Genomic DNA, 55,705 nt, shown 5'->3' with positions numbered 1-55,705 from the left:
CCAGGAGCGTTATTTCGCTTCGCTGGCATACATCGACGCGTTCCAGCAGAAGTTCGGCAACGATCCGCGCATCGCGGTGCTGCGCGCCGAAGCGCTGCGCCAGACCGGGCAGCCCGCGTCGAGCGAACAGGCGTACCGCGCCTTGATCGGCACCGCGCAGGCGGCCGAGGGCTGGCACGGGCTTGGGCTGATCGCCGGTTCGCGCGGCCAGTTCGACCAGGCGGCCGATTATTTCGCGCGCGCCGCCAAGCTGTCGCCGATGGACCCGCGCATCCTGGGCGACCTGGGCTATGCGCGCCTGCGGGCCGGCGATCCGGCCGGCGCCCGCGTGCCGCTCGGCCAGGCCGCCGAACTGGCGCCGGACAGCGGCAAGGTGCTGGCCAACCTGGCCTTGCTGTTGCTGGTGGAAGGCGAACCGGCGCGGGCGCAGCAAGTCATGGACCGGGCCAAGCTCGGCGACGAGGCGCGCAGCCAGGTGCTGCGCCTGGCATCCGAGATCCGCAGCCAGGCGGCGGCGCCGGTGGCGGCCGCGCCGGCGGCCGATGCCGCGTCCACCCGCGTATCGCGCGGCGACAGTTTCGTGATGCCCGTCATGAGCCCCTTGATGGACAGGCTGGGCAACGGCCCGATCATGCGCTAGCGCGCTCTCAGGAACCACAACCATGCCCCGAACCCTTTTCCTCGCTCCGTTCTCCCTCGCGCTGGCCCTGGCGGCGGCCATGCCCGCGACCGGCCGCGCGCAATCGAACGCTCCCCTGACCGGCGCCATGAGCGGCGGCGGCGTGGCCCAGGCCACCCCGGTGCCCGCCACGGCGCCCACGGCCGCGCCGGCCGCGGCCGCGCAGATGCCGGCGCGGCCGGTGGTGCAGCAGGTGCAGACGCCGATGCCGCAGGCGGCTCCCCAGGCTGCCCCCGCCGAACCGGCGCCCGAGGCCTTTGGCGACATCACGCGCGGCCTGCTGGCCGCCCAGGCCGATGGCCGCCGCGCGGGCGCGGCGCTGCCGGTGCTGGGCGCGGTCTCCACCGCCGCCTGGAACCGCTACGTGAACAGCTTCACCCGGCCGATTCCCGAGTGGTTCACCAAGCGGGTGGAAACGGAAAACACCAACTGAGGCCGGTCCCACCGAATCCCGGAGCCGCGATCATGCCAGCCCATTCACGTCCTGCGTTTCCCGTGCGACAGCGTGGCAGCATGACCGTGGCCATCGTTTTCGCCGTCATCGTCGGCCTGGTGCTGCTGGGCGTGGCCCAGCTGGGCTATGCCTATTACATGAAGCGCGAGATACAAAAGGCCTCGGACCTGGCCGCGCTGTCGGCGGTGCAGGTGCTGGGCCTGGGCGCGCCGGCCGATTGCGCGCGGGCCCAGCAGGCCGGCAGGACGGCGGTGCTGGCCAACGTGCCCGCAATCCTAGACACGTTTTCCGCGGACGACGTCACCGTCGAATGCAAGGTGTGGGACAGCACGCGCGCCGACGCCAGCGGCATGTACGTGTTCGACCCGGCCGCCGGGCAGACGCCGAACGCGCTGCGCATCACGGTCAACAAGACTCTGAGCAGCCTGCTGCCGGACATCGTCGTCGACGGCGCGCCGGTCCGGGTGGTCTCGGTGGCGGTCAGCACGCGGCCGGTGGCCGTGTTCACGGTCGGCTCGCGCCTGGTGCGCCTGCAGAAGGGCGGCCTGCTGTCGCAGCTGCTGGCCACCGTCGGCGCCACGCCGGCGCAGCTGGACATTCTCGATGCCGCCGGCCTGGCGAGCGTCAACATCACGCCGTCCGGCCTGCTGGAAGCGCTGGGCCTGCCGGTGTCGGTGGCCACCGGCGTCGGCACGCCGGCGCAACTGGCCGCGCTCAACAACCTGACGCTGGGCCAGCTGCTGCAGGCCACGCTGACGGTCATGAACAAGGCCGGCGACACCGCCGGCGCCAGCCTCGGGCTGCTGACCAACGCCATCAACGTGGTGCTGAACGTGATGCCGGTGAACCTGCCGGTCAAGCTGTTCGGCGATGGCGGCGTGCTGGACCTGAATGTGGTCAGCGGCGACATCAACTCCGCGCTGCAGGCCAACATCAACGCGCTCAACGTGCTGGAGACGGCGCTGGTCATCGCCAATGGACAGAACCTGGTGAACCTCGGCCTGAACGTGCCGTTGCTGGGGGTGCAGTCGCAGGTGCGTATCGTCGAGCCGCCGTCCATCGGCGTGGGCGGCGTCGGCGCGCAGGCCACCAGCGCCGGCATCCGGGTCTATCTGCGCGCCAACACCAGCAACATTCCGCTGGTCGGCCCCTTGCTGGCCAACACGCTCGGCACCAAGATCGACCTGCCCATCATCATCGACGTGGCGCAGTCCACCGGCACCGTCTCCAAGCTGTGCCAGGCGCCGCTGACCGAGTCGCAGGCCACCATCGACGTAACGTCCTCGGTGGCCAATATCTGCCTGGGGCGCTTCCCGGGCATGGCCTCGGACACCGACGACCTGAAAAACAATTTCCTGTCTCTCACCAACAGTTGCCAGCCTAGCTCGTTCGCGGCGATCCAGCCCTACCGGGTGCTGAACGTGCTGAATCTGCTGCCGCTCACGAGCAAGGTCACGCTGCCGATCTTCAATTCGACCGCGCCGGTCTCGGTCACGCTGACGGAGCCTCCGTCGCCCAATTCCACGGCCACGGTCACGGCCACTTCAGTCAACCTGGGGGCGCTGGCCTCGAACCTGGCCGACGCCGTGGTCGGCGGCATCCTGGGCGACCTGATCGGTACTGGCACGCCGCTCACGCCGGCGCAGCGCACGGGGCTGGCCACCACTCTGGTGGGCGGCGGTGGCAACAATGCCGGCAAATCCATCTCGCAGGTGGTCAACGATATGCAGTGGTCCTCGACCGCGCTCAACCAGCTGGGCCAGCGCATGTCCACCGGCGGCCTGACCGGCTTGCTGGGCGGGACGTTGCAGGTGGTCGGCAACCTGCTCAATTCCTTGCTGTTCGCACCGCTGGGCGACCTGAGCTGCGCGCTGACCTTCACGCCGGACGCCCTGCGCCAATGCCGCATCAACGGCGTCTCCACGCTGGCGCTGAGCGGCGGCAACCAGGTGGGCGGCGTGCTGTCGATCGTGGTGACGTTGCTGCAGCCGCTGCTGGGCATGCTGTCGAGCCTGTTGCAGCAGCTGTTGGACCTGCTTGGCCTGAGCGTCGGCCAAACCGATGTATCGCTGCTGTCGGTGGACTGCGGCAAGCCCCGTCTGGTGTACTGATGATGAAGCCCATGATTTCCGCCCAACCCCGGCCGGCGCGAGGGTCGCCATGACCCAGAAATTCGCGCGCGAAGAGTTCGACGTCTACGTCTGGGAAGGCACCTCCGACATCGCCAGCCGCGCTGAACGTTGCCTGGCCGGCATGGATGTCTCGCTGGTGCGGGCCGACGCCGGCACCGCCTTCCCGCCGCCGCGCGATCCGTCGCGGCCGGCGGTGGCGCTGGTATCGGTCTCGGTCATGGGCGACAACCGCTTCAGCGGCTACGACTGGCTGTCGGGCCAGGCGATGCCGGTGATCTGGGTGGCGGCCGAGGCCCGCGGCCGCGATCCGCGTTATTACCCGCCCGAATACTCCTACACGCTGCCGCTGGCCTTCACCACCTCGGACCTGCGCAAGCTGCTGTTCGAGCTGCTGGGCACGCTGGACCAGTTCAGCCGCAGCGCGCCGCGCCGCGAGCAGCCGCTGATCGCGGTGTCCGAACCGATGCGGGCGCTGCTGGCCGAGGCCGACATGTTCGCCGACTGCCGCAGCAACGTGCTGATCCACGGCGAGACCGGCGTGGGCAAGGAACGCGTCGCGCGCCTGCTGCACGATCGCGCCGCCTGGTCGGACGGGCCGTTCGTGGCGGTCAATTGCGGCGCCATCCCCGAAGGCCTGTTCGAGGCGCATTTCTTCGGCCATGCCAAGGGCGCATTCACCGGCGCGGTGGGCGCGCACAAGGGCTACTTCGAGCAGGCCAACGGCGGCACCCTGTTCCTGGACGAAATCGGCGACCTGCCGCTGTACCAGCAGGTCAAGCTGCTGCGCGTGCTGGAGCAGAGCGCGGTGACGCGGCTGGGCTCGACGGTGGAAGTGCCGGTCGATTTCCGCCTGGTGGCGGCCACCAACAAGGACCTGCGCGTCCTGGTGGGGCAGGATGAGTTCCGCGCCGACCTCTATTACCGGCTGGCGGTGATCGAGCTGCGCATTCCCAACCTGGAGCAGCGCGGCCCCGAGGAGAAGGCGGCGATCTTCCGCGTCTTGCTGGAACGGCTGGGCGCCGAGGGCGAACCGCCGGACTGGCTGATCGAGCGCGTGGCGCGCACCCGCTACGCCGGCAACGTGCGCGAGCTGTCCAACGTGGCCGAGCGCGTGGCCATCGTGCGGCGCCAGTTCCAGGCCTGGGACCGGCCGCGCATCGAGCGCATCTTCGACCAGCTCGCCGAGCCGCTGCGCGGGCCGGGCGCGCTGGCCGCCGCCAGCGCCAGCACGCAGTGCGAACCGCCCGTCTTCACCGATGCCGAACGCGCCGAACGGGCCCGCATCCTGGCGGCGCTGGACGTCAACGGCTGGCGCCGCCAGGACACCGCCAATACCTTGGGCATCAGCCGCAAGGTGCTGTGGGAAAAGATGCGCAAACTGCATCTGGGCGGCGGCCAGGGCGAAACCGCGGACGGCATCGTGGAGGCCTCATGAGGCGCAATAGGGAATGGCCCTTAGGGCGCGACAGCGGGGGCGCGGCACATGTAAGCGCGTCAGCCGCGAACGAAATAAATTGCTATAGTTCCGCAACGATTTTTTTGGGGAAGGCATGAACGTCCACTTTATCCGTGCCGCTGCGCGCATGGCGCTGTTGGGTACGGCCCTGTCCGGCCTGGCGGCCTGCGCCAGCGCGCAATCCGAGCCCCCGCGTCCCACGGTGCAGCAGGTCGAGGACAAGCAGGCCGCGTCCACGCCGGTGACCCCGCCCGCGCCGGCGCCCGCCGCGCGCCCGGCCTCCACCGTGTCCGAGCTGCAGGGGCTGATCCAGAACCGCCAGGTCTCCGAGCTGCGCACCAGCTACAACGGCACGTACGGCGCCAGCCTGCTGTTCAAGCCGGACGACCTGACCTATTACGTGGCCCTGTTCCAGCAGAAGGATTTCTGGCGGGTGCTCAAGACCAAGTCGGACAAGCAGGCCGAAGCCACCTACCGCGCTTTCGCCGCCCAGTCGGCCGACCTGGCCGAGGTGGACATCAAGCGCATCAAGCTGCAGGCCGAGTACACCCATGCCGAGAAGCTGCTGGCCGCCCGCAGCGCCGAACTGAGCACGCTGCAGGCCGACCGCAGCCTGCGCATGCAGCAGGAAGAACAGGTCGCCGCGCGCCAGGAGCAGTCGCGCCAGGAAGCCACCGCGCTGGCCGACCAGCAGAAGGACGTGCGCCAGCAACTGCGCGACCTGCAACGCCAGATCGACGCCTTGCAGGCGCAACAGGCGCAGATCGGCCAGGCGCCGGCCACGCCCAAGCGCGGCAAGTAAGCGCCTCGCGCGCCAGGAAGCGGGCCCCAGGGCCCGCTTTTTCTTTGGCTTTCTTGTATTCTGGTCGCTAGCCCCCATATTTCCATCATGGCTCTCAAAGTTTTCGACCTCCAGTGCGACCACGGCCACATCTTCGAAGGCTGGTTCGGTTCGCACGAAGACTATGACGCGCAGCAGGCGCGTGGCCTGGTGTCGTGCCCGGTCTGCGGCTCGGCCAGCATCACCAAGCGCCTGTCCGCCCCGCGCCTGAACGTGGCGCACCTGCATGCGCCGGCCACGCAGCCGGCGCCGCCGGCCGGCGCCTCCGAGGCCGAGAAGATGGCCGCGCTGCAGGCGGTGGTCATGCGCCAGGTGCGGGCGCTGTTGCGCAATACCGAAAACGTCGGCGCGCGTTTCGCCGAGGAAGCGCGCCGTATCCATGACGGCGATGCCGACGACCGCCCCATCCGCGGCACCGCCACGCGCGAAGAGCGCGAGGCCCTGGCCGAGGATGGCATCGACGTGATGGCCGTGCCCGACTTCCTGGACGACGAGCGCCTGCAGTAAGCCAGCCGCCCCGGGCGCTCGCGCGCGACGGCCAAAAAAAAAGCGCCAGACCCCGAAGGGCTGGCGCTTTTTCGTGCCTGCTGCCGGATCAGTTGTTGACGCGGCTGCGGTATTCGTTGGTGCGCGTGTCGATTTCGATCTTGTCGCCGATGGCGCAGAACAGCGGCACGTTCAGTTCGTAGCCGGTGTTGATCTTGGCGGGCTTGGTCACCTTGCCCGACGTGTCGCCGCGGACGGCCGGTTCGGTGTAGGTGATTTCGCGCACGATGGTCGTGGGCAGTTCCACCGAGATGGCGCGGCCGTCGTAGAAGACCACTTCCACGGGCATCGCTTCTTCCAGGTAGTTCAGCGCGTCGCCCATGCTTTCGGCTTCGATTTCGTACTGGTTGTACTCTTCGTCCATGAAGACGTACATCGGGTCGCCGAAGTAGGAGTACGTGCACTCCTTGCGATCCAGCTGGACGACTTCGAACTTTTCGTCGGCCTTGTAGACCGATTCGCTGGCCGAGGCGGTCAAGAGGTTCTTGAACTTCAGCTTGACGACGGCGGCGTTACGGCCGGACTTGTTGTATTCGGCCTTCTGGACCACGAGGGGATCCTTGCCGACCATGACCACGTTGCCGACTCGCAATTCCTGAGCGGTTTTCATCGATAAAACTCCGGGGGAAAGGGTGCACTCGCCGTGCTTGCAGGAAGCCGCCGCAAATGAAGGCGCCAGGCGCCGGTGCCGCAAGGCCCGTCCGTCCTGAGCCCGAAGGCCCGCAAAGGGGCCCGCACACTCGGCTTCATGCACACCCCGGGAGGCGTCATAGTTGAGGCGCCGAAAATTCCAGGCGTCTCAGAAAACTCTCTATTCTAGCGTTTCTTGGCCAACTCTGCGCAAAAGCCGGCCAGATTTTCCGCCAGGTCGGGACGGGCGGCCTGTGCCGCGTCCCAGTCGCGCGCGGCGCGGGCCCAGGCCTGCCAGGCCGGCGGCGCCAGCGCGGCGGCCAGCGCCGCGGCGGTTGCCGCGCCCGCGCCGGGCTGGTTCCAGGCGCGCATGAGCGCGGTGGCGGTTTCAGGGGCCGGATAGCGAGCCAGCCAGGCGTCCAGCTTTTCCAGATGGATGTTCTCGTCCTGGGGGTAGATCTGCCAGACCAGCGGCCTGGCGGCCCAGGCGGCGCGCACGAAGGAATCCTCGCCGCGCACGAAGTTCAGGTCGGCGCACCACAGCACGCGGTCGAAATCCGGCTGGGCCACGAACGGCAGGCGCGCCACGGCCGGGCCGCCGGGCATGGCGCAGGCCGCTTCCAGGCCCGGGGCGACCCCTTCCGGCGCCAGCAGCAATGCCGGCCGCGGGTCCGCGGCCAGGGCTCGCGCCAGGCCGTCGACGGGGGCATCCGGATAACAAAACAGGGACATGGTACGGGCGCCGTTGTGCCGCAGCGACAGATGCGCCTCGGCCACGCCCAGGCCGCGCAGGAACGTGTCCTGGGCCGCCGTGTCGGCCTGGAATGCGTCGCGTTCGGCCGACAGGCCCGGTTCGCGCAGCAGGCCGCCGGTGGCCGGCGTGAAGCCCGGGAAGTAGAAGTGCTTGACCAGCCCGTCGGGCCGCTGCGACGGCAGGCCGTGGCAGCTTTCCACCCAGGCTTCGGCGCTCAGGTATTCCAGGTTGATCCAGGCCGGATGGCGCTGGCGCATGCTATCCAGGAAGGGTTCGGGCGGGTCGCAGGCGAAGGCTTCGATCACCACGTCGCGCGCGCCCAGCGCCGGGTCGGGCGCGTCCGACCAGCGCACGATATCCACGCCATTGAAGGCCTGGCGCGCCAGGCCGGCGTCGATGCCGGGCTGGATGCGCGCGAAGCTGGCCAGGTCGTCGACCCACAGGCGCACCTCCCAGCCATGGCCGTGCGCCAGCCGCCGCGCCAGGCGCCAGCAGACGCCGATGTCGCCGTAGTTGTCGACCACGCGGCAGAAGATGTCCGCTTGCATCGGCGCGGCTCAGTGGAACTTGGCGGGCGCGGCCTCGGCGTCCTCGGGCAGCTCGGCGTGCACCAGTTCGCCCAGCGGATTGGGGAAGTAGGGCGCGCCGCAATCCTCGCAGTATTCGGGCGGCAGCACGCCGGGAATGCGGCGCACGTCGCTCACGCCGTATTCCTTGAGCAGCGCGGCGATTTCATCGACCACGTCGGGCTGGCCCTCGTCGGCCGGCAGGTCTTCCTCGCGGCCGTACAACGGCCAGACGCAGCCGTAGTAGACGTCGTTGCTGTTGCGCGCGGTGAAGCTGACGCGGTATTCGTCGACGCGGCTTTCGCCACAGCCGGCGATCACGGCGCGCAGCTGCGAGGCATCGAGGCTGACCGCGCCTTCGAGCCAGCTGATGGCGGCGCGCAGCGACAGCGGCCGCACGCGGCGGTCGGCCTCGCGGTTGCTGACGTAGTAGGCGTCCGGCAGCAGGGCCTCGAAACCGCAGCCCGGCAGCAGGCCGGCCAGCGTCGGCTGGGCCTGCGCGGCCCATTGCGCCAGGCAGGCGTCGCGGCTGGCGTCGGCCTCGCCGATCTGTTCCTGCCAGCGGAACACGGGCGCGAACTCGGGCACCGCCACGGCCGCCACGATGTAGCGCGTGTCGGCCAGCATGTTGGCGGTTTCGACTTCGGTGTTCAGCGCCGGCTTGGTGGTCTCGGCGCCCAGCGCCTGCGAGCCCAGCCGTTGCAGCCATTGCCAGGTTTCGGAGAACGTGCGCGGCATCTGGTCGACGCTGACCAGGTGCGGCATCAGCGCGCTGCGCGCCTGGCTCGACAGCACATGGCCATGCAGCTGCGCCAGCAGCGCCTGCTGGGCGCTGGCCGGGACCGGGCCGGTGGGGATGGCGTAGCGCGTCCAGGCGACGACGGGCGCGACGATCAGGAGGATGTCGTAGCGCACGCCGTTCTTGTCTATCTTCATCGACTCGGACAGCGTCTCGGCCTGCTCGATCAGGACTTCATAGGCGCCCACGTCGCCCTGGGCCAGATGGTCCAGCGCGGCTTCCAGCGGGGCATCCTGGCCTGCCTTGAGCAGCTTCGGGATCGCTTCGCCAAGCTGATTCTCCCAGTACACGTCTTCGACGCGGCTGCCCGAGCGGTTCAGCGATTGGGCAAGCGTGATGAGGCGGGTGGCGTCGCGGGTCAAGCGGGGAGCGGATTGGCTGCGGGATCGGGCCATAACTTCGGAGGACGTCCAGTAAGTGTGCAACGACGTAGTTTAACGCCCGCCACGCTTGCGGTCGCCGTCGCCTGCCGGCGTGCGCGGGTCCGGCCGCTGGCGCGGTCCGTCGCCATCGGGCCGCTGTTGCGCGGCGTGCCTGCATTGGTGCTTATATGGCAACAGACCATCCCTTTTGAAAGGGTTTATTGCCGATTGGAATCGCCCGACAATCAAGGCATCGATATTTCCTGGAGGCGCCGCCATGCGCTGGCCCACGCTTTTCGTTTCCCACGGTTCTCCCATGCTGGCCGTCGAGCCCGGCGCGACGGGCCCGGCGCTGGCCGCCTGGAGTCGCTCCCTGGGCCGCAAGCCCGGCGCGATTCTGGTGGTGTCGCCGCACTGGATGGGCCACGGCCTGGCCCTGTCCACCCGAGACCGGCAGGTGGCCTGGCACGACTTCGGCGGCTTTCCGCCCGAGCTCTACACGCTGCAATACGCCGCGCCCGGCTCGCCCGAGCTGGCGGCGCGCGTCCAGGCCCTGCTGGCCGAGGGTGGCATCGCCGCCGACCGCGATCCGCGCCGGCCGCTGGACCATGGCGCCTGGGTGCCGCTGCGCTACCTGTATCCCGAAGTCGACGTGCCGGTGGTGCAACTGTCGCTGGACATGGGCCGCGATGCCGCCGGCCAGCTGGAACTGGGCCGCGCCCTGGCGCCGTTGCGCGACGAGGACGTCCTGATCATCGGCTCGGGCTCGCTGACGCACAACCTGCGCGACGTGCGCATGCCGCAGGATGCGCCGCCCGCGCCGTACGTGCCGGCCTTCCAGGCGTGGTATGCCGATCGCCTTGCGGCCCACGACGTGCCGGCGCTGCTCGACTGGCAGGCGCGGGCGCCGGGCGCGGCGCAGGCCCATCCGCACGACGACCACCTGATGCCGCTCTACGTGGCGCTGGGGGCCGGCGGAGCGCGGGCCACGCGGCTCACGGACGAGATTTCGTATGGCGCATTGGCCATGGACGCCTACGCCTTCGACTGAGCGGCTCTTCCCGGTCGTTGCGCGCCATCCCGACGCCGGCCTACGTCACCACCCGGGCCACGAGCAGGTCGATGAAGCCGCGGACCCGAGCCGGCAGCGCCCGCGATGCCGTCAGCGCCAGGATGGGCCGCGGCGGCAGTGTCCAGCCGGGCAGCACCGGCGCCAGGGCGCCCTCGCGCACCAGCGCGTCGGCGCGTCCCCGCGTCAGCGGCCCGATACCCAGGCCGTCGCGCAGCAGGTTTTCCACCGCCAGCTGATTGTTCAGCACCAGCAGCGGCGCCAGCGCCACTTGCGCGCTGGCGTTGCCGTCGGTCAACGCCAGGCCCGATTCGGAGTCGGGCATGACGACACAACGGTGCCGCGCCAGCTCCGCCGGATGCGCCGGCACACCGTAGGCGCGCAGATAGGCGGGCGCGGCATACAGCTGATACTCCGCCATGCCGATGCGCCGCCGCACCATGCGGCTGGCCTGCGGCGGTTCGGTGGTGGCGATGCAGATGTCATAAGGCTCGGTGGCCAGGTCCGGCAGCTGCGCTGAGCAATGCAGCTCGAAGCGCACGCCGGGATGGCTGGCGCAGTAGTCGGCCAGCGCGGCTTCCGGAAAATAGGCGTTGAAGTCGACCGGCGCGCAGACGCGCAGGTGGCCGGTGGGGCGGCCCATTTCTTCTTCGAGTTCGCCGCTGATGGCGCGGGCGCGGTCGACGACGTCGGTGATGCGTTCCAGATAGCGCTGGCCGATGTCGGTGAGCGCCAGGCGGCGGGTGCTGCGATGGAGCAGCTTGACGCCGATCTGGCTTTCGAATTCGGAGATCCGGCGCGACAGCGTCGAGGCCGGCACGCCGGTGCTTTCAGCGGCGCGCGTGAGCGAGCCCAGGGCCGCCACCTGGACGAACAACGCCATGTCCCGCATGCGATCCAGTTCCTTCTTCATGGTCGTTCCTCCTGTTCACAGGCCCAGGCCGGCGCCTATTCCTTGTAGTCCTGCTCGCCCGCCTTCCAGTAGCCCTTGGCCGAGAGCCGCGCCGGGTCGAAACGCAGGCGTTGCAGCCAGTGCGCGCGCCAGGCCTTGACCCAGGCGGCCTGGCCGGCCAGCCAGACCTGGCCGGGCCCGTCGGGGGCGGGGGCGGAAGGTTCATCGCCGCCGGGCGGCAGGCTGCGCGCCGCCCATTGCGGCGCGCGCGCGCTGGCGATGGCGGGCCAGTCGTCGTCGCCGGCCGGGTGGCGCACGCCCAGGACCTGGATGCCGCCGGGCAGCGATTCGATGATGCGCGAGGCCGCCGGCCAGGCCGAGGCGTCGGCGCCGAGCCAGACCCAGCGCGTGTCCGCCAGCAGCGAGAAGCCGCCGTCGCGCGGCCCGGCGATCGAGACGGCATCGCCGGGACGGGCGCGGCGCGCCCATTCGGAGACGGTGCCGGGGGCGTCGCCGTGGACCACGAAGTCGATCTCGACGCTGGACGCCTCGAAGTCGATGCCGCGCAGGGTATAGGCCCGGCCCGGCACGCCGGGCGGGAACACCTTGACCCAGGCGCCGGGCTGGTCGACGCCCGGGCGCGCCAGCCAGGCGCTCAGTTCGGGGCCGCCCAGCGTCAGCCGGCGCATGTCGCGCGCCACATCGCGCGCCCGCAGCACGATGCAGGGCACGTCACGGCGCGGCAGGGAAAAGGGTTGCATGTCGGATCTCCTTGGGGCGGTAAGCGCGGCGGCCGTCAGGCCTTGGCGGCGCGGGGGTGGCGGGCCAGCCAGACGAGCGCGATGGACAACGCGAACGCGAGGCTCGACCACAGGAAGAAGTCGTTCAGCGCCAGCATGTCGGCCTGGGTCTTCAGGCCGTTCCAGATCACGCCCCACGACTGCGGCTCGTCCAGGCCCGCGCCCGCCAGCGCGTTCAGGGTGTCCTGCACGGCGGGCCGGGCGGGCGTGGCGCTGTCGACCAGCACGTTCTGGTAGTAGCGCGAGCGCTCGTCCCAGTACGTCGACGCGAGCGAGGCGACCAGGCTGCCGGCCATCATGCGGATGGCGGTCTGCAGCCCGGACGCGGCGGCGATGCGCTCGGGCGGCAGGCCGGCCAGCGACAAGGACACCAGCGGCGTCAGGAACAGGCCGATGCCGATGCCCTGCAGCAGGCAGGCCAGCGAGATCAGGCCGACGCCGACGTCCGTGGTCATCGACGCGCGCCACCAGGCCACCAGCGACCACGCCACGAAGGCCAGGCTGGCGAACACGCGGGCGTCGCCGCGCTGCACCCAGCGGCCCAGCAGCGGCGCCAGCAGGATGCCGAACACGCCCATCGGCGCCGTGGCCAGGCCGGCCCACGTGGCCGTGTAGCGCATGTCGGTCTGCAGCCACAGCGGGATCAGCACCAGCGCCGCGAAGTACAGGCCGAAGCCCACCGCCACGGCCAGCGTGCCCATGGCGAAGTTGCGGTGGCGGAACAGGCTCAGGTCGACGATCGGATGCGCTTCGCCCAGTTCCCAGATGACCAGGAACACGAAGCCCAGCGCCGACAGCAGCGCGGTGGTGACGATGAACGGCGAGGCGAACCAGTCCAGCGTGCGGCCGCGGTCCAGCGTCAATTGCAGGCAGCCGATGGCAACGGCCAGCAGGATCAGGCCGCGCAGGTCCACCGGCAGGCGGGTGCTGGGCGTGTCGCGGCCGCGGAACATGGTGGCGGTCACGGCGACCACGGCGATGCCGACGGGCGCGTTGACCAGGAAGATCCAGGGCCAGCTGAAATCGTCGGTCAGCCAGCCGCCCAGCACCGGCCCGGCCACGGGGCCAGCCATGTTGGTCATGGCCCACATCGACAGCGCCAGCGTGCGCTTGTCGGGCGGGAAGATGGCGACCAGCAGCGCCTGGCTGAGCGGCACGATGGGGCCGGACACCATGCCTTGCAGCACGCGGAAGGCCAGCAGCGATTCGAAGTTCTGCGCCACGCCGCACAGCACCGAGGCCAGCGTGAAGGCCGCCACCGACAGCACGAACAGGCGCACCTGCCCGAGCCGGCGCGACAGCCAGCCGGTCAGGGGAATGCAGATGGAGTTGGCGATGGCGAAAAAGGTGATGGCCCATTCGCCGATTTCCGGGCTGACGCCCAGGTTGCCGGAGATGGTGGGCACCGAGACGTTGGCGATGGTGATGTCCACCACCGCCATGAAGGACGCCAGGCTGATGGCCACCGCCGCGACCACGCGCGGCAGCCCGGTCATCGGCTCGATGGGACGGGGCGCGGCGGACATCACTGCAATCCCTGGCCGGCCTGCGCCAGCGTGTCGGCGGCCTGGCGCTGCTGCCGGTAGATGTCGGTGGTCTCGCCCCGGGCCGCGCCGGCCTGCGCCGGATCGCAGCGCGCCGTGTCCACCGTCACCTCGGCCGACAGGCCGATGCGCAGCGGGTGGTCCGCCAGTTCCTTGGGATCGAGGTTGATGCGCACCGGCACCCGCTGCACCACCTTGATCCAGTTGCCGGTCGCGTTCTGCGACGGCAGCAGCGCGAAGGCCGAGCCGCTGCCCGCCATCACGTCGCCGACGCGGCCGCGATAGCGCACCTTGGCGCCGTGGGCATCGACGGTGACGACGGCCGGCTGGCCGGGGCAGATGCCGGCCAGCTGGATTTCCTTGAAGTTGGCGTCGATCCACATCTGGTCCAGCGGCACCACGGCCATCAGCTTGTCGCCGATCGCCACGTGCTTGCCCAGCTGCACGCTGCGCTGGGCAACCATGCCGCCGACCGGCGCGCGGATGGTGGTGCGCTGCGCGTCCAGCGCGGCGGCGCGCAGGCGCGCCTGGGCCAGCGTCACGTCGGGATGGGTATCCGGGGTCACGCCGTCCACCTGGGCCTGGGCGGCGCGCTCGGCGGCTTGCGCCACCGCCAGCGCGGCGCGGGCGGCGTTCAGCGCGTCGGCCGCATGGCGGGCTTCTTCGGACGTGATGGCGCCTTGCGCGGCGATGCCGCGCCGGGCCGAGACGTCGGCCTGGGCGCGGTCCAGTTCGGCCTGGCGGCGCGCGACTTCGGCGCCGGCCTGGTCGCGGCTGGCGAACAACGCCTGCACGCGGCGGCGGGCGCGGGCCAGGTCGGCGCGGGCGCCGGCCAGGGCGATCTGGGTGTCGGCGGGATCCACCTCCACCAGCGTCTGGCCGGCGCGGATGCGGTCGGCATTGTCCGCCCAGATGGCCGAGACGGCGCCGCCGACCTGCGGCGTGATGGCCACGACGTGGCCATTCACGTAGGCGTTGTCGGTGGTCTGGGTCGCGGCGCCCGCCAGGAAGGTCCAGGCGGCCCAGCCGGCGCCGGCCAGCAGGGTGGCGCCGCCGGCGAGCATCAGGCGGGATTTGCGGGTCGAGGTCCGCGAGTCGGGAGTTTGCGTGGCAGTCATTTCAGGGCTTCGTTGTCAGAGGATTGGGAGGGCGACCAGCGGCCGCCGAGCGCGCCGGCCAGCGCCGTCCGGGCCAGGCCCAGGTCCAGGTCGGCCGCGGCCAGCTCGCTGTCGGCGCGCAGGCGTGCCAGGTCGGTGTCGATTTCGTCCTGCCGGGCCGACAGGCCGCGGCTGGCGCGCACCGCTTGCAGCCTGGCCAGCGTGCCGGCCTCGCGCAGCGAGACGCGGGCGGCGTCGCGCCGGGCGCGCGCCTGGGCCATGCCGGCCAGGCCGTCGGCGACTTCCTGCAGGGCGCGCACGACGGTGGCGTCGTAGTCGGCCACCGCCAGGTCGTAGCCGGCGATGCGGTCGCGCAGTCCGGCGCGCAGGCGGCCGCCGTCGAAGATGGGCAGGGTCAGGGCGGGGCCGATGCCGGCCGCCAGGCTGTTGCCTTGCAGCAGGTGCGACAGCCCCAGGCTTTGCAGGCCGGCAAAGGCCTTCAGGTCGATATCCGGATAGAACTCGGCCTTGGCGGCCTCGATGCGCCGGTCCGCCGCGTCGAGGCGCTTGCGCTGCGCCAGCACGTCGGGCCGCAGGCCCAGCAGGCGGGCGGGCAGGGCCGCGGGCAGGGCGGGGTCGGCGCGCAGCGCCAGCCGGGGGCGGCGCAGCACATCGCCGTAGCCGGGGGCCTGGCCCGCCAGCGCGGCCAGCGCATGGCGCTGGCGCGCAATCTCGCGGTCCAGCCGTTCGACCTCGGCGTCCATCCGGGCCAGGCGGCCGCGGGCGTCGGCGACGGGGGCGTCGCTGCCCAGGCCGGCCTGGCGGCGCGTCTGGTGCAATTCCAGCGCTTGCCGCTGCCGCTCGCGCTGTTGCCGCGCCAGCTCGTGCAGCCGGAAGGCGGCGTCCAGGCGCAGGTAGGCGGCGGCGATGCCTTGTTGCAAGGCCAGTTGCGCATCCGCATGGGCCAGCGCCGCGCCTTCGGCATCGAGCCGCGCGGCATCGGCCAGCGCGCGCCATTTGCCCCAGATGTCCAGGCGCAGGCGCAGCGAAGCCAGCAGCGAGCCGCTGCCGCCGGTGTTGTCGGCGTAGGGGGCGCCGTAGGTGTAATGGCCGGGGTAGCGGTCGGCGGTGATGGTGGCGCTGCCGTCCAGTGTCGGCTGGCGGTTCGCGTCGACGCTGCCGAAGACGGCTTCGGCCTGGCCCAGGCGGGCCTGGGCGGCCCGCACGCCCGGCGCCTGCCGCAGCGCATCCGCCATCAGGCGGTCGAGTTGATCGTCGCCCCACGCGCGCCACCAGGGCGCGGCGTCGTCGGCCGTGTCGCGGACGGCGGCGGCGATATCCTGGCCGGCATCCAGCGCGGCCAGGTCCAGGGGCTTGCCGGCGGGGCGCAGGCCGTCGTGGCTTGCGCATCCCGCGACGGCGACAAGCGCCGCCAGCGCGGCGGCGAGCGGGGCATGCCGCAAACGCATGCGGCGCGCGGGCCGGGCGTCGGGGCGATACCGTGTTGAGTGAATCATGGCGTGCTTCCGTGTTGAACTGGCCGCCATGGTGCCGCTGCGCTACAGTTGCGTATATGGACAAGCTGATAACTAATACTTGCGTTTGGTGCAACTGATGGATCTGAACCTGTTGGTCGCGCTCGATGCGCTGCTGGCCGAGGGCAGCGTCACCGGCGCCGCCGAACGCCTGCAATTGAGCGTGCCCGCCATGAGCCGCACGCTGGAGCGCATCCGCCGCATGATGGGCGACCCGCTGTTCGTGCGGGCCGGGCGCGGCCTGGTGCCGACGCCGCGCGCCGAAGCCCTGCGCGAACCGGTGCGCACCCTGGTGGCGCAGGCCCGGGAACTGTTGGCGCAGGATGCCGCCTTCGATCTCAAGACCCTGCGGCGCGTGTTCACCATCCGCGCCGACGACGGCGCCGTCAGCACGCTCGGGCCGGCCTTGCTCGACACGCTGGCCAAAGAGGCGCCGCGGGTCACGGTGCGCTTCATCTCGCAGGGCAAGCAGGACGTGCTGTCGCTGCGCGAAGGCGCCATCGACCTGGACATCGGCGTGATCGAGGACATGGGGCCCGAGATCGTGCGGCAACGCCTGTTTCCCGATCGTTTCGTGGCGGTGTTCCGGCCGGCCAATCCCCTGGCGCGGCATCGCAAGCTCACCCCCGAACGCTTTGCCAGGGCGCGCCACGCCACGGTCTCGCGCCGCGGCGTGCTGAGCGGTCCGGTGGACATCGAACTGGGCAAGGTCGGCCTGGCGCGCCATATCAGCGCCGTCACGCATTCCTTTGCCGAGGCGCTGGCGATCACCCGCAAATCCGATCTGGTCGCCACCGTGCCGGACCTGCTCACGCTGCACCTGCGCGACGACCTGCAGATGCGCGCCTTGCCCTTCGACACCCCCGCCGTGACCATCTCGCAGGCCTGGCATCCGCGCTTCAACGAAGACCCGGCCCATCGCGCCATCCGGCAGATGGTGCACCGGATCAGCCTGGCGATCAGCGGCCGGTGACGCTGTCGGCGTTGGTCACCGCGACCAACGTTTGGTTACCCGATGCGGTTCCAAACGGTGGACCGTCTATGCATAATGGCTGCCGCCCGCATCGCGGGCGTTTCCTTGTTCTGGACGCATGCCGGCGCCTGCCGGCCGGGAGTGTAGAGATCGTGAAAGCGCATATCGTGAAAGTCGCGAGTCTGGCCATCGTCGCCGCCACGCTGACGGCATCGCCGGCCTGGGCCGAGGACGTCGAGGGCTCGCGCGACCATCCCGCCCTGACCCGCTTCGAGGGCGCCGAGATCCGCGCCTACGAACACAAGGACTACGACGAAGCCTTGATGCCCGACCGGCCCGTCGCGCGGGAATCCGAGGCCAAGGGCCTGACGCTGGAAGGCAAGCTGACGCGCATCGCCTATCGCATCGACGGCAAGAAGTCGGCGCTGGAGGTCTACCGCAACTACCAGGGCGCGCTGCAGGCCGGCGGCTTCAAGACCGTGTTCGAATGCAAGGGCGACGAGCAGTGCGGCGGCGACTTCCAGTCGTTCGTCCTGAACAGCGGCAAGGTCAGCCAGCCCGGGCAGGGCGACGCCGCGTTCGGCGGCAAGTACTACGTCGTGCTGGCAAAGAAAGAGGCGCCCACTGGCGACATCTACGTGTTCCTGGACGTGATGGAAGACAGCTCCAACAACATCACGCCGGTGTTCCAGCAGGTGATCGAGACCAAGCCCATGCAGACCGGGCAGGTCAAGGTGCTGGACATGGCCGCCATGCAGAAATCACTGGCCGAATCGGGCCGCGTCGCGGTCTACGGCGTGTACTTCGATACCGACAAGGCCGAGGTCAAGGCCGAATCGAAGGCGGCGCTGGACGAGATGGGCAAGCTGCTCAACGCCAACCCCAAGCTGAAGGTCTACGTGGTCGGCCACACCGACAACCAGGGCACGCTGGCCGGCAACCTGGAGCTGTCGCAAAAGCGCGCCGACGCCGTGGTCAAGGCGCTGGAAGCAGGCTACAAGATCCCGGCCGCGCGCCTGTCGGCGCGCGGCGTGGCCTCGCTGGCGCCGGTGGCGGCCAACGACGCCGAGGCGGGCCGCGCCAAGAACCGGCGGGTCGAACTGGTCGCCCAATGACGCGGTGAGCCTGCCTAATCTTGAGGCGGCTCTGCGATGAAAAGGGCCCCCACGCCGCGCCTTCGGCTTGCTGCCCCCCGAGGGGGCATTTTTCATCTTGAGGCGGCTCGGCGATGAAAAAGCCCCTGGAACCTCGCGGTTCCAGGGGCTTTGCCTTTGCGGCCCGGGCGTTACGCGGCCAGCAGCTGGCGCAGCACGAAGGGCAGGATGCCGCCGTGCTGGTAGTAGTCGACCTCGATCGGGGTGTCGATGCGCAGCAGCAGCGTCACGTCCTGCTTCGAACCATCCTTGCGGGTGATCGTCAGCGTCACGTCCTGCATCGGCTTGATGCCGTTCTCCAGGCCCGAGATGTCGTAGGTTTCCTCGCCGGTGATGCCCAGCGACTGCACGCTGTCGCTGCCCTTGAACTGCAGCGGCAGCACGCCCATGCCCACCAGGTTGCTGCGGTGGATGCGCTCGAAGCTGCGCGTGATGACGGCCTTGACGCCCAGCAGCTGGGTGCCCTTGGCGGCCCAGTCGCGCGACGAGCCGGTGCCGTATTCTTCGCCGCCGAACACCACGGTGGGGGTGCCCGCCGCCACGTACTTCATGGCCGCGTCGTAGATCGACATCTGTTCGCCGGTGGGCTGGAACAGGGTTTCGCCGCCCTCGAAGCGGCTGCCGTCGGGGCGCGCCGGGATCATCAGGTTCTTGATGCGCACGTTGGCGAAGGTGCCGCGCATCATGATTTCATGGTTGCCGCGGCGCGAGCCGTAGCTGTTGAAATCGGCCTTCATGACGCCGTTTTCCTTGAGCCACTTGCCCGCGGGCGAGGTCTCCTTGATGGAGCCCGCCGGCGAGATGTGGTCGGTGGTGACCGAGTCGCCGAACACGCCCAGCGCGCGGGCGTTCTTGACGGTCGGCATCGCGCCCGGGGTCATGCCGAAGCCCTCGAAGAACGGCGGCTCGGCGATGTAGGTGGAGTCGGGCCAGTTGTAGGTCTCGCCCGTGACGCCCTTGATGTTCTCCCACAGCTTGCCGGGGTTGCTCTTGACCTGGCCGTAGTTGGCCTCGAACGCCTTGGGGTCCAGCGCGTACTTGAGCAGCGCCTCGACTTCCTCGGTGGTCGGCCAGATGTCGCCCAGCCAGATGTCGCCGTTCTTGCCGCGGCCGACCGGTTCGGTCATCAGGTCGCGCGTCACGGTGCCGGCCAGGGCGTAGGCCACCACCAGCGGCGGCGAGGCCAGGAAGTTGGCCTTGATGTTCGGGTGGATGCGCGCCTCGAAGTTGCGGTTGCCGGACAGCACCGCCGAGCACACCAGGTCGTTGCTGGTGATGACCTCGTTCAGGTCGGGCGTCAGGTCGCCGGCGTTGCCGATGCAGGTGGTGCAGCCGTAGGCGGCCACGTCGAAGCCCAGCTTCTCCAGGTAGGGCAGCAGGCCGGTCTTGGTCAGGTATTCGGTGACCACGCGCGATCCGGGGGCCAGCGAGGTCTTGATGTGCTTGGGCACCTTCAGGCCGGCTTCGACGGCCTTCTTGGCCAGCAGGCCCGCCGCCAGCAGCACGCTGGGGTTGGACGTGTTGGTGCACGAGGTGATGGCGGCGATCAGGATGTCGCCGTTCTTGACCTTGGTGCCGGTGCTGGTGGTGAAGGTCTGCTGCAGCTTCTCGGCCGGCTGGTTGAAGCCGTTCTCGGCGACCGGCTTGGAGAACAGGTCGATGAAGGTGCTCTTGACGTTGCCGATCTCGATGCGGTCCTGCGGGCGCTTGGGGCCGGCCAGCGACGGCGCCACGGTGGACAGGTCCAGCGTCAGCAGCTTGGTGTAGTTGATGTCCTGGGCGGCGGGCACGCCGAACATGTCCTGGGCCTTGAAATAGGCCTCGAACGCGGCGATTTCGTCTTCGGTGCGGCCGGTGCCGCGGAAGTAGTCGATGGTGCGGCCGTCGACCGGGAAGAAGCCCATGGTGGCGCCGTACTCGGGCGCCATGTTGCCGATGGTGGCGCGTTCGGCCACCGACAGGCTGGCCGTGCCTTCGCCACAGAACTCGACGAATTTGCCGACCACTTTTTCACGGCGCAGCATTTCGGTGATGGTCAGCACCAGGTCGGTGGCGGTGACGCCGCCGCGCAGCTTGCCCTTGAGTTCCACGCCGACCACGTCAGGCGTCAGGAAGTACACCGGCTGGCCCAGCATGCCGGCCTCGGCCTCGATGCCGCCCACGCCCCAGCCGACCACGCCGATGCCGTTGATCATGGTGGTGTGGCTGTCGGTGCCCACCAGCGAATCCGGATAGTAGACGTTGTTCTTCTTGTCCTGGTGCACGCCGCGCGCCAGGTATTCCAGGTTGACCTGGTGGACGATGCCGAAGCCCGGGGGCACCACGCCGAAGGTGTCGAAGGCCTGCATGCCCCACTTCATGAACTGGTAGCGCTCCTGGTTGCGCTTGAATTCCAGCTTCATGTTCAGGTCCAGCGCATTCTTGGTGCCGAAGTAGTCGATCATGACCGAGTGGTCCACCACCAGGTCCACCGGCACCAGCGGCTCGATGCTCTTGGGGCTCTTGCCCATCTTGTCGGCTACCGAACGCATGGCGGCGATGTCGGCCAGCAGCGGCACGCCGGTGAAGTCCTGCAGCACCACGCGGGCCACCACGAACGGGATTTCATCCTCGCGCTTGGCGTTGGCCTGCCAGTTGGCGAGCTGGCGCACGTGTTCCTCGGTGACCTTCTTGCCGTCGCAGTTGCGCAGCACGGATTCCAGCACGATGCGGATGGAGACCGGCAGCCGCTGCACGTCGATGCCCAGGGCCTTGCCCAGCGCCGGCAGCGAATAGTACTGACAGGACTTGTTGCCGATCTTGAAATTCTTGAGTGTATCGAGGGTGTTGTGCGGCATGATGGACTCCGTGGTTTTGCCCGCGTAAAGCCGGCATTTTCAGGCGTTTCGGCGCGTTTGTCATTCCGGGCGACAGCGGCGCGGGTTCGGTCTATGTCTTATATCTTATATAAGACTTGAGGGGCGCGTCAAAGTTCCCGCCCGCGCCGGCCTGCGGGTTGCGCGGCGGCCGCGCAAACCCCTACTGTGCGGCAGCCGCGCCATCCCTGCAAGTCCCCCGTTTTTTAACAAAGAAGTCCTACAAGCGCATGGCGGGGGACGGAGGGCCGCCGCCGTGGCGCGCCACCGGGTGGCAGCCCCCCGCTCAGGCCAGGAAGGTGCGCAGCAGGGGTTCCAGTTCCCGTTTCAGGAAATCGACCAGGGCGCGTTGGGCGCTCGAGGGATAAGGGGTTGGCGAGGTCAGGATATAGAGCTTGTCGCCCGGGCCTTCGGCCTGGTAGGCGGGCAGCACCTGCAGCAGGCGCCCGGCCTCCAGGTCGGGACGCACGATGTAGGCCGGCAACAGCGCCACGCCCGCGCCTTCGCGGGCGGCTTGGGCCAGGAACGGGAAATACTCGGATTGCAGGCGAGTGGCCAGCTTGACTTCATGCGGTTGGCCCTTGCCGCGCAGGCGCAGCGTTGCCTGGGGGCGGGCGCCGGGCGGCCCCAGGAAATCGAAGCGCCCCAGGTCGCGGGGATGGGCCGGCATGCCCATGCGCGCCAGGTACTCGGGCGCGGCGCACAGGTGCCACTTGATGCGGCCGAGTTCGCGCGCCACATAGTCTTGCGGCGGCACCGAGATGGCCCGCAGCGCCACGTCGATCTCCGAAGAAATCAGGTCGCTGACGCGGTTCGAGAACAGCACCCGCAGGCTCAGGCTGGGGTGTTCCAGGGCGAAGCGCACCAGCAGGGGCCGCAGCATGTCCAGTTCGCCCAGGCCGGTGGGCAGGCTCAGCCGCACGTGGCCGGTGGGCTCGGCGCCCAGCTTCTGCAGGGCATGGCGCGCCGATTCCACTTCGCGCGCCATGCGGGCGCCATGGTCGTACAGGACGCTACCCTCGTGCGTCAGTTCCAGCCGCCGGGTGGTGCGGCGGATCAACTGCGCGCCGAAGGCCCGCTCCAGCTTTTGAAGGTTGCGGCTCACATGCGAGCGCGTCACACCCTGGCGCAGCGCCGCCTCGCTCAGCGTGCCGGCCTCGACGATCGTCACGAACAGCTGGATCAGGTTCAGGTCGAGCACGGGCGGGGTGGTCATGGGCAGTCTTCATTGTTGCCTGTGAGGAAACAGAGTTTACCCATCCTGAAGGATTGTCGCGGAAAGGGTTCGTGGATATTCTGAAAAAAAACCAAGGAGACACCCCATGCGGCAAACCATGTTCCGCGCCGACCTGTTCCAGGGCCAGCGCATCCTGATCACCGGCGGCGGCACCGGCCTGGGCTATGCCATGGCCCGCCAGCTGGCGGCGCTGGGCGCCACCGTGCACCTGTGCGGACGCCGCCTGGCGGTGCTGGAGCAGGCCGCCCAGGCGCTGCGGGGCGAGTCCGGCGGCCAGGTCCACGTCCATCCGGTCGACATTCGCGACGCCGGCGCGGTGGACGCGATGGTGGCGCGCATCTGGGACCAGCATGGCGGGCTGGATGCGCTGGTGAACAATGCCGCCGGCAATTTCATCAGCCCCACCGAAAAACTGTCCGAACGGGGCTTCAATGCCATCGCCGACACGGTCTTTCGTGGCACGTTCTACATGACCCAGGCCGTGGGCAAGCGCTGGATCGGCAGCGGCGCGTCCGGGGCGGTGGTGTCCATTGTCGTGACCTGGGTCTGGACCGGCTCGCCGTTCGTGGTGCCGTCCGCCATGTCCAAGGCCGGCATCGACGCCATGACCAAATCGCTGGCCGTCGAATGGGGCCGGCGCGGCATCCGCCTGAACGCCATTGCGCCGGGCGTCATCCCGACCGAGGGCGCATCGGCGCGGCTGCGGCCCAACGACAGCGGCACCGACGCGCTGGTGAAGCAGAATCCGATGCAGCGGCTGGGGCAGGGCCAGGATATCGGCGAACTGGCCGCGTTCCTGCTGGCGCCGGGCAACGATTGGATCAACGGCCAGACCATCGCCCTGGACGGTGGCGACTACCTGGCCAATGGCGCGTACTTCAAGCAGTATTTCGATTGGTCGGACGACGATTGGGCCGCCGCGCGCGCCGCCATCGAGGCGCGCACCGCCGCCGACAAGGCGCAACGCCCGGCGGGCCAGGCATGAGCGCATCCGTCACGCAAGGGGCCGGCCGCATCATCGCCGGCGACTGCCAGCTGGACCGCGCGGCCCTGATGCGCCGCGGCGAGCAGGTCGCGGCGGGCCTGGCGGCCATGGGGATCGGGCAGGGCGACGTGGTGGCGGTGCTGCTGCGCAACGGCATGCCCTACCTGGAGATCATCCAGGCCTGCAAGCGCCTGGGCTGCTATTACTGCCCGATCAACTGGCATTACACGCCCGACGAGGTTGCCTACCTGGTGCGCGACAGCGGCGCGCGCCTGCTGATCGCCGAGGAAGACTTGTGGCAGGCCGCCAGGGCGGCGCTGCCGGCGGACCTGCCGTCGCGTCGCGTGGGCGCGGCTGCCGTGTCCGAGGATTACGCCAGCTGGCGCGAGGCGCAGGCGCCCTACGACGGCCCGGTGGTCGCGCCGCGCGGCCACATGGCCTATACCTCCGGCACCACCGGCCGGCCAAAGGGCGTGGTGCGCGCGCCGTTTCCGCTGGACCAGTTGGCGCAGCGGCTGGCGGCGGTCGAGGCGGTGGTGGAGCAGGCGTACGGTTTGCGGCCCGGCTGCCGCGCATTGCTGCCCGCGCCGGTCTACCATAGCGCGCCCAGCGTGTTCGCCCAGGTGGCGCTGCGGGTCTGCGAGACCCTGGTGCTGGCGCCGCGGTTCGATCCGCTGGAGGTGTTGCGCCTGATCGAGCGCCATCGCATCGACACGGTCTACCTGGTGCCCATCATGTACGTGCGCCTGCTCAAGCTGGATCCGGCCCAGCGCGCCGCCTTCGACCTGTCTTCGCTGCGCTTCGTGGCCTCGACCGGGGCCCCCTGCGCGCCGGCGCTCAAGCGCGCCATGATCGATTGGCTGGGGCCGGTGATCCACGAGACCTATGCCTCCAGCGAGGCCGGCATGGTGACGGTCATCGATTCGCACGAAGCGCTGGCCCGGCCGGGCAGCGCCGGCCGGCCGATCGGCGGCGCGCAGATTCGGATCTACGGCGACGACGGCGCGCTCTGCGCGCCCGGCCAGATCGGCCGCATCCATGTGCGCCAGCCGGCCTACGCCGACTTCACCTACCGCAATAACCCGGAAGCGCGCAGCCGGATCGAACGCGATGGATTGATCGGCCTCGGCGACCTGGGCTACCTGGACGACGACGGCTACCTGTTCGTGTGCGACCGCGAATCGGACATGGTGATCTCCGGCGGCGTGAACATCTATCCCGCGGAAATCGAACACCACCTGACGCAGTACCCGGGCGTGGCCGATTGCGCGGTGTTCGGCGTGCCTGACGACGAGTTCGGCGAGCGCTTGCTGGCACTGGTTCAGCCGGCGGCGGACACCGCGCTGGCGCCCGAGGAAGTGCTGCGCTGGCTGTCCACGAGGGTGGCGCGCTACAAGGTGCCGCGCGAATTGCGGTTGCGGCAGAGCCTGCCGCGCGATGACAACGGCAAGATCGCCAAGCGCCGCCTGCGCGACGCGTTCTGGGCCGAGCGCGACAGGAAGGTCTAGGAATACCAAGGCGGCGCGCATCCCGGGCCGTACGCCATCACCACAGGGGAGACAAGCATGTTCATGAAGAATTCTGGGATAGGCCGCGCCGCGGCCGCGCTGCTGTTGTGCATGGCCGCCGTATCGCCCGCCCAGGCGGCGTTTCCGGAGCGGCCGGTCAAGCTGGTCGTGCCGTATACGCCGGGCGGCGCGGCCGACCTGTTGTCGCGAGTGCTGGCCGAAAGGCTGTCGCAGGAACTGGCGCAACCGGTGGTGGTGGAAAACAAGCCGGGCGCCAACACGATGATCGCGGCCACGCAAGTGGCGCGGGCCCAGCCCGATGGCTACACGCTGTTCCTGGCCAGCAATGCCAGCATGGTGCTCAACCCCATGCTCTATCGCAAGATCTCGTACGACGCGCAGCGGGACTTCCGGGTGCTGTCGGTGGTGGCGGAATTGCCGCTGGTGGTGGTCGCCAACAACAGCGTGCCGGCCTCGACGCTGGCGCAATTCGTCGACTACGCCCGCGCCCGCCCGGGCAAGTTGAACTATGCCTCCGTGGGTATCGGCAATCCGCTGCAACTGGCGACCGAACTGCTGAAGTCGCGCACCGGCATCGACGTGGCGCATGTTCCCTACAACGGCAGCGCGCCGGCATTGAGTTCGCTGATGGCCAACGACACCCAGCTGATGGTGGACGTCATCAGCACGTCATTGCCGCTGGTTCGCGAGAACAAGATCAAGGCCCTGGCCGTGACCGGCGCCCAGCGGCTGCCGGTGCTGCCTGACGTGCCCACCGTGGCCGAGAGCGGGTTCGCCGGCTTTCGCGCCGCGACCTGGTTCGGCGTGGCCGTGCCGCGCGGCACGCCGCCGGCCGAGGCGGACAGGCTGCGCGAGGCCGTGGCCGCGGTGATGCGCCAGGCGGATTTCCGCGACCGCTTCCAGGCGCAAGGCCTGGTGATCCAGGCGCCGCGCGGCCAGGCCGAGGTCGACGCCTATCTGGCCGAGGATCGCGAGCGCTGGAATGGGGTGATCCAGGCCAACCATATCCGCCTGGATTGAGAGGCGCGCGTCAGGCCAGCAACGCCGGCATTTCGGCGGCCGCGAAATCCAGGAAGCGCCGCAAGGCCAAGGGCGCGCCGCGGCGGGCGGGCATGACGGCGTAGATGCGTGCCGGCGCGGCGCGCCAGGCGGGCAGCAATTGCGCCAGGTCGCCTTTGGCCAGGGAGCCGGCGCACAGGTAGTGCGGCAGCAGCGCCACCCCCAGTCCGGCGCGCGCCATTTCGCGCAGCGCCGCCAGGTTGCTGCTGAGGCAGCGGGGGCGGAATTCGATCGATTCGGCCTCGCCCGCCGGGCCGACGAAGTGCCAGCTCTGCGGGCTGTCCTGGGTCGCATGGGCCAGCAGCGGCAGCGCGTTCAGGTCGCGCGGATGGCGCGGCGCGGCCCGGGCCATGGCGGGGGCTGCGACCAGGATCAGCGGCACCGGCGCCAGTTCGCGCGCCACCAGCCGCGAGTCGGTGAGCGAGGCGCCCTGGGCGCGGAAGGCCAGGTCGTAGCCTTCGCCCACCAGGTCGATGACCTGGTCGCGGGTGTCCAGCAGCACCCGCACGCCGGGATGCTGCAGGCAAAAGCGAGCCACCAGTTCGCCCAGCAGCGTCACCGCCAGCGCCGAGGGCGCCGTCATGCGCAGCAGGCCGCTGGGCGTGTCGCCCATGGCGGCCGCCAGGTCGAAGGCGCTGCGGGCCTCGCGCGCCATCGCCAGCGCATGCACGTAGATCTGTTCACCCATGGGCGTGAGCGAGACCCGCCGCGTGTTGCGCTGGAGCAGCCGCAGGCCCAGGCGCGCCTCCAGCTCGGCCACGCGCCGGCTGAGCTTGGAGCGCTGCATGTTGAGCACGCGGGCGGCGGCGGAAAAGCCGCCTTTTTCCACCACCTCGGTGAAAAGCAGCAGATCGTCGAGGTGATGGATATAGGAATGCATGGGGGCTGGGCGAGTGATTGTCCTGTAGCGCAGGACAATTATTCCTGAAATTTGGCTCTACTGTGCCGATGGCGGAACCCATAAGCTCTGCGCCAATTTGTCATCAGGCCATACATCCTTGACCATCCGCCTCAGCCCGCCCGTCGCCCGCCCGTTCGAACCCGAGGGCGACATCTGTTCGTACCGGCATTTTCGGCATTCCGATTTCCCCCAGGGCATGTCGCCGCTGGTGCTGGTGGACCACTTCATCATGACCGGGCCGGCGGTCGCGCCGCACCCTCACGCCGGCATATCGACGGTGACGCTGCTGCTGGAAGACACCCAAGGCGGCCTGCGCATCCGCGACAGCCTGGACAACGAACACGAAGCCCGGGCGGGCGACCTGCACTGGACAGTGGCAGGTCGCGGCATCGTGCACGGCCACGAATTGGTGGGCGCGGCGCGGCTCAATGGCCTGCGGTTGTACGTCAACCTGCCGGCGCGACTGAAATCGATGCCACCATCGGCAACGCTGGTGCGGGGCTGGGAAATGCCGGTGCTGCAAAGCGATGCGGGCCGGGTGCGGGTGGTGTCGGGCCGCTACGACGGCTGGGACGCGCCGCTGGCGACGCCCGAGCCGCTGCTCATCCTGGACGGCTGGCTGCGGCCGGGAGCGTCGCGCCTGGTGCCGCTGCCGGCGGGCTGGAACGCCTGGTTGTACGCGGCGCAGGGGGAAGTGGGCGTGCGGGCACGGCATGAGACCACGCCGCCGCCGCGACCGCCGGTAGAAGCGGCGCCGGTCATTCCGGCGGCACGGTTCCGCCCCGCCGGGCGCGCGGCGACGACCGGTCGGCGCGCGGCCGATCCCGATTTCGCCGTCCTGCCCCCGGGCGCGGCGCTGACCGCCACGGCGGACCGCGACGGCTTTCTTCAACTCCTGGCGGCGGGCGCGCCGGCGCACTTCATCCTGGTGGCCGGAGCGGCCATCGACGAGCCGGTGATCCAGCGCGGCCCCTTCGTCATGACGGACGCGCGCGCCCTGGCGCAGGCCGTCGCGGCCTACGAAGCGGGCGACTTCGGCCAGCTGCGCCAGGAGAGCGGCGTGCCGGGCTGAGCAAGGCGCCGCCCGGTGACAGCGGGCTGTCAGGATAGGGGACAGATCTGTTGTGTGATGGCAACAAAATGGCTTTCTATATAAGGGACGCAATGAGAATGATTTCTCTTTATATAGAATTCAAAACGCACGATCTCAATCCCTCCCATGGTGAACGGGCTCGACAAGGCCGGCACGACCGGCCCTGCCGCAGTTCGAGTGGCAAGCCGTTACCCGCGTGACCCCCCATCGGGATTTTTGCGATTCCCAGCTTCTCGCGAAGCGCCCGCCTACTGACTCCCGATATGAAAATACGAACTCTTGCGTGCGTGGTTGCGGCCCTGCCGTACACCGCCATCGTCCACGCCCAGTCCGCCGCGCCCGCCGCCGACGGTTCCGTCGTCTCGATGGAAGCGATCAAAGTCGAGGCCAGCGCCGACGCCTCGGCCGGCGGCCTGGCCCAGCCCTATGCCGGCGGCCAGGTGGCCCGCGGCGGCCGCGTCGGCGTGCTGGGCACGCAAGACATCATGAGCACGCCGTTCAGCGTCACCAGCTACACCAACGAGCTGATCCAGGACAAGCAGGCGCGCAGCGTCGGCGACGTGTTGCAGAACGATGCCGGCGTGCGCGTGGCGCGGGGCTTCGGCAACTTCCAGGAGTCGTACTTCATCCGCGGCTTCATCCTGAGCTCCGATGACGTGGCCTACAACGGCCTGTACAGCCTGCTGCCGCGCCAGTACATCGCCACCGAACTGTTCGAGCGCGTCGAAGTGCTGCGCGGGGCGTCGGCCTTCCTGACGGGGGCGGCGCCCAGTGGCGGCGGCATCGGCGGCGTCATCAACCTGGTGCCCAAGCGCGCGCCCAACGAGCCGCTCACCCGCTTCACCACCGGCGTGTCCAGCGGCGGCCAGTTCTCCGTGTCGACCGACATCGCGCGCCGTTTCGGGCCGGACGACAGCACCGGCATCCGCCTGAACGTGGCCAACCGCAGCGGCGACACTGGCATCGATGACGAACATTCCCGCACCAGCCTGGTGTCGCTGGGCCTGGACTGGCGCTCGGCCGACACGCGGTTGTCGGCGGATATCGGCTGGCAGGAGAACAAGCTCAAGCGCGCGCGGCCGAACGTCACGCTGCGCGGCGTGACCAGCGTGCCGGACGCTCCGGATGCCAGTTCCAACTACGCCCAACCCTGGTCGTACTCGAACGAACGCGATGTGTTCGGCACGGTGCGCGCCGAGCACGATTTCAGCGACAAGCTGACCGGCTGGGCCGCCTTCGGCATGCGCCGCAGCGACGAGGCCAATTCGCTCGGCAACGTCACCGTGACCAATGGCAGCACGGGCGACGGCAACTTCTACCGTTTCGACAATACCCGTGAAGACAGCGTGAACACGGGCGAACTGGGCCTGCGCGCCAAGGTGCGCACCGGCCCGGTCGGCCACGAATTCGTCGCGTCCGCGTCCTTCTTCGATCTCAAGAAGAAGAACGCGTACGTCATGGACTACCTGAACACCTTCCCGACCAACATCTACGACCCGGTCAGCTACGACCGTCCCGCCTACGGCTCCAAGGCGCTGTTCGGCAACGACCTGGACGATCCGGCGCTGCAGGGCCGCACCCGCCTGAGCAGCTATGCGTTCGGCGACACCATGTCGTTCCTGGACGACAAGGTGCTGCTGACGCTGGGCATCCGCCACCAGCGCCTGTCGCAGCGTGACTACGCCTACAACACCGGCAAGGAGCAAAGCGCCTACGACGCCAGCCGCAACTCGCCGGCCGCCGGCATCGTCTTCAAGGTGGCGCCGAGCGTGTCGCTGTACGCCAACTACATCGAAGCCCTGGTGGCCGGCGATACGGCGCCGCAGACGGCCAACGGCAAGCCCGTGCCCAACGCCGGCCAGAGCCTGCAGCCCTACGTGTCCAAGCAGAAGGAGATCGGCGTCAAGTACGACGGCGGCGGCCTGGGCGCCGGCCTGGCGCTGTTCTCCACCGACAAGCCGCGCGCGGCCTACGACGCGTCCAATCGGTTCACCGCCTCCGGCAAGGACCGCCACCAGGGCATCGAACTGACGGTGTTCGGCGAACCCGTCAACCGCGTGCGCGTGCTGGGCGGCATGACCTTCCTGGACGCCAAGCAGCGCTCCACTGGCAACAGCGCCATCGACGGCAACCGCGTCATCGGCGTGCCGCGCTTCCAGGCCAACCTGGGCGCCGAATGGGACATTCCCGGCGTGCAGGGCCTGACGGTGGATGGGCGCGTGGTCTACACCGGCGCCTCCTATGCGGACGACGCCAACACCCTCAAGGTGCCCGGCTGGACCCGCTTCGACGCCGGCCTGCGCTACATGATGGACGTCGACGGCCACGTGGTGACGCTGCGCGCCCGCGTCGAGAACATCGCCAACCGCAACTACTGGTCGTCGGTGGGCGGCTACCCGGGCAACGGCTACCTGGTGCTGGGCGGCCCGCGCACGTTCTCGCTGAGCGCCAGCATGGACTTCTGAGCGCGGATGCCCGCCGCCAGGCGGGCGCCGCGCAGGCCAGGAAAGGCAACGCCCCGGCGGTCTAGGTCATCAGCCAGCCGCCCGCCACGTCCAGCACCTGCCCGGTCACGAACCGCGCCTGGTCCGAGGCGAAGAACAGGCAGGCGTCGGCCACTTCCTCGGGCGTGCCGAGCCGGCGCAGCGCGGTGACCTCGGCCACGGCGTCGTTGATCTCCTTGGGCACGCTTTTCAGCAGCGGCGTGCTGATGCGCCCCGGCGCCAGGCCGTTGACGGTGACGTCGTGCTCGCCCAGTTCCGCGGCCCAGTGGCGCGTCAGGCCCAGCAGCGCCGCCTTGGTGGCGGCGTAGTGCGCGGCGACGATGTCGCAATAGGCCTTGCCCGCCACCGACGACATGTTGATCACGCGCCCCTGGCGCTGGCGCACCATGTGCGGCGTGGCCAGGTGGGTCATGTAGAACACGCTGTTCAGGTTGACCGCCACCACCTTGTCCCATTCGCCCGGCGTCATCTCCCACACCTTCAGCGCGCGGCCGTCGGTCTTGGGCGAGATACCGACGTTGTTGACCAGGATGGTGGCCGGCCCCAGGTCGCGCGTGATGCGCTCGTAGGCGGCCTGGCACTGGTCGAAATGCGAGACGTCGGCGTGCACGAAGCTCACGGCGTGGCCGCGCTTCTTCAGTTCCTTCTCGTAGGCCTGGCCGCCCTGCGAATTGAAGTCGATCAGCCCGACCTTGCCGCCTTCGGCCAGGAAGCCCTCGACGATGGCCGAACCGATGCCGCCGACGGCGCCGGTGACGATGATGACCTGATCCTGGAAGCGCGCGCTCATGCCCGCACCTTCAACATGATCTTGCCGATGTGCCGGCTGCTTTCCATCAGCGCGTGGGCCTGGGCCGCCTGTTCCAGCGGGAACACCTGGTGGATCAGCGGCAGGCAGCGCCCCTGTTCCATCAGCGGCAGCACCTTGTCGGCCAGCGCCTGGGCGATGGCGCCCTTGTCTTCGTCGGAACGCGGACGCAGGGTGGAACCGGTGAACGACAGCCGCTTTGTCATGATGGGCAGGGCGTCGATCTCGGCCTTGCTGCCTTCCAGGAAGGCGATCTGCACCAGCCGACCGTTCACCGCCAGCAGGCGGATGTTCTTGTTGATGTAGGCGCCGCCGACCATGTCCAGGATCACGTCCACGCCCTGGCCGCCGGTGGCCTGGCGGATGTCGGCCTCGAAGTCGGTGTCGCGGTAGATCAGCGCGTGCTGCGCGCCGGCCTTAAGGCAGGCCTCGGCCTTTTCCTGGTTGCCCACCGTGGTCCAGACCTCGGCGCCGAAGGCGCGCGCCAGCTGGATCGCGGTCAGGCCGATGCCGCTGGAGCCGCCGTGCACCAGGAACTTCTCGCCAGCCGCGAGGCGGGCGCGCTCGAACACGTTGGTCCAGACGGTGAAATAGTTTTCCGGGATGGCGGCGGCCGACAGCAGGTCCAGGCCGCGCGGCACCGGCAGGCAATGGCGCTCGTCGGCCAGGCAGTACTGGGCGTAGCCGCCGCCGGGCGTCAGCGCGCAGACCCGGTCGCCGACCTGCCAGCGCGTGGCGTCGGGACCGACGGCGATGACGGTGCCCGCGACCTCCAGCCCCAGGTAGGGCGAGGCGCCGGGCGGCGGCGGATACGAGCCGGAGCGTTGCAGCACGTCGGGGCGGTTGACGCCGGCGTAGGCGACCTCGATCAGCACCTGGCGGCCAGCGGGCGCGGCCATCTCGCGTTCGGCCAGGCGCAGGCAATCGGGCGCGCCGCCGGTGCCGTGGTCGATGAATGTGCAGCGTAGAGACATGAATGCGGTCCTTCGGATTTCAGTGGCCCAGATAGGCCTTCTTGACATGGGGATCGGCCAGCAGTTCGGCGCCGGTGCCCGTGCGCACGATGGCGCCGTTCTCCAGCACGTAGCCGCGGTCGGCCAGGCGCAGCGTGCGGAACACGTTCTGCTCCACCAGCAGCACCGTGACGCCGTGGGAGGTGACGTCGCGGATGATGTCGAACATCTGCTGCACCAGCAGCGGCGATAGCCCCAGCGAGGGCTCGTCGAACACCAGCAGCTTGGGGTCGGCCATCATGCCGCGCGCGATCGCCACCATCTGCTGCTCGCCGCCGGACAGCGAGCCGGCATACTGGCCCAGGCGCTCGCGCACCCGCGGGAAGATCTGAAGTACTTCCTCCAGCTTGCGCTGCACGATGGGGCGGGCGGCGCGCTTGTACGAGCCCATCAGCAGGTTGTCGCGCACCGTGAAGTGCGGGAACAGCTGGCGGCCCTCGGGAATCATGGTGATCCCGGCGTCGACGATGTCGTAGGGCGTGCGGTTGGTCAGGTCGCGGCCCTCGAACTCGACCCGGCCGGCGGTGGCGGGAACCACGCCGCACAGCGTCTTCAGGGTGGTGGTCTTGCCGGCGCCGTTGGCGCCGATCAGCGTCACGATCTCGCCGGCATTGACCTCGAAGTTCAGGCCGTTGAGCACCTGGCTCTTGCCGTAGCCCGACGACAGATCCGAAACCTTAAGCATCCTGGTACTCCTTGCCCAAATAGGCCTCGATGACGGCGGGGTTCTCGACCACGTCCTTCGGCGCGCCGCTCACCAGCACCGCGCCTTCGTTCAGCACGATGATGCGGTCCGACAGCGCCATGGTGGCCTGCATCATGTGCTCGATCAGCAGCACCGACACGCCCGAATCGCGGATGCGGCGGATCATCTTGATCGACTTCTCGATGTCGGTGGGGTTCAGCCCCGCCATGACCTCGTCCAGCAGCAGGATGCGCGGCCGGATCGCCAGGGCGCGGGCGATCTCCAGCCGCTTCATGCCGCCCACCGTCAGGCTGCGGGCCTCGGTGTTCAGGTACTTGAGCAGGTCGGTTTCCTCGGCCACCTTGAGCGCGATCTGCTCGGCCTCCTCGCGGTCGGACGTGCGGATGAAGGCGCCCAGCATGATGTTCTCCAGCACCGTCAGGCCGGTGAACGGCTTGGCGATCTGGAAGGTGCGGCCCAGGCCCTGGTGGGCGAACTGGTCCGGCGTGCTGCAAGAGACCCAGTTGCCCTTGGCGTCGACCATCGACACCGCGCCCTTGTCCGGCGACAGGAAGCCCGACAGCAGGTTGAACACCGTGGTCTTGCCGGCGCCGTTGGGGCCGATCATGCCCAGGATCTCGTACTGGTTCAGCGTCAGCGACACGTCGTTGGTGGCGCGCAGGCCGCCGAAGCTCTTGAACAGGTTCTCGGCCTTGAGCACCGGCTGCTCGCGCCGCGCCGCGTCGGTCGGGCGGGCCGCCTCGACCAGCTGGCGCCGGGCGCGCGGCGTGCCCAGGTAGGGCAGCCGCGCCAGGGCGCGCTCGATGGCCGGACCGAAAGCGCCGGCCAGGCCGCGCGGGATGGTCAGCACCACCGCCACCAGGATCAGGCCGTAGATCAGCCCGTGCATGCCGTTGCCCACGCTGGACAGCCAGCCGCGCGCCAGCTCGGCGATCGGCAGCACCAGGAAGGTGCCGGCGATGGGGCCGGCCACCGTGCCCAGGCCGCCGATCAGCGCGAACATCGCCACCTGGATCGACAGTTCCAGCGAGAACGCCGAGCTGGGATCGACGAAGGTCAGGTAGGTGATGTGGAAGGTGCCGATGATGCTGGTCAGCATGGCCGACACCACCGCGGCGATGATCTTGACGCGCACCGTGTGGATGCCCACCGCCAGCGCCGCGTCCTCGCGTTCGCGGATGGCGATCAGGTAATGGCCGATGCGCGACTTGCGGATGGTCCACGACACCCAGGTCACCAGCAGGAACAGGCCGAAGGCGATGATCACGTAGTTGATCTTCTCGCGGAACACGATCCAGGCCCAGCCGATGTTCAGCGGCAGGCTGATGCCGCTGGAGCCGCCGGTCCAGCTTTCCTCGTGGATCACCAGCAGCCGCACCACTTCCAGGATGGCGATGGTGGCCAGCGCGAAGAACGGCCCGCGCAGCCGCAGCGTGGGATAGCTGATGATGATGGCCACCACGGCCGAGATGGCCGCGCCCACCAGCATCCCGAACCACGGCGAGATGCCGAAGTTCTGCGTCAGCAGGGTGGCGGTGTAGCCGCCGATGCCGTAGAACACCGCGTGGCCCAGCGACAGCTGGCCGGCGTAGCCGCCGACGATGTTCCAGGCCACCGACAGCGCGGAAAAGACGAACAGCAGGACGAACAGGTTGGTCCAGAACGGCGTGCCCGTGGCGACGGGCACGATGAACATGACGATCAGCAGAATCAGGCTGACGTAGGCTTTGGGGCTTCGAAAGTCGGGAAACACGTCTCGCTCCTTGTGGCTCTGATCACTCTGTGCCGACGCCGAACAGGCCGGTCGGACGCAGGACAAGGATCAAGAGGAAGATCCCGAAATAGACGACCTCTTTGAGGTCGGGGGCGATGTAGTAACCGGCCAGCGTATCGACGATGCCGATGATCATCGACCCGGCCACCGCGCCGTACAGGCTGCCCAGGCCGCCCAGCACCACGATCACGAAGGCGGTCAGCACGAAGTACGTGCCCACCGTCGGGAACACCGGATACTGCGGCGCCAGGAGGCCCGCGGCGATGCCGACGAAGGCGGTGCCCAGGCCGAAGGCGATGGCGTAGACGTTGTTGACGTTCACCCCCATCAGCGTGGCGGCGTAGCGGTGCTGCGCCACCGCCCGCAGCGCGCGGCCCAGGTAGGTGCGGTGCATGAACAGGTGCAGCAGCGCGGCCAGGCTCAGGCCGACCACGAAGGTCACCAACTGGCCGGTGACCATGGAGTAGTTGCCGACGTCCAGGGTGCTGGTGCCCAGTTGCACCGGGGCGCGGAACACGTTGGCGCCGAAGATCACCAGCGCCAGGTTCAGCAGGATGGTGGACACGCCCACCGTGGCGAAGATCTGGATGTGCTGGTCGGCGTTGAGCAGCGGTTGGATGATGCCTTTCTGCGTCAGCGCGCCCAGTGCGAACAGGATGACCGCCACCGGCACCAGGCCGATGTACGGGTGCACGCCGAACTGCGCCGCGATCAGGTAGACCGCGTACATGCCGATCATCAGGAATTCGCCGTGCGCGAAATTGACGACGCGGACCACGCCGAAGATCAGCGTCAGCCCCAGGCTGATGATGGTGTAGGCGCCGCCCAGCAACAGGCCGTTGATGACCAGTTGAATGAAGATATCCATGGTGCAACCTCTTGGAACGGGGCGCGTCCCGGCCGCGCGCCGTCGCCGGCGGGGCCGGGGCCGCGGGCCCCAGTGAAACGCCGGACGCCCCCGAGCGTCCGGTTTGCTGGCTTGCCGTGCCGGGCCTGCCGGGTGGCGGCCCCGGCGTTCTATTTCTTGAAGACGGGCTTGCCCAGCGCGAGGTTGTCAGGCGCGATGGTGACCAGCTTGCCATCCTGCCACTGCATCACGTAGAAGGTCGAGGCGTTGTTCTGGCCGTCCTCGCCGAAGTCGAAGGCCCAGCCGTTGGCGGTCTGGCCGGCCGGCTTCTTGTACGCCAGCACGGCCGCGCGGATCTTGTCCTTGTCGGTCGACTTGGCGTTGGCGATGGCTTCGAAGAAGGCCTTGGCGCCGACATAGTTGGTCAGGCTGTGGCCGGACTGCGGGTCGCTCTTGTAGGTGGTCTTGTAGGCTTCCAGGAACTTGTCCAGGCCGGGCGCGCCGGCCGGATTGATGGACGCCTGCGGGAAGTCCAGGTCGAACACGCCGTTCATGTCGGCGCCCACGGCCTTGGCGGTGTCGGCCAGCGAATAGCCGCCACCGGCGCCGATCACCACCTTGGGCTTGAAGCCGGCGGCGCGCGCCTGGCTGAAGTACAGGATGGCGTCGTTCTGGTAGGCGGTCTGCAGCACCACGTCGACCTTGGCGCCCTTCAGGCGCAGGATCAGCGAGGACAGGTCGACCGTCTTGGCCGAATAGGGCAGCACCTCGGCCACGGTGTAGCCGAGTTCCTGGGCGCGCTTTTTCTCGGTGGCGGCCACGTCGGTGCCGTAGGGGCCGTCCTCGTGGATGATGCCGATGCGCACTTCCTTCGGGTTCAGGCCCATGCCCGGCCCGATGATGTCGTGCAGCGCGTTGACCACCGACACGCCGTACAGCGCGGTGTTGGGGTTGCTGCGGAACAGGTACTTGTAGCCGCGCGTGGTGATCTTGTGGGCGGTGGCGCCCAGCTCGAAGTAGGGCACGCCGGCCAGTTCGGTCACGGGCGAGGCCGCGTATGAGATGCCCGAGGCGTAGCTGCCGAACACGCCGACCACGTTCGATGAGATCAATCGCTTGGTCTCGGACACCGCCTGGGTCGGGTCGACCGCGTCGGCCTTGATGATCTGGATCTTCTCGCCGTTGATGCCGCCGGCGGCATTGATTTCGTTGACGGCCAGTTCCAGGCCGCGATAGCTCTCCTGTCCCAGCAACGCCAGCGCGCCGCTGAACGGGAAGAGCGCGCCCACTTTCATGTCGGCCGCCGCGGTGCCGCTGGCCATGGCGCCGCACAGGCCCAGCGCGATGGCGAATTGTTTGATCTTGAACACTGTCTACGCTCCTTTGTGGGTTTGGATGCGGACTGTTGTCTGAGTCGTCCGTCTGTTTTTGAATATATGATATATGCGCCGGCGGGGTGTGAGAACCTCGTCCTGGATTCTAGTGCCGGACTTGGCCGGCTGAATCGGGGATTTCCCTCAAGCCGCATGAATAAAGCGTTTGCGGGCAGTTTTCCGCTGCGCGGCAGGTCAAATTCCGCTGTCCGGACGCTGTTTCGCGGCCCTTTTCATGGCTGCTTTGATGGCAAGAAAACTCCCCTTTGAATCATATATCCTATATGATCAAAAGGCGTTTGAGCACAAGAATCCAGGAGACAAAGAGCATGTTCGAGGAAGTGGATTTCGCCGGAAAAAAGGTACTGATCACCGCCGGCGCCGATGGGCTGGGCCTGGAAATGGCGCAGGTGTTCCACCGGGCCGGGGCGTCGGTGCTGGTGTGCGATGTCAACCGCGAGCGGCTGGCCGCGCTGCCGGCCGAATTGCCCGGCGTGCGCGCGGTGCATGCCGACGTGTCGGATGAAGACAGCGTGGCCGCCCTGTTCGACGCCGTGCGCCAGCAGCTGGGCGGCCTGGACATCCTGGTCAACAACGCTGGCGTGGCCGGCCCCACCGGTTTCGTCGAGACCTTGTCCAAGGCCGACTGGGATCGCACCCTGGCGGTCAACATCACCGGCCAGTTCCTGTGCGGGCGCCAGGCCATCCCGCTGCTCAAGCAGTCGCGCGCCGGCGTCATGATCAACCTGTCGTCGGCCGCGGGCCACCTGGGCTTTGCCGGGCGCTCGGTCTATTCGGCGTCCAAGTGGGCGGTGATCGGCTTCACCAAGTCGCTGGCGATCGAGCTGGGCGGCCACGGCATCCGCGTCAACGCCATCCTGCCGGGCGCGGTCGAAGGGCCGCGCATCCGCGCCGTGATCGAGGCCAAGGCCAGGACGCTGGACAAGCCGGTCGAGGAAATTGCCGCGCTCTACGAAAACCAGGCGGCGCTGGGCCGCATGGTCACGGCGCGCGACATCGCCAACATGGTGCTGTTCAACGCCAGCGAGGCCGCCCGCAGCGTCACGGGGCAGGCCATCGTGGTGGACGGCTTCACGCAGAAGCTCTACTGATGGCGGCCGATCCGCGGCGGCGCCGCGCCGCCATCATCGGCACCGGACTGATCGGCCAGGCCTGGGCCATCGTGTTCGCGCGCCAGGGCTGGCAGGTGCGGCTGTACGACGTCAACGCCGCCATGCTGGCCGAGGCCGGCGCGCTGATCCGGCGCCAGCTGGATGCATTGCAGGCGCACGGCCTGCTGCGCGACGCGGCGGCGGCCGCCGCCCGCATCGAGGTGGCCGCCAGCCTGCCCGAGGCGCTGGCCGGCGCCCGCTACATCCAGGAGAACTCGCCCGAGCGGCTGGCTCTGAAGCGCGATCTGTTCGCGCAACTGGACGCGGCGGCCGATCCCGACGCCATCATCGGCAGTTCCACTTCCAGCATTCCTGCCAGCGAATTCACCGAAGGCCTGCCCGGCCGGGCGCGCTGCCTGGTGGCGCATCCGGTCAATCCGCCCTATCTGATCCCGGTGGTGGAGCTGTGCCCGGCGCCCTGGACCAGCGAGGCCGCCATGCAGGCGGCGCGCGACATCATGCTGGATATCGGCCAGAAGCCGGTGACGATGCGGCGCGAGATCGAGGGCTTCATCCTCAACCGCCTGCAGGGCGCGCTGCTGCACGAGGCCTTCCGCCTGGCCGCCGCCGGCATCGCCAGCGCCGAGGACATCGACACCACGGTCAAGGACGGCCTGGGCCTGCGCTGGTCGTTCATGGGGCCGTTCGAGACCATCGACCTGAACGCGCCCGGCGGCCTTGCCGACTACTGCGCGCGCTACGGCGGGCTGTACCAATCCATCGGCGCCAGCCAGCGCGAACCCGTGCCCTGGGACGGCGCGCTGGTCGAGGCCCTGGCGTCCGAGCGGCGCGGCCTGCTGCCGGACGATGACCTGACGGCGCGCCGCTACTGGCGCGACGAACAACTGATGCGCCTGATGCGCCACAAGCAACAGCAAGACAACGGAGACGAAAATGGCTAAAGCCAAGCAGAAAGTCGTGATCACCTGCGCCGTGACGGGCGCCATCCACACGCCCAGCATGTCGCCGCACCTGCCGGTGACGGCCGACGAGATCGCCGAGGCCGCCATCGGCGCGGCCCGCGCCGGCGCCGCCGTGCTGCACCTGCATGCGCGCGACCCGCAGACCGGCAAGCCGTCGCAGGACCCGGCGCTGTTCGAGCCGTTCCTCAAGCGCATCAAGGCCGAGACCGACGCCATCATCAACATCACCACCGGCGGCAGCCCGCACATGACGGTGCAGGAGCGCATGCGGCCGGCCACCACCTTCAAGCCGGAGCTGGCGTCGCTGAACATGGGCTCGATGAACTTCGGCCTGTTCCCGATGCTGGGCCGCTTCCAGGACTTCAAGCATGAGTGGGAGCGCGAGCACCTGGAGAACAGCCGCTCGCTGATCTTCCGCAACACCTACCAGGACATCGAATCGATCCTGGAGCTGGGCAACGCCAACGGCACCCGTTTCGAGTTCGAGTGCTACGACATCAGCCACCTGTACAACCTGGCGCATTTTGTGGACCGCGGCCTGGTGAAGTCGCCGCCGTTCATCCAGTCGGTGTTCGGCATCCTGGGCGGCATTGGCCCGCACCCCGAAGACCTGATGCACATGAAGCGCACCGCCGACCGCCTGTTCGGCAATGAATACGAATGGTCGATCCTGGGCGCCGGCCGCAACCAGATGCCGCTGGCCACCATCGGCGCGGCCATGGGCTCGAACGTGCGGGTGGGGCTGGAGGATTCGCTGTGGATCGGGCCGGGCCAGCTGGCCGAGTCGAACCGCTCGCAGGTCGAGCGCATCCGCACCATCCTGGAGGCGCTCAACCTGGAAGTGGCCACGCCCGCCGATACCCGCGCCAAGCTGGGCCTGAAGGGCGGCGACAACGTGGCGTTCTGACGCCAGGCCGGGCAAGGGCGTGCGCGCCGCCGCCGGATTGATGCCCCCGCCGATGGGGAGGCGCGCGGCCCGCCGGATGCGGGTCGCGGCGCTCGCGGGCGCCGCCCGCGGGACGCCGCCAGCGCGAGCGGCGGGGCGTCAGGCGTGGCGGCGCAGGGCGGCGACGAGGGTCTTGATGTCCAGGGGACGATCGAAATTGGCGGCATGGCGCGCGGCCAGCGTCAACTCGGCCGCCCGCGCCAGTTCGGCGTCGGACGGCGCGGCCGCGCCCAGCGCTTGCAGCGTGGTGGGCAACCCCACCTGTTCATACCACTGCGTCAGGGTGGCCAGCATGCCGTCCTGGCGCGCCTCCAGGTCCAGCTGCACCAGCAGGCCGACGGCCACCTGCAGGCCATGCGGCGCGCTGGCCAGCCCGGCGATCTTCGGCAGGCCGCGCGTCAGGGCGTGGGCGATCGACAGGCCGCCGCTCTCGAAGCCCAGGCCGCTCATCAGGATCATGGCTTCCACCACCCGTTCGAAGGCGGGCGTGGGCTGGCCGCTGCCGGCCACGGCCAGCGCGTCGGCGCCGTCGGCCAGCAGCGTGCGCAGGCAACCGTCGGCGATCAACTGGGCGGTCAGCGGCGGGACGCCGTCGTACATGTTGCGTCCGCCGTTGCGGGCGCATTGTTCGGCTTCGAATTTCTTGGAGATGGCGTCACCCAGGCCGGCGCGGAAGAACGCCGCCGGCGCGGTGGCGATGATGGCGGTGTCGACCAGCACGATGGTGGGGTTGAACAGCATGTGCTCGACCGCCAGGAGGTTGTGATGGGCGTCGTACAGCACGTAGTTCTTGCTGGTGGGGGCGTCGTTGGAGGCCACCGTCGGCACCGTGACCAGGTGGCAGTGCTCGGCCTTGGCCACCGCCTTGCCGGCGTCCAGCGCCTTGCCGCCGCCCACCGCGATCACCATGTCGATGCCGGCGGCCGCGGCCTGCGCGCGCAGCGCCGCGATCGATTCGGGCGTGATGTCGCCCTCGACCGGCAGGGCCGTCAGCGCCACGCCGTGGGCACCGCACAATGCCTCGATTCTCGGGCCCAGCACGCCCTGCACGTAGCGGTCGATGACCAGGGCGGCGCGGCGGCCGAACAGGGCGGCGTATCCGCCCAGCGCGTCGAGCGCGCCGGCTCCCTGGATGTAGCGGCCGGGAGCGCCGAAAATCTTCAGCATCGAGTCTTCCTATTTGCGAGGCCCGGGCGGGCGGTAGTCGAGTTCTTTTTCGCGTTCGACCAGCCAGTCGATCATGATCTTGCCGCCCCACACCAGGTCGGCCTGGATCGCCTTGGTGGCGGCTTCGGGGTCGCGCGCCTCCAGCGCGGCCAGCACGGCCTCGTGGCGGTGTTCATCCTGGGAGTAGTCCAGCCCGGCCGTCTTGATGTGGAACACCTTGAGGATCGGGCCGGTGATGACCCAGAACGATTCCACGGTATTGCGCAGGATGGGCTTGTTGCTGGCTTCCAGGATGCCGAAGTGGAACTTGCGGTTCAGGTAGCTGGCGCGCTTGGGATCGGTCGAGGTGCAGGAGATGAAGTCCTTCTGCAGCGCGATCAGGTTGTCCAGTTGCTTGCGCGTGATGTTCCTGGCGGCCTCGGCCGCGCCCATGCCTTCCAGGTGGAAGCGGATCTGCTGGATCTCGCGCAGCTTTTCCGAATTGACGTAGGGCACGTAGACCGCGGTGGCGGCCTGCATTTCCAGGCCCTGTTCGCTGATGAGGCGGAAGATGGCCTCGCGCACGGGCGTGATCGAGACGCCCATTTCCTGGGCCAGCTCGCCAATGATGAGGCGCTCTCCGGGTTCGTACTGCCCGTTGATCAGGGCGTTACGGATCTCGTTGTAGACCTTGACGGAGAGGTTCTCTTTTTTTACCGGTTTAAGGCTGGGCATGACGGTCGAGGCTTGGGTTCGATGGAATGGCGGAGGCCGTGAAACGGCGCCCGGCTGAATTCTATCCCGCCCTGGCCAATTCAAGCGCGATGGGTATATTATATATCATATATTCTGATAAGCGAAGGAGACGCCATGCGCCAGGACCGGGGAGACCCAAGCGAAGACGAGGTCCGGATGCTGCGGGAAAAGGCCCGCCACATCCGGTTGGAAACCATCCGGCTGATCGAGATCGCCAAGGTCGGGCACTACAGCTCGGTCTTTTCGTGCGCCGAGATCTTTGCCGCGCTGTACTACGACGTGATGCGGCTGCGCCCGGGCGAGCCGGCCTGGCCGGACCGCGACCGCTTCCTGATGGGCAAGGGCCACGCCGCGGTGGGACTGTTCCCGGTGCTGGCCGACCATGGCTTCATCCCGCATGAACTGCTGGACGGCTACACCCGCCTGGGCAGCCCCCTGGGCGACCACCCCGACATGACCAAGGTGCCGGGCGTCGATTTCAGCTCCGGCTCCATCGGCCATGCGCTCTCGAACGGCGCCGGCATGGCGCTGGGCGGCCGCATGAGCCAGCGCGATTTCAACGTGTTCGTGATGCTGGGCGATGGCGAGATGCAGGAAGGGCAGGTGTGGGAGGCGGCGTTGTTCGCCGCGCACCACAAGCTGTCGCGCCTGGTCGCCATCATCGACCGCAACGGCTACCAGCTCGACGGCAAGGTCGACGACGTGATCGGCGTGGAATCGCTGCGCGACAAGTGGCAGGCCTTCGGCTGGGAGGTGCACGAGGTCGACGGCCACGACCTGGTGGCGCTGACCGCGCTGCTGCGGCGGCTGCGCGCGGACGAGGCGCGCGAGCGGCCGGCCTGCGTCATCGCCAAAACCATCAAGGGCAAGGGCGTTTCCTATATGGAGACCGAACCCGGCTGGCATCTGGGCTACCTGGCGCCGCAGGACGCGCAGGCCGCCATCGACGAAATCATGACCCGCGAGATCTGAATGGCACAGGCACAGACGCTTTCCCCAGATTCCTGGCAGTACCGCGCGCTGAACGCGGTGAACCCCGGGCTGTCGTATCTTTCCGACGCGCTGATCGACCTGGCGCGGGCCGGGCATCCGGTGGTGGCCGGCTCGGCCGACCTGCAGTATTCCAACGGCCTGAACCGCTTCGCCTCGGCCTATCCCGAGCGCTACGTGCAGTTCGGCATTTCCGAGCAGAACATGGTGTCGGCCGCGGCCGGGCTGGCCACCACCGGCGCGATGCCGTTCGTGGCGACCTTCGCCTCGTTCCTGGGTCTGCTGTGTTGCGAGCAGATCCGCATGGACGTGGCCTACACCAAATTGCCGGTGCGGCTGATCGGCCATCACACCGGCATCAGCCTGGGCTTCTATGGCACCTCGCACCACGCCACCGAGGACATCTCCACCATGCGCGCCATCGCCGGCCTGACCGTGGTGTCGCCGGCCGACGGTCCGCAACTGGCCGCCGCCATCAAGGCCTCGGTGGACTGGCCCGAGCCAATCTACTTCCGCATCGGCCGTGGCCGCGATCCGCAGGTCTACGAGGACGGCGCGCCGTTCGCGTTCGGCCGCGCCATCGTCCACTCAACCGGCAGCGACCTGAACATCATCGCTTGCGGCATCACGCTGCACGCGGCGCTGGAAGCGGCCGCCCGCATGCGCGAGGACGGCCTGTCGGTGGGCGTGATCGACATGCCCACCCTCAAGCCGCTGGACCGCGAGGCGGTGCTGGCGGCGGCCGGGCAGGCGTCCGTCCTGCTGACGGTGGAAGAGCACAATGTGATGGGCGGCCTGGGCTCGGCGGTGGCCGAGGTGCTGGCCGATGCCGGCAGCGGCACGCGGCTGCGGCGCCATGGCATCTACGACGAATACAGCCTGATCGCCCCGCCCACCACGCTGTACGCCCACTACCGGCTGGACGGCGCCGGCATCGAGGCGGTGGCGCGGGAATTGGTGCGACGCTAGGACAGCATTGAAGGGCGCCCGGCGTGGCGCCACGACACGGAGACAGCAATGAAGGAAATCAGCGGCAACACCCGCCTGTTCGGCATCCTGGCCGACCCGATCTACCACGTCAAAACCCCGCAGCGCCTGAACGAGCATTTCGCCCGCATCGGCTTCGACGGCGTCTGCGTGCCGTTCCATGCGCGGCCCGACAACCTGGCCGAGGTGGTGGCCGGACTGCGGCGGCTGGAGAACCTGGGCGGCCTGATCGTCACCATGCCGCACAAGGCGGCGATCCTGGCCCTGGCCGACGAGGCCACGCCGGTGGCGCGCAAGATCGGCGCCGCCAACGTGGTGCGGCGCGAGGCCGACGGCCGCCTGGTGGCGCACATGCTGGACGGCGAGGGCTTCGTGCGCGGCCTGCGCACGCACGGCGTGGCGCCCGAAGGCAAGAGCGCCTACCTGGCCGGCGCCGGCGGCGCGGCCAATGCCATCGGCTTCGCGCTGGCGCAGGCGGGCGTGTCGCGGTTGACGATTGCCAACCGCACGCCGGCCAAGGCCGAGGACCTGAAGGCACGCATCCTGTCGCTGCACCCCGAGGCCCGCATCAGCGTCGGCACGGCCGATCCGTCGGGCCACGACCTGGTGGTCAATGGCACCTCGCTCGGCATGAAACCGGACGACGCGCTGCCGCTGGACGCGGCGCGGTTGACGCCGGACCAACTGGTGTGCGAGGTCATCATGCAGCCGGCCGACACGCCGCTGCTGGTGGCGGCGCGGGCGCGCGGCTGCAAGGTGCACTACGGCGCGCCGATGCTGGCCGGGCAGATCGAGCTGATGGCGGAAATGATGGGCGTGGCGCCGGCCGCGCAGGGCTGAGGCGGCGACGGACGAGACGATGGGCGACTACGACTTCATTATCGCGGGCGGCGGCACCGCCGGCTGCATCCTGGCCAACCGCCTGACGGCCGATGGCCGCCACCGGGTGCTGATGCTGGAAGCGGGGCACGAGGCTCGCAGCATGTGGATCTCGATCCCGGCGGGCTTTTCCAAGCTGTTGGTGAATCCGGACTACAACTGGCGCTTCGCCACCGAGCCGGAGGACAACGTCTACGGCCGCACCATCGCCGTGCCGCGCGGCAAGGGCCTGGGCGGCTCGACGCTGATCAATGGCATGATCTACGTGCGCGGCCGTCCGCAGGACTACGACGGCTGGGAGGCCGCCGGCGCCACCGGCTGGGGCGGCGGCACCGCCGAGCGGGTATTCCGCAAGATTGAACGCTATGAGCCCGGCGGCGAGACCCGCGGCAAGTCCGGGCCGATGCACCTGGAGGAAGTGGCCGAGCGCTTTGCGCTGTCCGACGCCTTCCTGCGCGCGGCGCAGGAGGATGGCCTGCCGCTCAACCCGGACTACAACGCCGGCCGCCAGGACGGGGTCGGCTATTACCAAGTGGCGCAGCACCATGGCCGCCGCTGGAGCGTGGTCGACGGTTACCTCAAGCCCGCCGCCGGCCGCAAGAACCTGACGGTGGAGTGCGGCGCGCACGTGACGCGGCTGCTGTTCGAGGGCAAGCGTTGCGTCGGCGTGGCCTACCGCAAGAACGGCCAGGAATTCACCGTGCGGGCGCGGCGCGAGACATTGCTGTGCCTGGGCGCGGTGCAGTCGCCGCAGTTGCTGGAGCTGTCGGGCGTGGGCAACCCCGCGCTGCTGCAATCCTTCGGCATTCCGCTGGTGCACGCGCAGCCGCAGGTGGGCGAGAACTACATCGACCACTTCGCCACGCGCATGAACTGGCGGGTCAGGAACACCGTGACGCTCAACGAGATGTCGCGCGGCTGGCGCCTGGCGCAACAGGTGGCGCGCTACTACACCCGCCGCAAGGGCATCCTGACGCTGGGCACGGGGCTGGTGCATGGCTTCGTCAAGAGCGCGCCGGACCTGCCGGCGGCCGACGTGCAGTATTTCTTCGTGCATGCCAGCTATGCCAACGCGGCCGAGCGCATCCTCGACCGCGAGCCGGGCATGACCATCGGCGTGGCGCAGCTGCGGCCGGAGTCGGTCGGGTCGATCCACCTGAAGTCGGCCGATCCGCTGGCCGCGCCGTCGATCCGGCCCAACTTCCTGTCGGCGCAGATCGACCGCGACAGCCTGGTGGGCGGCATGCGAGTGGCGCGCCGCATCGTGCAGCGGCCGGCCATGCAGCGCTATATCGAAAGCGAGTTGAGCCCGGGGGCGGATGTGGACAGCGACGAGCAATGGCTGGACTTCGCGCGCCGCAACGGCCAGACCATCTATCACCCGATCGGCACCTGCCGCATGGGCGCGGATGCCGGCGCGGTGACCGATCCGCGCCTGCGGGTCAACGGCATTGCCGGCCTGCGGGTGGTGGACGCCTCGGTGATGCCGAAGATGGTGTCGGGCAACACCCAGGCGGCGGTGATGATGGTGGCCGAGCGCGGCGCCGAGATGATCCTGGAGGATGTTGCCGCCGCGTGAGGGCGGGTCGGCCCGCATGGGCCGGCCGCCTCGCGCTTTCAACCGTGCCGGCTGCGGTGCAGGGTCAGCTTGCCGATGCGGTCCCAGTCCCAGGCGATGCCCAGGCCGGGCGCGTCCGACGCAATGGCGCGGCCGTTCTCGATGCGCATGCCGTGCTCGGTCACCATGTCCAGCTGCGGGATGTATTCCAGCCAGCGGCTGTTGGGCACCGCGCAGCACAGCGCCACGTGGATCTCCATCAGGAAGTGCGGGCACACCGGCACGTTGTAGGCTTCGGCCATGTGCGCCACCTTGAGCCACGGCGTGATGCCGCCGATGCGGCCCACGTCCACCTGCACGATGGAGCAGGCCTCGCCCTGAAGGTAGTCCTTGAATTGCGACAGGCTGTAGAGCGATTCACCCACGGCAATGGGCAGGGTGGTGGACTGGCTCAGGCGGCGATGGGCCTGCACGTCGTCGGCGTGGATGGGCTCCTCGAACCAGGCCAGGTCCAGCGGCTCGAAACAGCGCGCGCGGCGGATCGCCTCGGGTAGCGAGAAGCCCTGGTTGGCGTCGGTCATGATGTCCCAGTCCGCGCCGACGGCGGCGCGCACCGCGGACAGCCGCGCCACGTCCTCGGCCACGTGCGGCCGGCCGACCTTGATCTTGGCGCCGCCGAAGCCGGCCTCGCGGGCCTTGAGGGCCTCTTCCACCAGTTGCGACGGCGCCAGATGCAGCCAGCCGCCCTCGGTGGTGTAGAGCGGGATGTCCGCCTTGGCGCCGCCCGCCAGCCGGTGCAGCGGCAGCCCGGCGCGGCGCGCGCGCAGGTCCCACAGCGCGGTGTCGATGGCGGCCAGCGCGATCGAGGTCAGCGCGCCCACGGTGGTGGCGTGCACGCGGTACATCAGGTCGCGCCAGAGCTGTTCGATGTCGTCAGCCTCGCGGCCCAGGAGCAGCGGCGCCAGGTGGTCGTCCAGCAGCCGGATCACGGACGAACCGCCGGTGCCGATGGTGTAGCTGTAGCCGGTGCCGGTGACGCCATCGGCGTCGGTGATGCGCACGATCGGCGTTTCCTGGCGCTCGAAGCTTTGCACGGCGTCGGTGCGCCGGACCTTGGGCTGCAGGTCGACCTGCAGGATCTCGACGGAAGCGATGCGGGCCATGGAGCCTCCTGGGTCAGCCGCCGGCCTTGCCGACTTCCTGCGGCAGGTCGACGCCGTGGAATTGCTTGTAGATGGTGTTCAGTTCGCCGCTCTTGAGATTGGCGCGCACCCAGCCGTCCAGCTTGTCCTTGAGCGCGGGCTCGTTCTTGCGCAGGCCGATGGCCAGCATGTTCAGGCGCATCACGAATTTCGATTCCATCTGCTTGGCCGGCGCCTTTTCGTTGATGGTGCGCAGCAGGGCGGGCGCGGTGGCGAAGATGTCGGCCTGGCCGCTGACCACCGCGGTGATCGAGGTGGCGTCGTCGTCGAAGCGGATGATCTGCGCGTCCTTGGGGGCGATCCTGGTCAGCTCGGTGTCGTTGGTGGTGCCGCGGGTGGCGATGACCTTCTTGCTGGACAGGTCGGCCGCGCTGGTCAGCTTCATGTCCCTGGGCGCGCCGACCACCGCCAGGATGGCGGCGTAGGGCGTGGAAAAGTCGATGACCTTCTGGCGTTCGGGCGTGACCGACATGCTGGAGATGACGATGTCGGCCTTGCCGGTCTGCAGGAACGGCACGCGGTTGGCGCCGGTGGTGGGCACGATCTCCAGCGTCACGCCCAGGCCCTTGGCCAGCAGGCGCGCGGTCTCGACGTCGGAGCCGGTGGGGTTGAGCGCGGCGTCCTTCATGCCGTAGGGCGGCACGCCCAGGTCGATGGCCACGCGCAGCTTGCCGGCCTTCATGATGTCGTCGAGCTGGTCGGCGTGGGCGGCGCCGGACACGGCCAGGCCGCCGATCAGGGCCAGGCCGGCGAAAGCGGCGCGCAGCCGCGGCGGGAATACGGACTTGTTCATGCGGGTTGTCTCCATTGTCGTTGTCATCGGGGCAGGGGGCGGGGCCGGCGGCCCTACAGTCCGCTGCCCAGGAACTGCCGCAGTTCCGGCGTGGCGGGGGCCGACAGCATGCTGGCCGGCCCCTGCTCCCAGACCTGTCCCTGGTGCATGAAGATGACTTTGTCGGCCACTTCGCGCGCGAACGCCATCTCGTGCGTGACCAGGATCATGGTCATGCCGTCGGCGGCGAGGTTTTCCATCACCTTGAGCACTTCGCCGGTCAGTTCCGGGTCGAGCGCCGAGGTCACTTCGTCGAACAGCATCACCTTGGGCTGCATCGCCAGCGAGCGGGCGATGGCCACGCGCTGCTGCTGGCCGCCCGACAATTGCTCGGGATAGGCGTCGGCCTTGTCGGCCAGGCCGACGTGCGCCAGCGCCTGCATCGCCTGTTCGCGCGCCTGGGCCGGCTTGACGCCCTTGACCGAGCGCGGCGCCAGCGTGATGTTCTGCAGCGCCGTCATGTGCGGGAACAGGTTGTAGCTCTGGAACACGATGCCGACATCCTTGCGCAGCGCGCGCAGGTCCAGCCCGTCGCGGTCGTGCAGCGCGTGGCCGCAGACGCGGATGGTGCCGGCGTCGGTGGTCTCGAGCCGGTCCATGCAGCGCAGCGCGGTGCTCTTGCCCGAGCCGCTCTTGCCGATGATGGCCGCGACCTCGCCGCGGTTGACGGAAAACGACACGCCGCGCAGCACGTGGGTGCCGCCGAAGCGCTTGTGGACCTGGTCCAGTTCAACGACGGGATGCATTGAGTCTCCTTTCCAAGGAACGGCTCCAGCGCGACAGCGGGTAGCACATGAGGAAGTACAGGATGGCGGCGCAGCCGAAATAGACGAAGGGCTGGAAGGTCGAGTTGTTGAGGATCTTGGCGTTGTAAGCCAGTTCCGGATAGCCGATCACCAGCGAGGCGATCGAGGTGTTCTTGATGATCTGCACCAGGAAGCCGACCGTGGGCGGGGTGGCGATGCGCAGCGCCTGCGGCAGCACCACCTTGGCCATGCGCTGCAGCCGCGACAGGCCCAGGCATTCGGCCGCTTCCCACTGGTTCTTCGGCACCGCCTGGATGCAGCCGCGCCATATTTCGCCCAGGAAGGCGCTCGAATAGATGGTCATGGCCAGGCCGGCCGCGGCCAGCGCCGACAGCTCGCCCAGGCCGAACAGGCTGGGGCCGAAGAAGCACAGGCCCATCAGCACCAGCAGCGGCGTGCCCTGAATCACCTGGATGTAGCCGGCCGCGGCCGCGCGCAGGGCGCGGCGCGGCGAGACGCGGGCCAGCGCCAGCAGCAGGCCGGCCAGGCCGCCGCCGGCGAAGGTCCAGGCCGACAGTTTGACGGTGCCCCAGGCGCCTTCCACCAGATACCAGGCGTGTTGTTCGGGAATGAAGAAAGCCATGGCGCGTCCCCTACAGCGGCGTGCCGAGCTTGCGCCGGCGCGGGAACACGACCTGGGCCAGCAGCCAGAACCCCAGCCGCATCAGCCACGACAGCGCCAGGTACACGCCCCACAGCACGATGAAGACCTCGAAGTTGCGGTAGGTGTCCGACTGGATGCGGTTGGCCACGCCCAGCAGTTCCTCGGCGCCCACCGCCGACATGATGCTGGAGGCCAGCATCAGCAGCACGAACTGGCTGGTCAGCGACGGATAGACGCGTTCGACCGCCGGACGCAGCACCACGTGCCAGAACACCTGCAGCCGCGACAGCGCCAGGCATTCGCCGGCCTCGAGCTGGTCCTTGGGGATGGATTCGATGCCGGCGCGCACGATCTCGCAGGTGTAGGCGCCGATGTTGATCACCAGCGCCAGCACCGCGCCCGCCATGATCGGCATGGTGAGGCCGGCGCTGGACAGGCCGAAGATGAGGAAATAGGCCTGGATCAGCAGCGGCGTGTTGCGGATCAGTTCCACATAGCCGCCGGCCACGGCGCGCAGCCAGCCCAGGCGGCTGTTGCGCGCCAGCGCGCACAGCGTGCCGAGGATGAAGCCCAGCACGGTGGCGCAGAACGACAGCTTGACCGTGACCCACGCGCCCTGCGCGAGCAGGGGCCACTGTTCAAGCACCGAGGCGAAATCAAACGTGTAGTTCACCGTCTCGCTCCCTGGGGCCGCGTCAGGCCGCGCGGCTAAATGGCAGGCAGGACGGGCCGATCGGCTCGAACGCCTTGTAGGTGAGGATGAATTCGCGGTGGCCCAGGTCCTCGGATTTGCTGGGCGCGCCGTTGGCGACCGCGCGGACCTGGGCGTGGATTTCCTCGGCCACTTCCTGCAGCGAGCCGCGGCCCTCCAGGATGCGGCCGGCGTCCACGTCCATGTCCTCGCCCAGGGCGCGGTAGGTGTCGGGGTTGGCGCAGACCTTGATGACCGGGGAGACCGCCGAGCCCACCACCGAGCCGCGCCCGGTGGTGAACAGGATCACGTGCGAGCCGCAGGCGATCAGTTCGACGATCTCGGCGTTGTCGCTGATGTTGGGAAAGCCGAAGCGCGGTTCGCCGTCGGGCACCACGTCCAGCAGGTACAGGCCGCCGAAGGGCGGCACGTCGCCCGGCTTGATGATGCCGTCGATGGGCGAGGCGCCGCTCTTGGCGTAGGCGCCGAGCGATTTTTCCTCGATGGTCGAGAGGCCGCCGTCGGCGTTGCCCGGGGCGAAACTGCCGTGGCCCATGATGCTGTAGTAGCGCGCCGCCTTGTTGACGCAGGCCACGATCTCCTCGCCCAGCTCGGGCGTGGCGGCGCGGCGCCGCATGTGGAATTCGCAGCCGACCAGTTCGCCGGTCTCTTCGAAGATACAGGTGGCGTCCTGCGCGATCAGCATGTCGAAGGCGCGGCCGACCGCCGGGTTGGCGGTGATGCCGCTGGTGCCGTCCGAGCCGCCGCAGATGGTGCCGATCACGAGTTCGTCGATGCCCATCGGCACGCGCTGTTGCCGCGCCAGGTCCCGGGCGGTGGCGCGCACCCAGGCGCGGCCCTCGGCCACGGTGCTGCGGGTGCCGCCGCGCTGTTGGATGGTGAGGGTCTGGACCGGCCGGCCGGAGTCGGCGATGGCCGCTTCCAGCTTGCGCTTGTTCATGCTTTCACAGCCCAGCGACACCAGCAGCGCGGCGCCGACGTTGGGATGGGTGGCGATGGCCGTCATCATGCGTTCGGCATAGGCGTTGGGGTAGCAGCCGGGAAACCCCACCAGGTGCACCTGCACGTCGCCGGCCAGGTCGCGGAAATCCAGCGCGATCTCGCGCGCCACGTGATGGGCGCATTCGACCAGGTAGGCGACGACGACCACGTTGCGGATGCCTTTGCGGCCGTCGGCGCGCGGATAGCCCTGCAGGGGCTGGGACAGATCGGTCATGGCGGAAACCTCAGTGCCGGTCGGTGAAGGCGCGGCCTTCTTCCAACGTGTAGGTGGGGGTGTAGTCGCTGTCGAGGTTGTGGGTGTGGATGTGGTCCCCGGCCGCGACGGCGGTGGTCAGGCTGCCGATGATGGCGCCGTACTTCAGGATCTTTTCGCCGGCCGGCATGGCGTGGCGCGCCAGCTTGTGGCCCAGGCCCAGCGGCGCGGCGATGACGGCGCTGCCGTCTTCGAGCTGCACGCGGGCGCCGGCGGGCAGGGCGTGGCGCACGATCAGGCAGTTGTCTTCGGGGGAGATCAGCAGGAGCTGAGGGTCCAGGGTGGCTTGTCTCGTCATGATTTTTGTGTGTTGATGTTTTGCATATAAAAGCAAGTTTCATATTCGTGGTCAACACACGTTTGCCCTTGAGTGAGGGAAAAAGGGTTGAAATTCGGGTAATTACTGAGTTGTTCGGCATGTCGCCGGCTTGCGGTGCGCCATAAATCCCGTATATTTGTTTTTATGAATGAAATTTAGTTTTCATAAGGCAAATGAGGGCGGCCATCCGGCCGGCACTCCAGGCCTATCCACCCACGGGAAGAGACATGACCCTACGTTTGCAGGACAAGCGGGCGCTGGTCACGGCGGCCGGCAACGGCATCGGCCGCGCCAGCGCCCTGGCCATGGCGCGCGAGGGCGCCCAGGTCTGGGCCACCGACATCAACGAGGCCGCGCTGGCCGACCTGGCCAAGGAGGCCCGCGCGGCCGGCCTGGACGGATTGCGCACCCGCGTGCTGAACGTGCGCGACGGGGCGGCCGTGGCCGACTGCGCCCGCGAGACCGGTGCGGTGGACGTGCTGTTCAATTGCGCGGGTTTCGTCCACGCCGGCACCGTGCTGGACTGCGACGAGGCCGACTGGGACTTCAGCATGGACCTGAACGTCAAGACCATGTACCGCACCATCCGCGCCTACCTGCCGCTGATGCTCGAGCGCGGCGGCTCGATCATCAACATGGCCTCGGCCGCCTCCAGCGTGAAGGGCGTGCCCAACCGCTTCGTCTATGGCGCCTCCAAGGCCGCCGTGATCGGGCTGACCAAGGCGGTGGCGGCCGACTTCGTGGCGCGCGGCATCCGCTGCAACGCCATCTGCCCCGGCACGGTCGAATCGCCCTCGCTGCGCGAGCGCATCGCCGCGCAGGCGCGCCAGCAGGGCAGTGACGAGGCCGCGGTGCGCGCCGCCTTCGTGGCGCGCCAACCCATCGGCCGCGTCGGCCGGGTCGAGGAGGTCGCGGCGCTGGTGGTCTACCTGGCCAGCGACGAATCCGGCTTCACCACCGGTACCATCCAGGTTATCGACGGCGGCTGGTCCAACTGAGCCGCCGTCCCGCTTTGTTCCCTTTCAAGGATTCCGCATGAAACTCGTACGCTACGGCCAGCCCGGCCAGGAAAAACCCGGCCTGATCGACGCCCAGGGCGCGCTGCGCGACCTGTCGGGCGTGGTCGCCGACATCGACACCGCCGCCATCGCCCCGGCCGAGCTGGCCCGGCTGGCCAAGCTCGACCCCGCCAGCCTGCCGCGCGTGGACGGCGCGGTGCGCTACGGCTGCCCGGTCAACGGCGTCGGCAAGATCGTCTGCGTCGGCCTGAACTACGCCGACCACGCCGCCGAGTCCGGCCTGCCGGTGCCGGCCGAGCCGGTGCTGTTCCTCAAGCCCAGCTCGTCGCTGAGCGGCCCGAACGACCCGGTGATCATCCCGCGCGGCTCGGTCAAGACCGACTGGGAAGTGGAGCTGGGCGTGGTCATCGGCAAGAAGGCCTCGTACGTGGAAGAAAGCGAGGCCATGGACTACGTGGCCGGCTACACCGTGGTCAACGACGTGTCCGAGCGCGAATACCAGATCGAGCGCGGCGGCCAGTGGGACAAGGGCAAGGGCTGCGACACCTTCGCGCCGGTCGGCCCGTGGCTGGTGACGCGCGACGAGATCGCCGATCCGCAGAACCTGGACATGTGGCTGGAAGTGAACGGCCACCGCTTCCAGAACGGCAGCACCCGCACCATGGTGTTCGGCGTGAAGACGCTGGTCAGCTACATCAGCCGCTTCATGTCGCTGATGCCGGGCGATATCATCAGCACCGGCACGCCGCCGGGCGTGGGCCTGGGCCAGAAGCCGCCGGTGTACCTGAAGGCGGGCGACGAGATGCGCCTGGGCATCGCCGGACTGGGCGAGCAGCGCCAGGCCCTGCAGGCCTGGGTCCGCGCCGAATAAAATCGGGTTTCACTCCAACGCCGACGCCATGACCGCTTCCAAGATTTCCCCCGCTGATTCCACGCCGACCGAGGCAGACGCCGCCGACGCGCCGGGCGCGCAACGCTACGCCGCGCCCGCCCTGGAAAAGGGGCTGGACATCCTGGAGGCGCTGGCCGCCAGCCCGGCCGGCTACACGCTGGCCGAGCTGGCGCAGAAGATCGGCCGCAGCGTCAGCGAGATCTTCCGCATGGCGGTGACGCTGCAGCGGCGCGGCTTCGTGCAGGTCGACGACAACGACCGCTACACGCTGACGCTGAAGATGTTCGAGCTGGCGCACCGCCAGCAGCCGCTGAAATCGCTGGTTAGCGTGGCGCTGCCGCTGCTGCGCGAACTGGCCAACCGCGCGCGCCAGTCGTGCCACCTGGCGGTCTACCAGGCCGGCCGGGTGGTGGTGATCGCGCAGGTCGACAGTCCCGAGCGCTGGTCTTTCGGCCTGAAGGTGGGCGTGATGATGGGCCTGACCGACACGTCCTCGGGCCACGTGCTGCTGGCGTTCCGCGACGAGGTCGAGCGCACCCGCATGCTGGCCGCCCACATCAAGGTGGAAGGCGAGCTGGAGTCCGACCCGGGCGAACTGTTCCCGATCCTGGCGGACGTGCGCAAGAACGGCTGCGCCTGCATGCCCAGCCGCCAGATCCGCGGCATCACCAACGTCGCCTATCCGGTGATGGGCGTGGGCAACCAGGTCATCGCCGCGATCAACGTGCCGCACATCGAGCGCATCGACCGCAAGGAATCGCCCAGCATCGCCCAGGTGCAGGAGATCGTCGGCAACGTCGCCCAGCGGTTGTCGACGCTGATGGGGTATAGCGGTTATCTGCCGGAGCAGGCGTAGGCGAATGGGCCTTCGCGCTCCGCCGTCGCCCGCGTTGAGCGCTGTGGTGGCCTGGCCGCCTACACCGCGTACACCACCCGGTGCGCCTCCGTTGGCAGCGGCAGGTCCCAGCGGTGCAGCATGCCCAGCAAGGTCTTGTTCGGCAGCGACGTGTCGCGCCGGGCGTTGCGCCGCAGCAGTTCGGCGCGCGGCTGCTCCAGGTACACCAGCTCGACCTCGGCGTGGTAGGCGTACAGCAGGTCCAGCGTTTTCTTGCGCATCAACTGGCTGAGGTTGGTGGCGTTCCAGACGAACGGGCGGCGCGCGCGCAGCAAGGCCTTGGCCCGGTCGATCGCCAGGTGCGCCACCTTGCCTTCGTTCTTGCCGTGCGCCAGGCCGAGCGCTTCGCGCGCGTCGTCGAACGACACCACCGGCAGGTCGGGGTGATGCGCCGCCACCCAGCTGTTCTTGCCGCTGGCCGGCAGGCCCGCCATCACGATGACGCGCGAGCCGGGCTCCTGGAACAGGGGATAGTCCGGATGCACGTCGGCGCCGCGAAAGTGGCTGACGGCGGTGTGCGCGTCGGCGAAGCGCCGCGGCTGGCCGTAGCAGTCTTCCTCGCGCGCGGCCTCGCGGAACAGCGCGATGTTGTCCAGCACCTGCTGCTGGTCGCGGCAGATGCGGCCGCGCATGTCGGCCTCGGCCAGCATCGCCAGCAGCGGAATGCTCAGTTGCCACGACAGCTCGCGCACGATGAATTCCACCGATTTGCCGCGACGGGAACCGGACAGGGCGAAGAACGGCACCTGGTGCACGGCGATCAGGCGGCAGATGGCCTCGCGCACGGCGAAGGGCACGCCCGCGTCCCACAGCGCGATGCGCGCGTCGACCGCGCCCCGGGCGGA

Annotated in this window: 51 protein-coding genes (2 of these 51 running past the window's edge); 24 read left to right on the top strand and 27 right to left on the bottom strand. The window is 69.0% G+C overall.

The features are described from left to right. The 6 genes from AT699_RS21335 to AT699_RS21310 form a co-directional block, all read left to right on the top strand. Nucleotides 1-640, top strand: the 3' portion of a protein-coding gene (locus AT699_RS21335; protein ID WP_024069804.1) for a tetratricopeptide repeat protein. 197 nt of this gene lie to the left of the window's left edge; 640 of the gene's 837 nt are visible here — the last part of the coding sequence; its start codon lies off the left edge, out of view; the stop codon is at nt 638-640. A 22-nt stretch (nt 641-662) separates the two neighbouring features. Further along, a complete protein-coding gene (locus AT699_RS21330; protein WP_047991400.1) occupies nt 663-1,112 on the top strand; it encodes a DUF3613 domain-containing protein in 450 nt (149 codons plus the stop codon). Nucleotides 1,113-1,144: 32 nt separating this feature from the next. Next, nucleotides 1,145-3,244 (top strand): pilus assembly protein TadG-related protein, encoded by a 2,100-nt coding sequence (locus AT699_RS21325; protein WP_058207447.1) that lies wholly within the window; start codon nt 1,145-1,147, stop codon nt 3,242-3,244. 49 nt (nt 3,245-3,293) lie between these two features. Then, nucleotides 3,294-4,700, top strand: coding sequence for a sigma 54-interacting transcriptional regulator (locus tag AT699_RS21320; protein WP_024069801.1), 1,407 nt, complete (start codon nt 3,294-3,296; stop codon nt 4,698-4,700). Between the two features lie 115 nt (nt 4,701-4,815). Next, nucleotides 4,816-5,523 (top strand): DUF2968 domain-containing protein, encoded by a 708-nt coding sequence (locus AT699_RS21315; RefSeq protein WP_006387783.1) that lies wholly within the window; start codon nt 4,816-4,818, stop codon nt 5,521-5,523. Between the two features lie 87 nt (nt 5,524-5,610). Then, complete coding sequence (locus AT699_RS21310) at nt 5,611-6,069, top strand: DUF1178 family protein (RefSeq protein ID WP_006387784.1); 459 nt, start codon at nt 5,611-5,613, stop codon at nt 6,067-6,069. A gap of 88 nt (nt 6,070-6,157) precedes the next feature. Here AT699_RS21310 and efp read toward each other — a convergent pair whose 3' ends face one another. From efp to AT699_RS21295, 3 genes are all read right to left on the bottom strand, one after another. Next, entirely contained in the window at nt 6,158-6,718 is a 561-nt protein-coding gene (efp, locus tag AT699_RS21305) for an elongation factor P (protein WP_006220534.1), read from the bottom strand. Nucleotides 6,719-6,924: 206 nt separating this feature from the next. Next, on the bottom strand, nt 6,925-8,040 hold the full coding sequence (earP, locus tag AT699_RS21300) for an elongation factor P maturation arginine rhamnosyltransferase EarP (protein ID WP_024069800.1): 1,116 nt from the start codon (nt 8,038-8,040) through the stop codon (nt 6,925-6,927). 9 nt (nt 8,041-8,049) lie between these two features. After that, nucleotides 8,050-9,252 carry a DUF2863 family protein gene (locus AT699_RS21295; RefSeq protein WP_006387133.1) on the bottom strand — a complete coding sequence of 401 codons (1,203 nt, stop codon included), beginning with the start codon at nt 9,250-9,252 and terminating at the stop codon, nt 8,050-8,052. A gap of 244 nt (nt 9,253-9,496) precedes the next feature. On the opposite strand from AT699_RS21295, the gene AT699_RS21290 reads away from it, so the two are divergent. After that, nucleotides 9,497-10,270, top strand: coding sequence for a DODA-type extradiol aromatic ring-opening family dioxygenase (locus AT699_RS21290; protein ID WP_024069798.1), 774 nt, complete (start codon nt 9,497-9,499; stop codon nt 10,268-10,270). A gap of 40 nt (nt 10,271-10,310) precedes the next feature. On the opposite strand, the gene AT699_RS21285 is transcribed toward AT699_RS21290, so the two are convergent. The 5 genes from AT699_RS21285 to AT699_RS21265 are packed head-to-tail and all read right to left on the bottom strand — an operon-like array spanning nt 10,311 to nt 16,138. Continuing rightward, nucleotides 10,311-11,201: a LysR family transcriptional regulator gene (locus AT699_RS21285; RefSeq protein ID WP_006384576.1), complete on the bottom strand. Its 891-nt coding sequence runs from the start codon at nt 11,199-11,201 to the stop codon at nt 10,311-10,313. A 35-nt stretch (nt 11,202-11,236) separates the two neighbouring features. Beyond that, nucleotides 11,237-11,941, bottom strand: coding sequence for a siderophore-interacting protein (locus AT699_RS21280; protein WP_024069797.1), 705 nt, complete (start codon nt 11,939-11,941; stop codon nt 11,237-11,239). Between the two features lie 35 nt (nt 11,942-11,976). Beyond that, nucleotides 11,977-13,506 carry a DHA2 family efflux MFS transporter permease subunit gene (locus tag AT699_RS21275; RefSeq protein ID WP_020928792.1) on the bottom strand — a complete coding sequence of 510 codons (1,530 nt, stop codon included), beginning with the start codon at nt 13,504-13,506 and terminating at the stop codon, nt 11,977-11,979. After that, complete coding sequence (locus tag AT699_RS21270; RefSeq protein ID WP_024069796.1) at nt 13,506-14,642, bottom strand: HlyD family secretion protein; 1,137 nt, start codon at nt 14,640-14,642, stop codon at nt 13,506-13,508. The genes AT699_RS21275 and AT699_RS21270 overlap by 1 nt, the downstream gene beginning before the upstream one ends. Next, nucleotides 14,639-16,138, bottom strand: coding sequence for an efflux transporter outer membrane subunit (locus tag AT699_RS21265; protein WP_024069795.1), 1,500 nt, complete (start codon nt 16,136-16,138; stop codon nt 14,639-14,641). Before AT699_RS21265 ends, AT699_RS21270 begins: the two co-directional genes overlap by 4 nt. Before the next feature lie 97 nt (nt 16,139-16,235). Between AT699_RS21265 and AT699_RS21260 the strand changes: the two genes are divergently transcribed. Together AT699_RS21260 and AT699_RS21255 are read left to right on the top strand one after the other, a co-directional pair. Continuing rightward, the gene (locus AT699_RS21260) at nt 16,236-17,129 is read left to right on the top strand and encodes a LysR family transcriptional regulator (RefSeq protein WP_058207625.1); all 894 of its coding nucleotides are present in this window, start codon (nt 16,236-16,238) and stop codon (nt 17,127-17,129) included. Between the two features lie 167 nt (nt 17,130-17,296). Further along, nucleotides 17,297-18,244, top strand: a complete 948-nt coding sequence (locus AT699_RS21255; RefSeq protein ID WP_230846730.1) for an OmpA family protein — start codon at nt 17,297-17,299, stop codon at nt 18,242-18,244. A gap of 170 nt (nt 18,245-18,414) precedes the next feature. Here the strand turns inward: AT699_RS21255 and acnA are convergent, their stop codons facing one another. Both acnA and AT699_RS21245 read right to left on the bottom strand, forming a co-directional pair. Beyond that, entirely contained in the window at nt 18,415-21,120 is a 2,706-nt protein-coding gene (acnA, locus tag AT699_RS21250) for an aconitate hydratase AcnA (RefSeq protein ID WP_020928786.1), read from the bottom strand. Nucleotides 21,121-21,424: 304 nt separating this feature from the next. Next, on the bottom strand, nt 21,425-22,354 hold the full coding sequence (locus tag AT699_RS21245; RefSeq protein ID WP_024069792.1) for a LysR family transcriptional regulator: 930 nt from the start codon (nt 22,352-22,354) through the stop codon (nt 21,425-21,427). A 118-nt stretch (nt 22,355-22,472) separates the two neighbouring features. Here AT699_RS21245 and AT699_RS21240 point away from each other — a divergent pair, with 118 nt between their 5' ends. The 3 genes from AT699_RS21240 (at nt 22,473) to AT699_RS21230 (ending at nt 25,909) form a co-directional block, all read left to right on the top strand. Next, on the top strand, nt 22,473-23,360 hold the full coding sequence (locus AT699_RS21240) for an SDR family oxidoreductase (RefSeq protein ID WP_054448509.1): 888 nt from the start codon (nt 22,473-22,475) through the stop codon (nt 23,358-23,360). 68 nt (nt 23,361-23,428) lie between these two features. Further along, a complete protein-coding gene (locus AT699_RS21235; RefSeq protein ID WP_054443954.1) occupies nt 23,429-24,868 on the top strand; it encodes an AMP-binding protein in 1,440 nt (479 codons plus the stop codon). 63 nt (nt 24,869-24,931) lie between these two features. Then, nucleotides 24,932-25,909: a Bug family tripartite tricarboxylate transporter substrate binding protein gene (locus AT699_RS21230; RefSeq protein ID WP_053497072.1), complete on the top strand. Its 978-nt coding sequence runs from the start codon at nt 24,932-24,934 to the stop codon at nt 25,907-25,909. 10 nt (nt 25,910-25,919) lie between these two features. Here AT699_RS21230 and AT699_RS21225 read toward each other — a convergent pair whose 3' ends face one another. Beyond that, a complete protein-coding gene (locus AT699_RS21225) occupies nt 25,920-26,828 on the bottom strand; it encodes a LysR substrate-binding domain-containing protein (RefSeq protein WP_006387145.1) in 909 nt (302 codons plus the stop codon). Nucleotides 26,829-26,946: 118 nt separating this feature from the next. On the opposite strand from AT699_RS21225, the gene AT699_RS21220 reads away from it, so the two are divergent. Continuing rightward, complete coding sequence (locus AT699_RS21220) at nt 26,947-27,921, top strand: pirin family protein (protein WP_024069788.1); 975 nt, start codon at nt 26,947-26,949, stop codon at nt 27,919-27,921. Between the two features lie 284 nt (nt 27,922-28,205). After that, nucleotides 28,206-30,407 carry a TonB-dependent receptor gene (locus AT699_RS21215; protein ID WP_058207445.1) on the top strand — a complete coding sequence of 734 codons (2,202 nt, stop codon included), beginning with the start codon at nt 28,206-28,208 and terminating at the stop codon, nt 30,405-30,407. A 61-nt stretch (nt 30,408-30,468) separates the two neighbouring features. Here AT699_RS21215 and AT699_RS21210 read toward each other — a convergent pair whose 3' ends face one another. The 6 genes from AT699_RS21210 to AT699_RS21185 all read right to left on the bottom strand — a co-directional run bounded on the left by AT699_RS21210 (nt 30,469) and on the right by AT699_RS21185 (nt 36,916). Further along, the gene (locus tag AT699_RS21210; RefSeq protein ID WP_006387148.1) at nt 30,469-31,236 is read right to left on the bottom strand and encodes an SDR family oxidoreductase; all 768 of its coding nucleotides are present in this window, start codon (nt 31,234-31,236) and stop codon (nt 30,469-30,471) included. Next, nucleotides 31,233-32,228 (bottom strand): NAD(P)H-quinone oxidoreductase, encoded by a 996-nt coding sequence (locus AT699_RS21205; RefSeq protein ID WP_024069786.1) that lies wholly within the window; start codon nt 32,226-32,228, stop codon nt 31,233-31,235. The genes AT699_RS21210 and AT699_RS21205 overlap by 4 nt, the downstream gene beginning before the upstream one ends. A gap of 19 nt (nt 32,229-32,247) precedes the next feature. After that, the gene (locus tag AT699_RS21200) at nt 32,248-32,952 is read right to left on the bottom strand and encodes an ABC transporter ATP-binding protein (protein WP_006387150.1); all 705 of its coding nucleotides are present in this window, start codon (nt 32,950-32,952) and stop codon (nt 32,248-32,250) included. Continuing rightward, entirely contained in the window at nt 32,945-34,726 is a 1,782-nt protein-coding gene (locus tag AT699_RS21195; protein WP_020928776.1) for a branched-chain amino acid ABC transporter ATP-binding protein/permease, read from the bottom strand. Before AT699_RS21195 ends, AT699_RS21200 begins: the two co-directional genes overlap by 8 nt. 22 nt (nt 34,727-34,748) lie before the next feature. Beyond that, on the bottom strand, nt 34,749-35,615 hold the full coding sequence (locus tag AT699_RS21190) for a branched-chain amino acid ABC transporter permease (protein WP_024069785.1): 867 nt from the start codon (nt 35,613-35,615) through the stop codon (nt 34,749-34,751). A 149-nt stretch (nt 35,616-35,764) separates the two neighbouring features. Then, the gene (locus tag AT699_RS21185) at nt 35,765-36,916 is read right to left on the bottom strand and encodes an ABC transporter substrate-binding protein (RefSeq protein ID WP_233639203.1); all 1,152 of its coding nucleotides are present in this window, start codon (nt 36,914-36,916) and stop codon (nt 35,765-35,767) included. Nucleotides 36,917-37,296: 380 nt separating this feature from the next. Between AT699_RS21185 and AT699_RS21180 the strand changes: the two genes are divergently transcribed. The 3 genes from AT699_RS21180 to AT699_RS21170 are packed head-to-tail and all read left to right on the top strand — an operon-like array spanning nt 37,297 to nt 39,969. Next, entirely contained in the window at nt 37,297-38,079 is a 783-nt protein-coding gene (locus AT699_RS21180; RefSeq protein WP_024069784.1) for an SDR family oxidoreductase, read from the top strand. Continuing rightward, nucleotides 38,079-39,041 carry a 3-hydroxyacyl-CoA dehydrogenase gene (locus tag AT699_RS21175; RefSeq protein WP_024069783.1) on the top strand — a complete coding sequence of 321 codons (963 nt, stop codon included), beginning with the start codon at nt 38,079-38,081 and terminating at the stop codon, nt 39,039-39,041. Before AT699_RS21180 ends, AT699_RS21175 begins: the two co-directional genes overlap by 1 nt. Then, entirely contained in the window at nt 39,034-39,969 is a 936-nt protein-coding gene (locus AT699_RS21170) for a beta-keto acid cleavage family enzyme (RefSeq protein ID WP_024069782.1), read from the top strand. Before AT699_RS21175 ends, AT699_RS21170 begins: the two co-directional genes overlap by 8 nt. A gap of 138 nt (nt 39,970-40,107) precedes the next feature. Here AT699_RS21170 and AT699_RS21165 read toward each other — a convergent pair whose 3' ends face one another. Continuing rightward, nucleotides 40,108-41,175 (bottom strand): glycerol dehydrogenase, encoded by a 1,068-nt coding sequence (locus AT699_RS21165; protein ID WP_024069781.1) that lies wholly within the window; start codon nt 41,173-41,175, stop codon nt 40,108-40,110. Nucleotides 41,176-41,184: 9 nt separating this feature from the next. Continuing rightward, entirely contained in the window at nt 41,185-41,889 is a 705-nt protein-coding gene (locus AT699_RS21160) for a GntR family transcriptional regulator (RefSeq protein ID WP_006387160.1), read from the bottom strand. 177 nt (nt 41,890-42,066) lie between these two features. Here AT699_RS21160 and AT699_RS21155 point away from each other — a divergent pair, with 177 nt between their 5' ends. Genes AT699_RS21155 through AT699_RS21140 form a run of 4 tightly spaced genes read left to right on the top strand, consistent with a single transcriptional unit; the run spans nt 42,067 to nt 46,345 of the window. Further along, nucleotides 42,067-42,882: a transketolase gene (locus AT699_RS21155; protein WP_108914219.1), complete on the top strand. Its 816-nt coding sequence runs from the start codon at nt 42,067-42,069 to the stop codon at nt 42,880-42,882. Further along, entirely contained in the window at nt 42,883-43,869 is a 987-nt protein-coding gene (locus AT699_RS21150; RefSeq protein WP_024069780.1) for a transketolase family protein, read from the top strand. Nucleotides 43,870-43,917: 48 nt separating this feature from the next. Then, nucleotides 43,918-44,727, top strand: a complete 810-nt coding sequence (locus AT699_RS21145) for a shikimate dehydrogenase family protein (RefSeq protein WP_024069779.1) — start codon at nt 43,918-43,920, stop codon at nt 44,725-44,727. A gap of 19 nt (nt 44,728-44,746) precedes the next feature. After that, complete coding sequence (locus AT699_RS21140) at nt 44,747-46,345, top strand: GMC family oxidoreductase (protein WP_024069778.1); 1,599 nt, start codon at nt 44,747-44,749, stop codon at nt 46,343-46,345. Between the two features lie 38 nt (nt 46,346-46,383). Here AT699_RS21140 and AT699_RS21135 read toward each other — a convergent pair whose 3' ends face one another. From AT699_RS21135 to AT699_RS21105, 7 genes are read right to left on the bottom strand one after another with little or no spacing between them, the layout of a single operon-like run. After that, complete coding sequence (locus AT699_RS21135) at nt 46,384-47,487, bottom strand: mandelate racemase/muconate lactonizing enzyme family protein (RefSeq protein ID WP_024069777.1); 1,104 nt, start codon at nt 47,485-47,487, stop codon at nt 46,384-46,386. 13 nt (nt 47,488-47,500) lie between these two features. Continuing rightward, nucleotides 47,501-48,319, bottom strand: coding sequence for a transporter substrate-binding domain-containing protein (locus AT699_RS21130; RefSeq protein WP_006387170.1), 819 nt, complete (start codon nt 48,317-48,319; stop codon nt 47,501-47,503). A gap of 53 nt (nt 48,320-48,372) precedes the next feature. Further along, nucleotides 48,373-49,104 (bottom strand): amino acid ABC transporter ATP-binding protein, encoded by a 732-nt coding sequence (locus AT699_RS21125; RefSeq protein ID WP_024069776.1) that lies wholly within the window; start codon nt 49,102-49,104, stop codon nt 48,373-48,375. Further along, complete coding sequence (locus AT699_RS21120; RefSeq protein WP_006387172.1) at nt 49,088-49,747, bottom strand: amino acid ABC transporter permease; 660 nt, start codon at nt 49,745-49,747, stop codon at nt 49,088-49,090. Before AT699_RS21120 ends, AT699_RS21125 begins: the two co-directional genes overlap by 17 nt. Before the next feature lie 10 nt (nt 49,748-49,757). Then, nucleotides 49,758-50,441, bottom strand: coding sequence for an amino acid ABC transporter permease (locus AT699_RS21115; RefSeq protein WP_006387173.1), 684 nt, complete (start codon nt 50,439-50,441; stop codon nt 49,758-49,760). Between the two features lie 22 nt (nt 50,442-50,463). Further along, a complete protein-coding gene (locus AT699_RS21110; protein WP_024069775.1) occupies nt 50,464-51,696 on the bottom strand; it encodes a UxaA family hydrolase in 1,233 nt (410 codons plus the stop codon). A 10-nt stretch (nt 51,697-51,706) separates the two neighbouring features. Beyond that, nucleotides 51,707-52,033, bottom strand: coding sequence for a UxaA family hydrolase (locus tag AT699_RS21105; RefSeq protein WP_024069774.1), 327 nt, complete (start codon nt 52,031-52,033; stop codon nt 51,707-51,709). Nucleotides 52,034-52,281: 248 nt separating this feature from the next. Here AT699_RS21105 and AT699_RS21100 point away from each other — a divergent pair, with 248 nt between their 5' ends. Genes AT699_RS21100 through AT699_RS21090 form a run of 3 tightly spaced genes read left to right on the top strand, consistent with a single transcriptional unit; the run spans nt 52,282 to nt 54,821 of the window. Further along, nucleotides 52,282-53,052: an SDR family oxidoreductase gene (locus tag AT699_RS21100; protein ID WP_024069773.1), complete on the top strand. Its 771-nt coding sequence runs from the start codon at nt 52,282-52,284 to the stop codon at nt 53,050-53,052. 37 nt (nt 53,053-53,089) lie between these two features. Next, entirely contained in the window at nt 53,090-53,944 is an 855-nt protein-coding gene (locus AT699_RS21095; protein WP_024069772.1) for a fumarylacetoacetate hydrolase family protein, read from the top strand. Between the two features lie 28 nt (nt 53,945-53,972). Next, nucleotides 53,973-54,821, top strand: coding sequence for an IclR family transcriptional regulator (locus AT699_RS21090; protein ID WP_020928758.1), 849 nt, complete (start codon nt 53,973-53,975; stop codon nt 54,819-54,821). 59 nt (nt 54,822-54,880) lie between these two features. Here the strand turns inward: AT699_RS21090 and AT699_RS21085 are convergent, their stop codons facing one another. Beyond that, nucleotides 54,881-55,705: the 3' portion of an AAA family ATPase gene (locus tag AT699_RS21085; protein WP_024069771.1), read on the bottom strand. 312 nt of this gene lie beyond the right edge of the window; only the last 825 of its 1,137 coding nucleotides appear in the window; its start codon lies beyond the right edge, outside the window — the gene reads right to left on this strand; its stop codon occupies nt 54,881-54,883.

It is taken from the genome of Achromobacter xylosoxidans (assembly GCF_001457475.1).
Lineage (GTDB): Bacteria > Pseudomonadota > Gammaproteobacteria > Burkholderiales > Burkholderiaceae_B > Achromobacter > Achromobacter xylosoxidans.
Note: the sequence above shows the minus strand (reverse complement) of the source record. Positions and strands in the feature narration are given on the sequence as shown.

Bases quoted from the DNA above. Each gene is read 5' to 3' on its own strand.
- AT699_RS21330 (WP_047991400.1), top strand. From the start codon at position 663: ATGCCCCGAACCCTTTTCCTCGCTCCGTTCTCCCTCGCGCTGGCCCTG.
- AT699_RS21325 (WP_058207447.1), top strand. From the start codon at position 1,145: ATGCCAGCCCATTCACGTCCTGCGTTTCCCGTGCGACAGCGTGGCAGC.
- AT699_RS21320 (WP_024069801.1), top strand. From the start codon at position 3,294: ATGACCCAGAAATTCGCGCGCGAAGAGTTCGACGTCTACGTCTGGGAA.
- AT699_RS21315 (WP_006387783.1), top strand. From the start codon at position 4,816: ATGAACGTCCACTTTATCCGTGCCGCTGCGCGCATGGCGCTGTTGGGT.
- AT699_RS21310 (WP_006387784.1), top strand. From the start codon at position 5,611: ATGGCTCTCAAAGTTTTCGACCTCCAGTGCGACCACGGCCACATCTTC.
- efp (WP_006220534.1), bottom strand. From the start codon at position 6,718: ATGAAAACCGCTCAGGAATTGCGAGTCGGCAACGTGGTCATGGTCGGC.
- earP (WP_024069800.1), bottom strand. From the start codon at position 8,040: ATGCAAGCGGACATCTTCTGCCGCGTGGTCGACAACTACGGCGACATC.
- AT699_RS21295 (WP_006387133.1), bottom strand. From the start codon at position 9,252: ATGGCCCGATCCCGCAGCCAATCCGCTCCCCGCTTGACCCGCGACGCC.
- AT699_RS21290 (WP_024069798.1), top strand. From the start codon at position 9,497: ATGCGCTGGCCCACGCTTTTCGTTTCCCACGGTTCTCCCATGCTGGCC.
- AT699_RS21285 (WP_006384576.1), bottom strand. From the start codon at position 11,201: ATGAAGAAGGAACTGGATCGCATGCGGGACATGGCGTTGTTCGTCCAG.
- AT699_RS21280 (WP_024069797.1), bottom strand. From the start codon at position 11,941: ATGCAACCCTTTTCCCTGCCGCGCCGTGACGTGCCCTGCATCGTGCTG.
- AT699_RS21275 (WP_020928792.1), bottom strand. From the start codon at position 13,506: ATGTCCGCCGCGCCCCGTCCCATCGAGCCGATGACCGGGCTGCCGCGC.
- AT699_RS21270 (WP_024069796.1), bottom strand. From the start codon at position 14,642: ATGACTGCCACGCAAACTCCCGACTCGCGGACCTCGACCCGCAAATCC.
- AT699_RS21265 (WP_024069795.1), bottom strand. From the start codon at position 16,138: ATGATTCACTCAACACGGTATCGCCCCGACGCCCGGCCCGCGCGCCGC.
- AT699_RS21260 (WP_058207625.1), top strand. From the start codon at position 16,236: ATGGATCTGAACCTGTTGGTCGCGCTCGATGCGCTGCTGGCCGAGGGC.
- acnA (WP_020928786.1), bottom strand. From the start codon at position 21,120: ATGCCGCACAACACCCTCGATACACTCAAGAATTTCAAGATCGGCAAC.
- AT699_RS21245 (WP_024069792.1), bottom strand. From the start codon at position 22,354: ATGACCACCCCGCCCGTGCTCGACCTGAACCTGATCCAGCTGTTCGTG.
- AT699_RS21240 (WP_054448509.1), top strand. From the start codon at position 22,473: ATGTTCCGCGCCGACCTGTTCCAGGGCCAGCGCATCCTGATCACCGGC.
- AT699_RS21235 (WP_054443954.1), top strand. From the start codon at position 23,429: ATGCGCCGCGGCGAGCAGGTCGCGGCGGGCCTGGCGGCCATGGGGATC.
- AT699_RS21230 (WP_053497072.1), top strand. From the start codon at position 24,932: ATGAAGAATTCTGGGATAGGCCGCGCCGCGGCCGCGCTGCTGTTGTGC.
- AT699_RS21225 (WP_006387145.1), bottom strand. From the start codon at position 26,828: ATGCATTCCTATATCCATCACCTCGACGATCTGCTGCTTTTCACCGAG.
- AT699_RS21215 (WP_058207445.1), top strand. From the start codon at position 28,206: ATGAAAATACGAACTCTTGCGTGCGTGGTTGCGGCCCTGCCGTACACC.
- AT699_RS21210 (WP_006387148.1), bottom strand. From the start codon at position 31,236: ATGAGCGCGCGCTTCCAGGATCAGGTCATCATCGTCACCGGCGCCGTC.
- AT699_RS21205 (WP_024069786.1), bottom strand. From the start codon at position 32,228: ATGTCTCTACGCTGCACATTCATCGACCACGGCACCGGCGGCGCGCCC.
- AT699_RS21200 (WP_006387150.1), bottom strand. From the start codon at position 32,952: ATGCTTAAGGTTTCGGATCTGTCGTCGGGCTACGGCAAGAGCCAGGTG.
- AT699_RS21190 (WP_024069785.1), bottom strand. From the start codon at position 35,615: ATGGATATCTTCATTCAACTGGTCATCAACGGCCTGTTGCTGGGCGGC.
- AT699_RS21185 (WP_233639203.1), bottom strand. From the start codon at position 36,916: ATGGCCAGCGGCACCGCGGCGGCCGACATGAAAGTGGGCGCGCTCTTC.
- AT699_RS21180 (WP_024069784.1), top strand. From the start codon at position 37,297: ATGTTCGAGGAAGTGGATTTCGCCGGAAAAAAGGTACTGATCACCGCC.
- AT699_RS21175 (WP_024069783.1), top strand. From the start codon at position 38,079: ATGGCGGCCGATCCGCGGCGGCGCCGCGCCGCCATCATCGGCACCGGA.
- AT699_RS21170 (WP_024069782.1), top strand. From the start codon at position 39,034: ATGGCTAAAGCCAAGCAGAAAGTCGTGATCACCTGCGCCGTGACGGGC.
- AT699_RS21165 (WP_024069781.1), bottom strand. From the start codon at position 41,175: ATGCTGAAGATTTTCGGCGCTCCCGGCCGCTACATCCAGGGAGCCGGC.
- AT699_RS21160 (WP_006387160.1), bottom strand. From the start codon at position 41,889: ATGCCCAGCCTTAAACCGGTAAAAAAAGAGAACCTCTCCGTCAAGGTC.
- AT699_RS21155 (WP_108914219.1), top strand. From the start codon at position 42,067: ATGCTGCGGGAAAAGGCCCGCCACATCCGGTTGGAAACCATCCGGCTG.
- AT699_RS21150 (WP_024069780.1), top strand. From the start codon at position 42,883: ATGGCACAGGCACAGACGCTTTCCCCAGATTCCTGGCAGTACCGCGCG.
- AT699_RS21145 (WP_024069779.1), top strand. From the start codon at position 43,918: ATGAAGGAAATCAGCGGCAACACCCGCCTGTTCGGCATCCTGGCCGAC.
- AT699_RS21140 (WP_024069778.1), top strand. From the start codon at position 44,747: ATGGGCGACTACGACTTCATTATCGCGGGCGGCGGCACCGCCGGCTGC.
- AT699_RS21135 (WP_024069777.1), bottom strand. From the start codon at position 47,487: ATGGCCCGCATCGCTTCCGTCGAGATCCTGCAGGTCGACCTGCAGCCC.
- AT699_RS21130 (WP_006387170.1), bottom strand. From the start codon at position 48,319: ATGAACAAGTCCGTATTCCCGCCGCGGCTGCGCGCCGCTTTCGCCGGC.
- AT699_RS21125 (WP_024069776.1), bottom strand. From the start codon at position 49,104: ATGCATCCCGTCGTTGAACTGGACCAGGTCCACAAGCGCTTCGGCGGC.
- AT699_RS21120 (WP_006387172.1), bottom strand. From the start codon at position 49,747: ATGGCTTTCTTCATTCCCGAACAACACGCCTGGTATCTGGTGGAAGGC.
- AT699_RS21110 (WP_024069775.1), bottom strand. From the start codon at position 51,696: ATGACCGATCTGTCCCAGCCCCTGCAGGGCTATCCGCGCGCCGACGGC.
- AT699_RS21105 (WP_024069774.1), bottom strand. From the start codon at position 52,033: ATGACGAGACAAGCCACCCTGGACCCTCAGCTCCTGCTGATCTCCCCC.
- AT699_RS21100 (WP_024069773.1), top strand. From the start codon at position 52,282: ATGACCCTACGTTTGCAGGACAAGCGGGCGCTGGTCACGGCGGCCGGC.
- AT699_RS21095 (WP_024069772.1), top strand. From the start codon at position 53,090: ATGAAACTCGTACGCTACGGCCAGCCCGGCCAGGAAAAACCCGGCCTG.
- AT699_RS21090 (WP_020928758.1), top strand. From the start codon at position 53,973: ATGACCGCTTCCAAGATTTCCCCCGCTGATTCCACGCCGACCGAGGCA.